The 57,671-nt window shown below is 40.3% G+C and carries 57 protein-coding genes and 3 tRNA genes (2 of these 60 running past the window's edge); 34 read left to right on the top strand and 26 right to left on the bottom strand.

Translation table 11 applies throughout. The features are described 5' to 3' along the window. The 4 genes in view from E2H97_RS04865 to argC are tightly spaced (at most 36 nt apart) and all read right to left on the bottom strand, a layout consistent with a single transcriptional unit that may run on beyond the window. Nucleotides 1-169, bottom strand: the 5' portion of a protein-coding gene (locus E2H97_RS04865) for an argininosuccinate synthase (RefSeq protein WP_133406097.1). Its footprint begins 1,070 nt before the window's first position; the window shows 169 of its 1,239 coding nt (coding positions 1-169); its start codon is at nt 167-169; the stop codon falls past the left edge of the window. A 17-nt stretch (nt 170-186) separates the two neighbouring features. Beyond that, nucleotides 187-1,104, bottom strand: coding sequence for an ornithine carbamoyltransferase (locus tag E2H97_RS04860; RefSeq protein WP_133406096.1), 918 nt, complete (start codon nt 1,102-1,104; stop codon nt 187-189). A gap of 36 nt (nt 1,105-1,140) precedes the next feature. Continuing rightward, nucleotides 1,141-1,911 carry an acetylglutamate kinase gene (argB, locus tag E2H97_RS04855; RefSeq protein ID WP_133406095.1) on the bottom strand — a complete coding sequence of 257 codons (771 nt, stop codon included), beginning with the start codon at nt 1,909-1,911 and terminating at the stop codon, nt 1,141-1,143. Next, complete coding sequence (argC, locus tag E2H97_RS04850) at nt 1,904-2,956, bottom strand: N-acetyl-gamma-glutamyl-phosphate reductase (protein WP_246029057.1); 1,053 nt, start codon at nt 2,954-2,956, stop codon at nt 1,904-1,906. The genes argB and argC overlap by 8 nt, the downstream gene beginning before the upstream one ends. Nucleotides 2,957-3,284: 328 nt before the next feature. Here argC and E2H97_RS04845 point away from each other — a divergent pair, with 328 nt between their 5' ends. From E2H97_RS04845 to E2H97_RS04830, 4 genes are all read left to right on the top strand, one after another. Next, nucleotides 3,285-4,394, top strand: coding sequence for a hypothetical protein (locus tag E2H97_RS04845; RefSeq protein WP_133406093.1), 1,110 nt, complete (start codon nt 3,285-3,287; stop codon nt 4,392-4,394). 103 nt (nt 4,395-4,497) lie between these two features. After that, nucleotides 4,498-5,643, top strand: a complete 1,146-nt coding sequence (argE, locus tag E2H97_RS04840; protein ID WP_133406092.1) for an acetylornithine deacetylase — start codon at nt 4,498-4,500, stop codon at nt 5,641-5,643. A gap of 294 nt (nt 5,644-5,937) precedes the next feature. Next, nucleotides 5,938-6,864 carry a branched-chain amino acid transaminase gene (locus E2H97_RS04835; RefSeq protein WP_133406091.1) on the top strand — a complete coding sequence of 309 codons (927 nt, stop codon included), beginning with the start codon at nt 5,938-5,940 and terminating at the stop codon, nt 6,862-6,864. Between the two features lie 155 nt (nt 6,865-7,019). Then, a complete protein-coding gene (locus tag E2H97_RS04830) occupies nt 7,020-8,471 on the top strand; it encodes a patatin-like phospholipase family protein (protein WP_133406090.1) in 1,452 nt (483 codons plus the stop codon). 20 nt (nt 8,472-8,491) lie between these two features. On the opposite strand, the gene mazG is transcribed toward E2H97_RS04830, so the two are convergent. From mazG to rlmD, 3 genes are all read right to left on the bottom strand, one after another. Then, the gene (gene mazG, locus E2H97_RS04825) at nt 8,492-9,274 is read right to left on the bottom strand and encodes a nucleoside triphosphate pyrophosphohydrolase (protein WP_133406089.1); all 783 of its coding nucleotides are present in this window, start codon (nt 9,272-9,274) and stop codon (nt 8,492-8,494) included. A 151-nt stretch (nt 9,275-9,425) separates the two neighbouring features. Beyond that, on the bottom strand, nt 9,426-11,642 hold the full coding sequence (relA, locus tag E2H97_RS04820) for a GTP diphosphokinase (RefSeq protein WP_133406088.1): 2,217 nt from the start codon (nt 11,640-11,642) through the stop codon (nt 9,426-9,428). 39 nt (nt 11,643-11,681) lie between these two features. After that, nucleotides 11,682-13,007 (bottom strand): 23S rRNA (uracil(1939)-C(5))-methyltransferase RlmD, encoded by a 1,326-nt coding sequence (gene rlmD / locus E2H97_RS04815; protein WP_133406087.1) that lies wholly within the window; start codon nt 13,005-13,007, stop codon nt 11,682-11,684. A 69-nt stretch (nt 13,008-13,076) separates the two neighbouring features. On the opposite strand from rlmD, the gene barA reads away from it, so the two are divergent. From barA to recN, 4 genes are all read left to right on the top strand, one after another. Further along, nucleotides 13,077-15,875 (top strand): two-component sensor histidine kinase BarA, encoded by a 2,799-nt coding sequence (barA, locus tag E2H97_RS04810; RefSeq protein WP_133406086.1) that lies wholly within the window; start codon nt 13,077-13,079, stop codon nt 15,873-15,875. 86 nt (nt 15,876-15,961) lie between these two features. Further along, nucleotides 15,962-16,558 carry a YjaG family protein gene (locus tag E2H97_RS04805; RefSeq protein ID WP_133406085.1) on the top strand — a complete coding sequence of 199 codons (597 nt, stop codon included), beginning with the start codon at nt 15,962-15,964 and terminating at the stop codon, nt 16,556-16,558. Between the two features lie 328 nt (nt 16,559-16,886). Continuing rightward, entirely contained in the window at nt 16,887-17,354 is a 468-nt protein-coding gene (locus tag E2H97_RS04800; protein ID WP_133406084.1) for a DM13 domain-containing protein, read from the top strand. A gap of 92 nt (nt 17,355-17,446) precedes the next feature. Further along, complete coding sequence (gene recN, locus E2H97_RS04795; RefSeq protein WP_133406083.1) at nt 17,447-19,108, top strand: DNA repair protein RecN; 1,662 nt, start codon at nt 17,447-17,449, stop codon at nt 19,106-19,108. A 13-nt stretch (nt 19,109-19,121) separates the two neighbouring features. Here the strand turns inward: recN and E2H97_RS04790 are convergent, their stop codons facing one another. The 11 genes from E2H97_RS04790 to E2H97_RS04740 form a co-directional block, all read right to left on the bottom strand. After that, nucleotides 19,122-19,373: a hypothetical protein gene (locus E2H97_RS04790; RefSeq protein WP_170308249.1), complete on the bottom strand. Its 252-nt coding sequence runs from the start codon at nt 19,371-19,373 to the stop codon at nt 19,122-19,124. Between the two features lie 386 nt (nt 19,374-19,759). Next, a complete protein-coding gene (locus tag E2H97_RS04785) occupies nt 19,760-20,251 on the bottom strand; it encodes a phosphatidylglycerophosphatase A family protein (protein ID WP_133406081.1) in 492 nt (163 codons plus the stop codon). Next, a complete protein-coding gene (gene thiL / locus E2H97_RS04780) occupies nt 20,251-21,210 on the bottom strand; it encodes a thiamine-phosphate kinase (RefSeq protein WP_133406080.1) in 960 nt (319 codons plus the stop codon). Before thiL ends, E2H97_RS04785 begins: the two co-directional genes overlap by 1 nt. 71 nt (nt 21,211-21,281) lie before the next feature. After that, nucleotides 21,282-21,689 carry a transcription antitermination factor NusB gene (gene nusB, locus E2H97_RS04775; RefSeq protein WP_133406079.1) on the bottom strand — a complete coding sequence of 136 codons (408 nt, stop codon included), beginning with the start codon at nt 21,687-21,689 and terminating at the stop codon, nt 21,282-21,284. A 55-nt stretch (nt 21,690-21,744) separates the two neighbouring features. Then, nucleotides 21,745-22,224 carry a 6,7-dimethyl-8-ribityllumazine synthase gene (gene ribH, locus E2H97_RS04770; RefSeq protein WP_133406078.1) on the bottom strand — a complete coding sequence of 160 codons (480 nt, stop codon included), beginning with the start codon at nt 22,222-22,224 and terminating at the stop codon, nt 21,745-21,747. A gap of 74 nt (nt 22,225-22,298) precedes the next feature. After that, complete coding sequence (gene ribBA, locus E2H97_RS04765) at nt 22,299-23,402, bottom strand: bifunctional 3,4-dihydroxy-2-butanone-4-phosphate synthase/GTP cyclohydrolase II (RefSeq protein ID WP_133406077.1); 1,104 nt, start codon at nt 23,400-23,402, stop codon at nt 22,299-22,301. Between the two features lie 35 nt (nt 23,403-23,437). Next, nucleotides 23,438-24,094, bottom strand: coding sequence for a riboflavin synthase (locus tag E2H97_RS04760; protein WP_133406076.1), 657 nt, complete (start codon nt 24,092-24,094; stop codon nt 23,438-23,440). A gap of 67 nt (nt 24,095-24,161) precedes the next feature. Next, the gene (gene ribD, locus E2H97_RS04755) at nt 24,162-25,280 is read right to left on the bottom strand and encodes a bifunctional diaminohydroxyphosphoribosylaminopyrimidine deaminase/5-amino-6-(5-phosphoribosylamino)uracil reductase RibD (protein ID WP_133406075.1); all 1,119 of its coding nucleotides are present in this window, start codon (nt 25,278-25,280) and stop codon (nt 24,162-24,164) included. Nucleotides 25,281-25,309: 29 nt separating this feature from the next. Further along, nucleotides 25,310-25,759, bottom strand: coding sequence for a transcriptional regulator NrdR (gene nrdR / locus E2H97_RS04750; protein WP_133406074.1), 450 nt, complete (start codon nt 25,757-25,759; stop codon nt 25,310-25,312). A gap of 102 nt (nt 25,760-25,861) precedes the next feature. After that, nucleotides 25,862-27,115, bottom strand: a complete 1,254-nt coding sequence (gene glyA, locus E2H97_RS04745) for a serine hydroxymethyltransferase (RefSeq protein WP_133406073.1) — start codon at nt 27,113-27,115, stop codon at nt 25,862-25,864. Nucleotides 27,116-27,325: 210 nt separating this feature from the next. Continuing rightward, nucleotides 27,326-27,754 carry a hypothetical protein gene (locus tag E2H97_RS04740; RefSeq protein WP_133406072.1) on the bottom strand — a complete coding sequence of 143 codons (429 nt, stop codon included), beginning with the start codon at nt 27,752-27,754 and terminating at the stop codon, nt 27,326-27,328. A 109-nt stretch (nt 27,755-27,863) separates the two neighbouring features. On the opposite strand from E2H97_RS04740, the gene ettA reads away from it, so the two are divergent. The 5 genes from ettA (at nt 27,864) to E2H97_RS04715 (ending at nt 31,622) form a co-directional block, all read left to right on the top strand. Continuing rightward, nucleotides 27,864-29,531 (top strand): energy-dependent translational throttle protein EttA, encoded by a 1,668-nt coding sequence (gene ettA / locus E2H97_RS04735; protein ID WP_133406071.1) that lies wholly within the window; start codon nt 27,864-27,866, stop codon nt 29,529-29,531. 50 nt (nt 29,532-29,581) lie between these two features. Then, nucleotides 29,582-30,127, top strand: a complete 546-nt coding sequence (locus tag E2H97_RS04730; protein WP_133406070.1) for a dienelactone hydrolase family protein — start codon at nt 29,582-29,584, stop codon at nt 30,125-30,127. Beyond that, the gene (locus E2H97_RS04725) at nt 30,124-30,597 is read left to right on the top strand and encodes an NYN domain-containing protein (protein ID WP_133406069.1); all 474 of its coding nucleotides are present in this window, start codon (nt 30,124-30,126) and stop codon (nt 30,595-30,597) included. The genes E2H97_RS04730 and E2H97_RS04725 overlap by 4 nt, the downstream gene beginning before the upstream one ends. Before the next feature lie 116 nt (nt 30,598-30,713). Continuing rightward, entirely contained in the window at nt 30,714-31,145 is a 432-nt protein-coding gene (locus tag E2H97_RS04720) for a hypothetical protein (RefSeq protein WP_133406068.1), read from the top strand. Nucleotides 31,146-31,208: 63 nt separating this feature from the next. Then, a complete protein-coding gene (locus tag E2H97_RS04715) occupies nt 31,209-31,622 on the top strand; it encodes a thioesterase family protein (protein ID WP_133406067.1) in 414 nt (137 codons plus the stop codon). Here E2H97_RS04715 and E2H97_RS04710 read toward each other — a convergent pair. Beyond that, on the bottom strand, nt 31,579-33,063 hold the full coding sequence (locus E2H97_RS04710) for a putative bifunctional diguanylate cyclase/phosphodiesterase (protein WP_133406066.1): 1,485 nt from the start codon (nt 33,061-33,063) through the stop codon (nt 31,579-31,581). The genes E2H97_RS04715 and E2H97_RS04710 overlap by 44 nt on opposite strands. 306 nt (nt 33,064-33,369) lie before the next feature. On the opposite strand from E2H97_RS04710, the gene trhP reads away from it, so the two are divergent. From trhP to E2H97_RS04690, 4 genes are all read left to right on the top strand, one after another. Continuing rightward, complete coding sequence (gene trhP, locus E2H97_RS04705) at nt 33,370-34,755, top strand: prephenate-dependent tRNA uridine(34) hydroxylase TrhP (RefSeq protein ID WP_133406065.1); 1,386 nt, start codon at nt 33,370-33,372, stop codon at nt 34,753-34,755. A gap of 143 nt (nt 34,756-34,898) precedes the next feature. Continuing rightward, nucleotides 34,899-35,336, top strand: coding sequence for a hypothetical protein (locus tag E2H97_RS04700; RefSeq protein ID WP_170308248.1), 438 nt, complete (start codon nt 34,899-34,901; stop codon nt 35,334-35,336). A gap of 91 nt (nt 35,337-35,427) precedes the next feature. Then, a complete protein-coding gene (locus E2H97_RS04695) occupies nt 35,428-35,853 on the top strand; it encodes a hypothetical protein (RefSeq protein WP_133406063.1) in 426 nt (141 codons plus the stop codon). 181 nt (nt 35,854-36,034) lie between these two features. Next, nucleotides 36,035-36,295: a YfhL family 4Fe-4S dicluster ferredoxin gene (locus tag E2H97_RS04690; protein ID WP_133406062.1), complete on the top strand. Its 261-nt coding sequence runs from the start codon at nt 36,035-36,037 to the stop codon at nt 36,293-36,295. Between the two features lie 11 nt (nt 36,296-36,306). Here the strand turns inward: E2H97_RS04690 and E2H97_RS04685 are convergent, their stop codons facing one another. Continuing rightward, nucleotides 36,307-36,879, bottom strand: coding sequence for a pilus assembly FimT family protein (locus tag E2H97_RS04685; RefSeq protein ID WP_133406061.1), 573 nt, complete (start codon nt 36,877-36,879; stop codon nt 36,307-36,309). A 350-nt stretch (nt 36,880-37,229) separates the two neighbouring features. On the opposite strand from E2H97_RS04685, the gene yiaY reads away from it, so the two are divergent. The 5 genes from yiaY (at nt 37,230) to E2H97_RS04660 (ending at nt 39,458) form a co-directional block, all read left to right on the top strand. After that, the gene (gene yiaY, locus E2H97_RS04680) at nt 37,230-38,378 is read left to right on the top strand and encodes an L-threonine dehydrogenase (protein ID WP_133406060.1); all 1,149 of its coding nucleotides are present in this window, start codon (nt 37,230-37,232) and stop codon (nt 38,376-38,378) included. A gap of 217 nt (nt 38,379-38,595) precedes the next feature. Continuing rightward, a tRNA-Phe gene (locus E2H97_RS04675) sits at nt 38,596-38,671 on the top strand. Nucleotides 38,672-38,691: 20 nt separating this feature from the next. Continuing rightward, nucleotides 38,692-38,767 (top strand) — tRNA-Thr (locus E2H97_RS04670). 50 nt (nt 38,768-38,817) lie between these two features. Further along, nucleotides 38,818-38,893, top strand: a tRNA-Phe gene (locus E2H97_RS04665). A 109-nt stretch (nt 38,894-39,002) separates the two neighbouring features. Further along, complete coding sequence (locus E2H97_RS04660; RefSeq protein ID WP_133406059.1) at nt 39,003-39,458, top strand: hypothetical protein; 456 nt, start codon at nt 39,003-39,005, stop codon at nt 39,456-39,458. Nucleotides 39,459-39,509: 51 nt separating this feature from the next. On the opposite strand, the gene E2H97_RS04655 is transcribed toward E2H97_RS04660, so the two are convergent. Beyond that, entirely contained in the window at nt 39,510-40,805 is a 1,296-nt protein-coding gene (locus tag E2H97_RS04655) for an NAD(P)/FAD-dependent oxidoreductase (protein ID WP_133406058.1), read from the bottom strand. Nucleotides 40,806-41,001: 196 nt separating this feature from the next. On the opposite strand from E2H97_RS04655, the gene E2H97_RS04650 reads away from it, so the two are divergent. Then, entirely contained in the window at nt 41,002-42,990 is a 1,989-nt protein-coding gene (locus E2H97_RS04650; protein ID WP_133406057.1) for a coiled-coil domain-containing protein, read from the top strand. Nucleotides 42,991-43,021: 31 nt separating this feature from the next. On the opposite strand, the gene glnB is transcribed toward E2H97_RS04650, so the two are convergent. Next, nucleotides 43,022-43,360: a nitrogen regulatory protein P-II gene (gene glnB / locus E2H97_RS04645; protein ID WP_133406056.1), complete on the bottom strand. Its 339-nt coding sequence runs from the start codon at nt 43,358-43,360 to the stop codon at nt 43,022-43,024. A 130-nt stretch (nt 43,361-43,490) separates the two neighbouring features. On the opposite strand from glnB, the gene E2H97_RS04640 reads away from it, so the two are divergent. From E2H97_RS04640 to E2H97_RS04625, 4 genes are all read left to right on the top strand, one after another. After that, nucleotides 43,491-43,997, top strand: a complete 507-nt coding sequence (locus E2H97_RS04640) for a GspH/FimT family pseudopilin (RefSeq protein ID WP_133406055.1) — start codon at nt 43,491-43,493, stop codon at nt 43,995-43,997. A gap of 98 nt (nt 43,998-44,095) precedes the next feature. Beyond that, nucleotides 44,096-44,644: a GspH/FimT family pseudopilin gene (locus E2H97_RS04635; protein ID WP_133406054.1), complete on the top strand. Its 549-nt coding sequence runs from the start codon at nt 44,096-44,098 to the stop codon at nt 44,642-44,644. Between the two features lie 81 nt (nt 44,645-44,725). Next, nucleotides 44,726-45,205, top strand: coding sequence for a DUF2947 domain-containing protein (locus tag E2H97_RS04630; RefSeq protein ID WP_133406053.1), 480 nt, complete (start codon nt 44,726-44,728; stop codon nt 45,203-45,205). Between the two features lie 95 nt (nt 45,206-45,300). After that, nucleotides 45,301-45,861, top strand: coding sequence for a chalcone isomerase family protein (locus E2H97_RS04625; protein ID WP_133406052.1), 561 nt, complete (start codon nt 45,301-45,303; stop codon nt 45,859-45,861). A gap of 34 nt (nt 45,862-45,895) precedes the next feature. Here the strand turns inward: E2H97_RS04625 and hpf are convergent, their stop codons facing one another. Next, nucleotides 45,896-46,252, bottom strand: a complete 357-nt coding sequence (hpf, locus tag E2H97_RS04620) for a ribosome hibernation-promoting factor, HPF/YfiA family (RefSeq protein ID WP_133406051.1) — start codon at nt 46,250-46,252, stop codon at nt 45,896-45,898. Nucleotides 46,253-46,373: 121 nt separating this feature from the next. After that, nucleotides 46,374-46,619, bottom strand: coding sequence for a hypothetical protein (locus E2H97_RS04615; protein WP_133406050.1), 246 nt, complete (start codon nt 46,617-46,619; stop codon nt 46,374-46,376). A 79-nt stretch (nt 46,620-46,698) separates the two neighbouring features. On the opposite strand from E2H97_RS04615, the gene E2H97_RS04610 reads away from it, so the two are divergent. After that, nucleotides 46,699-47,136: an OsmC family protein gene (locus tag E2H97_RS04610; protein WP_133406049.1), complete on the top strand. Its 438-nt coding sequence runs from the start codon at nt 46,699-46,701 to the stop codon at nt 47,134-47,136. 53 nt (nt 47,137-47,189) lie between these two features. On the opposite strand, the gene E2H97_RS04605 is transcribed toward E2H97_RS04610, so the two are convergent. Beyond that, nucleotides 47,190-48,980, bottom strand: coding sequence for a M61 family metallopeptidase (locus tag E2H97_RS04605; RefSeq protein ID WP_246029056.1), 1,791 nt, complete (start codon nt 48,978-48,980; stop codon nt 47,190-47,192). Between the two features lie 388 nt (nt 48,981-49,368). On the opposite strand from E2H97_RS04605, the gene E2H97_RS04600 reads away from it, so the two are divergent. The 5 genes from E2H97_RS04600 (at nt 49,369) to E2H97_RS04580 (ending at nt 53,909) form a co-directional block, all read left to right on the top strand. Further along, nucleotides 49,369-50,922 (top strand): sensor domain-containing diguanylate cyclase, encoded by a 1,554-nt coding sequence (locus tag E2H97_RS04600; RefSeq protein WP_133406048.1) that lies wholly within the window; start codon nt 49,369-49,371, stop codon nt 50,920-50,922. Nucleotides 50,923-50,966: 44 nt separating this feature from the next. Beyond that, a complete protein-coding gene (ppnN, locus tag E2H97_RS04595; protein WP_133406047.1) occupies nt 50,967-52,322 on the top strand; it encodes a nucleotide 5'-monophosphate nucleosidase PpnN in 1,356 nt (451 codons plus the stop codon). Next, nucleotides 52,319-53,074, top strand: coding sequence for a flap endonuclease Xni (xni, locus tag E2H97_RS04590; RefSeq protein ID WP_133406046.1), 756 nt, complete (start codon nt 52,319-52,321; stop codon nt 53,072-53,074). The genes ppnN and xni overlap by 4 nt, the downstream gene beginning before the upstream one ends. A gap of 23 nt (nt 53,075-53,097) precedes the next feature. Next, the gene (locus E2H97_RS04585; protein WP_133406045.1) at nt 53,098-53,484 is read left to right on the top strand and encodes a DUF3192 domain-containing protein; all 387 of its coding nucleotides are present in this window, start codon (nt 53,098-53,100) and stop codon (nt 53,482-53,484) included. Nucleotides 53,485-53,558: 74 nt separating this feature from the next. Then, nucleotides 53,559-53,909: a DUF3147 family protein gene (locus tag E2H97_RS04580; protein WP_133406044.1), complete on the top strand. Its 351-nt coding sequence runs from the start codon at nt 53,559-53,561 to the stop codon at nt 53,907-53,909. Between the two features lie 54 nt (nt 53,910-53,963). Here E2H97_RS04580 and E2H97_RS04575 read toward each other — a convergent pair whose 3' ends face one another. Beyond that, complete coding sequence (locus E2H97_RS04575) at nt 53,964-56,735, bottom strand: S9 family peptidase (protein WP_133408571.1); 2,772 nt, start codon at nt 56,733-56,735, stop codon at nt 53,964-53,966. Between the two features lie 255 nt (nt 56,736-56,990). On the opposite strand from E2H97_RS04575, the gene E2H97_RS04570 reads away from it, so the two are divergent. Next, nucleotides 56,991-57,671, top strand: the 5' portion of a protein-coding gene (locus tag E2H97_RS04570; protein WP_133406043.1) for an isocitrate dehydrogenase. Its footprint extends 327 nt past the window's final position; 681 of the gene's 1,008 nt are visible here — the first part of the coding sequence; its start codon is at nt 56,991-56,993; the stop codon falls past the right edge of the window.

Below are 57,671 nucleotides of genomic sequence, written 5' to 3'. Positions count from 1 at the left end.
CTTCTATGCCTTCAAGCTCTTCGTATCCTTGCCCTACATCTGCACAAAAAGCCACGACCTCACAGTTGTCATAGTTTTCTTTCAACCAAGGAATGATGGCTGAGGTATCCAATCCACCTGAATACGCTAATACGACTTTTTTTATGTTTTTATTTTTTACGATTGCCATGTTGTCACCACCAAAAATTAAGCTTGATTGAATAGAGTGAGTAGAATTGCACATTGCGCCCACATACGGTTTTCAGCTTGCAAATCCGCTAACGATTGCTCGCCGTCAAAGACTTCAGTGGTGACTTCCTGTTCTAAATGAGCAGGCTGGCAGTGCATAAAATAATTTGCATCTGCTTTTGTCATTAACGCGCTGTTCACTTGATAAGGCTTAAAGATTTTTAATACTTGTTGTGGATCTTTTTCTTCCCCCATAGAAATCCAAGTGTCGGTGTAAATCGCCGTTTGTGAACCTATATCATTAATGTCATTACTCAGCGTTAGCTTGGCTCCGGTGATAGCTTCAATGGTATGAGCTTTATCCTGCATCTCTTTTGAAGCTTCGAAGCCTTTTGGCGAAATTAAGGTAAAATCTATTCCTAATGTCAGTGCCATCAGCATCAATGAGTTAGACACATTATTGGCGTCCCCCACATAAGCCAGTTTGGCTTGACTAAGATCTTCAACCTTTTCAGATAGTGCCATCATGTCAGCTAAAGCTTGGCATGGGTGATAGAGATCGCTCAACGCATTGATTACAGGAATACCAGCGTATTCTGATAATTCGACTAAGGATTGATGACTAAAGACTCGAGCGACAATGGCATCACTCCAGCAGGCAAGGTTTTTAGCCACATCCACCACACGTTCACGTTCGCCCAATTTGCCGTTTTGCTGACCTATGTAAACGGAATGACCGCCGAGTTTTTGAATGCCAATATCAAAGCTAATATGAGTACGTAATGACGGCTTTTCGAATAGCATCACTACAGACTTACCCGCCAGAGCATGTTGATAATCTTGTGGTGATTGTTTTATGGATTTCGCTAATTCAATTAAATCCAATAGTTGCTGCTGATCAAGCTGATCATCAGCCAGATAATGTGAGAATGACATAAGTATCTTCCTAAAATTGTTAAAAAATGGGTTTGTTTAATCAGGAATAATGCGAGTACCGATTGGCTGACCTACAAACAACTGAACGAGTTGTTGTGGTTGCTGCCAACTGGCAATCGCGATACTTCGTCGTAATTGTCGAGCTGCGTTGAAGGCGGCATTCACTTTAGCTACCATGCCACCATTGATGATTTGTTGTTGAATAAGACTTTGAGCTTGCGTTTGCACTAACGACTCTAATGTTTTTCCTTGAGCGTCTTTTACACCAGCCACGTCAGTTAACAGTAATAAGTCACCATCCACCAACTGAGTAATGGCTACCGCTGCATCATCAGCATTAACGTTGACCAACTTGCCATCTGTTAAAACTCCAATAGAGGCAATAACAGGCATAACTGATTGCGATAACAACATTTCAAGTACACTGGCGTTATTCGGCGTTGGTACTCCAACTTCACCTATATTTTCAGGGTGCTTGCTACAAGTAACCATGGCGGCATCGGCAAGCGATAGACCTAAACTGGTTAAGCCAAGCTGATTGGCCGTTGCGACAATCTGTTTATTGACCGTTCCCGCTAATGCACCACTGATAATAGGGATTTGTGACTTAGGCGTAACACGTAATCCATTTTTCTTCTTGGTAGTGAATCCTGCTTGCATCAACATTTGATCTACTGTGCTACCACCACCATGTACCAGAATGATTTTTCTATCAGAGTATTTTTTAAACACCAACAATAATGCTGACAAGGCAGATTCTTGCTCAAGAATCGCACCACCGATTTTGATCACTAAAGGTTTAGACATGGTGGTTCACCTCGATATTACTGAGTAAACCAAACTCACTTGGAAGCCCTAAACGTAAATTAAGGCATTGCACCGCTTGTGAAGCTGCACCTTTCAGTAAGTTATCAATGGCACAACTCACAACCAAAACTCGTTGACTCTCATCGAACTGCCAATGGATATCGGCAAAAGGAGTACCTGCAACATTATCTACTTTAGGCCAAGCTTTTTGCATTCTAATGAGTGGTTGTGACTGATAGGCATTTTTGTAAACAGCGTCAATATCAGCTGCAGTGATTCCCTCTCTGACTTTAAGAGTCGTTGTCGCTAATAATCCACGTTTGAATGGAGCAAGGTGCGGATTAAAAATGACATCAGCCTGTACAGCAAGGGAGATTTCAGGCTGATGTCGATGCTTCAAAATATTGTACGGGGTTAAACTCACTTCATTAAAACTGGTAGCTAAATTCGCTTGACGCCCTGCGCCACTGACTCCACTGATACCGTTCACAGTAATCAAAGAGTCTTCATCATGAAAATGATTCAACGTAATAGGTTTGAGCCCCAATAAGCTCGCTGTCGGATAACAGCCGGGGACAGCAATCAAATTAGCGTCTTTTATGGCTTCAGCCTCCCACTCAGGAGAACCATAAACCGCTTGTTGTAATAACTCGGGTTGTTGATGAGTAAAACCATAATATTGATCGTAAAGTTCTGGCTGTTTAAGCCTAAAACCACCAGAAAGGTCAAATATAATTATTTTATGCTTGGAAAAAGCTTCAACTAGCTTAATACTGGCTTCGTGAGGGGTTGCTAAAAAAACAACATCAAGCTCAGAGGCATGTGTATTTATCCAATCTGGACTAACGGCTATAAAAGCGTTATCGCAAATCCCCTTCCAACGAGGAAAAACATCACTAAAACACTGCCCTAATACTTGGCTGCCTTCAGAAACTAACAGCTCGACAGAGTTAATCAATTGATGACGAACAAGTAACGCTACCAACTCAGCACCAGCGTATCCACTGGCTCCTACCACAGCAGCTTTTAAATCCTTAATTTGCAAAATTATTCACCATCAAATAAAGCTAAAAACACAAAATCTGTATTACGAATGAGATAAATTACAATCTCTTTACCAATAAATGTAAAACTACACACAATTGACTTCTTATGCAATATTTATAAATATATATTTTACAGATATTATTAACTATATTTAAAAATGACATTACCTAATTTCGAACAATCATTAATTCAGCAATAAAGGAAAAGCTCATAACCAATTGATTAAAAGAGGGTTAATCATAGATTAATTCTGTAAGTAGAGTGTGGATGTTTTTTTTTGCTTATTTAACAATATGTACCATTCATATTTGTAACTGCACAACACTATGGCGTACTGGACAACAGCAACAAGTAGAGTTCCAACTGATTTTAGCGGCTCACAACCAAGAAAAGTTGGAATAGAACCAACTAAATTTGTTGAACTGATTAAAAAATCGGGGTTAAGTGTCAGAGATCTCACTCCACACTTTGGTTTAGATGAAGGAGATGAACAAGAGATTATGGGTAGTGCACCAAATGATGTCCCTGCCCAACGGTTCGCTTTTGCTCGCAAAGTTGCAGCAAACCCAAAATTCAACATTGTGGAAATACAAAAAGTATTTAAAGGTCTTGGTTATAATGGTGTTGCGGAGTATATCACTGAAAAGAGGAAACTAAACCTCGACTACTTTTCACAAGTTGATACATATAGTCATGAACACTCACCAACACAATTTGCTCAAGTTTATGAATCAGGAGAGCAACACAGTACAATTAATGAACTTCAGCAACAAGTTAAAAAACTCACTTCTCAGCTAGAAAAATCAAAACAAAAACAACAACAACAACAAACACAAATTAATGAGTTAAAAACAACTTTAGAACATACAAATAGTGAAATTGAGCGAAGAGTTGAACGGAAAGTAGCGGAACAAATTGCTCGTAAGGAAGAAGGGTATCAACACCAAATTGCTTCTTTAACATCTCAACTAGAAAGAGTTAAACAAGAAAATCTGCAATTAAAATTGAGTGGTGTCCATATTACAGCCTCCCAAGCAACACCTGAGGTGGAACTTGTTGTCCCTTCCGGTTGTAATCAAAAAATAGACAGTGACAAAAAAGCACGGAATCTATTATCTGCTCTAATGGGCGTTACTGAGTTGTGGGAAGATTTTGGCTGTTTTTTAACTCCTAACGGCTTCACTACAGGGGAAATAAAGCAAGGGAGCCCTCATGCGGGAGCAACAACCCACCTTATGGCTCTGATTAGGGCGGCAAAGTCTAGGACTGGTAAAGAAAAATTCACCTTACAAAAAGTAATCGATTCGCTTAACGCGATCCGAACTCCAAAGCATGCAGAAAATATACAGCGGGCTATGGATCGCCTCTTGGGGTTACAACAAAAATGGAACAGAGCAGAACAATCTGGATATAATTCTGACTCTGATTCTGATTAAATCGGCTAATTGTTAGATTTTTCTATTTGTTGCACAACCCTGAATTGACTTTTAATTCACAATTAACAAATATAAAATCAAAAATAAAAGTGTACTTAATAGAATGACATTACCTAATTTCGAACAAACGCTTACCCAACTCATCTCCTTGTCTTCCATCAGCTCGAATATTGAAAGTGAAGATGAAAGCAATCATCAGGTTATTTCTTTACTTGCAACTTGGTTCGAAACATTAGGTTTTACGGTTCAAACTATTCCTGTTCCAAACACACGTAACAAATTTAACTTATTAGCCAAACTGGGGGGTGGTGAAGGTGGCTTATTATTAGCGGGGCACAGTGATACTGTGTCATTTGACGAGATTGGATGGAACAGTAATCCTCATAAAGTAGAAAATAAAGATGGCCGTTTTTATGGATTAGGCACCTGCGATATGAAAGGCTTTTTTGCGTTTATCTTGCAAGTTTGCCAAGGATTGTCAGTTAAACAGCTAAAAAAACCACTTTATATCTTAGCCACAGCCGATGAAGAAACCAGTATGGCTGGGGCGCGCTTTTTTGCTCAATCTCAAGACATTCGCCCTGATGCTGCCGTTATTGGTGAGCCAACCAATTTAATTCCTGTGATCATGCACAAGGGCTACATGTCCCACAAAATTATTGTGATGGGTAAATCAGGGCATTCAAGCCGCCCTTCTGCTGGAATAAACGCCATTGAAGTGATGCATCAAATTATTGGTAAACTGCTTGAACTCAAATCTAATCTTGCCCTCAACTATCAAAACCAAGCATTTGATGTACAAGAGCCCACATTGAATTTGGGAACAGTTCGAGGTGGCGACAGTGTAAACCGAATATGTGGACACTGTGAACTCGACATAGATATTCGCTCTTTGCCTGGCATGAAAGACCATGAAATCACTCATTTACTGGCTGAAACGTTGAAAACAGTTGTAGAGCAATATCCCGGACGCATCCGCTTCGAAGAGCTTGAACCAAGCTCTCCAAGTTTTAACCAAGATAAAAACAGTAACTTAGTAAAATTCGCTGAGCAAATAAGTCACCAATCTTGTTGTGCCGTTAATTACGCAACAGAGGCTCCATTTGTCCAACAGCTAGCTTCACAGACCATAGTATTAGGCCCGGGTAGCATTGACCAAGCCCACCAGCCGAACGAGTTTTTGGCTGAAGATCAGATTGATAACACGCTTATGATTTTGACAGGGTTAATTCAAAGATATTGTTTTTAAATGTAGAACAGTAAAATTCAAAACATAACAGGGATAGAAATCATCTAATGCTCAAATAAAGTCATGCCTCCCCACATTGGCATGGCTTCATTTATAGTTTTTTAATTATGTCCTAAAGCTGCAATTAGCTTCCCTCCTCAAATTACATAGCGCCTTCATCTAAAAAACAGACCAAAACAGGATTTATATCTTTTATTTGAAAAAATACATTGCAATTTAAGATTTATATTCTGTAAATTACCTTTTTCACCCACATTTTATTCATTAATTTTACATTTTTAATAGGAACAAAGAATGACACCTCCTACCGCTGATTTTATTTGGTTTAACGGCGAACTCGTCCCTTGGCATAAGGCTCAAGTCCATGTAATGAGTCATGCCTTGCATTACGGTTCATCGGTATTTGAGGGAATTCGAGCCTATAAGACACACAAAGGGGTTTGCATATTTAAGCTTAAAGAGCACATTTCACGTTTATTCGATTCAGCCAAAATTTATCAACTGGATATTCCTTTTACACAAGACCAGATTATTCAAGCTTGTATCGACTCTGTTGCCCAAAATGGTTTCGAGTCTGCCTATATAAGACCTTTAGTGTTCATTGGCGAAATAGGGATGGGAATGAGAACCCCTGAAACCTCAAAAGCAGAAGTTATGGTCGCTGCGTTTAAATGGGAGAAATATCTAGGAGATGATGCCAAGTCACAAGGCGTTGATGTTTGCGTATCAAGTTGGAATCGTGTTGCACCAAACACGCTTCCTGCAACAGCTAAGGCAGGAGGTAATTACCTTTCCTCTCAACTCATTACATTAGAAGCCAAACGCAATGGTTATCATGAAGGTATTGGATTGGACGTAAACGGCATGGTCAGCGAGGGAGCCTTACAAAATCTATTTATTGTAAAAAACAATATCATTTATACCCCACAAACATCGAGTTCAATTCTTGTTGGTTTAACTCGTGATACTGTGATCACTCTAGCCAAAAACTTAGGATATGAAGTTAGAGAGCAGCCCATATCAAGAGAATCACTCTACCTTGCCGATGAGTTCTTTATGACGGGAACCGCATCTGAGATTGTGCCTGTTCGCTCTGTTGATGGCGTTACCATAGGGGATGGCCATCGCGGCCCTGTTACCGCCGCAATGCAACAAACCTTTTTCGGTATATTTGAGGGCACGACACCAAATACTGATGAGTGGTTAACGCCTGTTATTTAAAATTGCAAGTCATGCCGAGCCATCGGCTCGGTTCTATCGTAGGTGCATGAAAAAGACTACAATGCTGAATAATCACTGACACAAACAATATTGGATTGGTTTTTAGCTACTGAGGTAGAGATACTAATTGTAGAATTTTCCCCGTACCTTGTTAAATGGCAACTGCAACCTCACCCTATCCAGAATCACAATTGCAAGCATACCTAAAATATCTTGAGGTAAAGCGAGAAGGTGAGCAAGCTATCTCAGTTAACGGAATTAGTTTTACAGTCACTTTTGATGACGTGGGATGGTGTAAGACCGTTATCAAATATCATACCAGTAATAAATTTGAAGCTGATGCCCTTTACGATCCTAATATGAAGTTTTCTGAAAAGGACGTTAAATCTGCCTTCAACTCTGTACCTCTTTTAGCCGAAGAGGACCAGCAAATCACCACTCGATGCAACTCAAGATCACAGAAGACTCACTATCAATCACTGTGCTTAGCAGGTGGAGGAGCCAAAGGAGTCGCCTATTTAGGTGTACTTCAAGCACTAGGACAGAAAAGGTTAAATGACCTTATAGAAGTATCAGGTACTTCTGCAGGAGCTATCATCGTCGCTTGCGTTTCAATTGGCATGGATCAGCTGCAAATTACGGCTGCTATGCAAAATGCGAGTACAAAACTCAATCAGAAAACGATTTTAACTGAAATGCGAGCCATTATAGGCAATCATCTTGGGGCTTACGCCAAAGAAATCGCCGACTATCTGAGTAGTAAAGGCGAATATTTCAAAGATGAAGATAACCAGAATATCCCACCAAAAAACGTAAAAAAAGAAGATATTGGTAAGATGACTTTTCATCAACACGAGCTTATTCGCAGTCGATATAAATTACTCAATTTAAGGTGCATCAGTCACTTAAGTTGGAAACGCTTAGTCGTTGTGGCGTCAAATGGAAATACTGAAGTTCAGCTATCCGCAATAAACTCTCCACACCTAGAAATTGCGGTTGCGGTAACAGCAAGTGCAGCAGTTCCTGTAAAAGTTAAAGCTGTACAAATAGAATCAGCGTTACTAGTCAAGGAGTCAACACAAGGCGTTAAAACGCTAGAGTTAACTGATGGAGGCTTAAGCAATAACCTTCCTTTTTGCTACTTTACTACTGACAAAATACTGGCGGTTGGGCTTGATTTTCAAGAACCTCTTTTACTTCAAGATGCAGTGCCACAAAACAACATGGAAAAATTAACAAAAGGGGCCGTTAACCTTGCATCAAAAGTATCCAGCACAGTTAAATCGGATGCCTATGACATAAAGCAAGCGCGAGACGACCCTAGAGTAATACTTTGTATCCTAAGCCCTAAAACAAGCATTTTCGCATTTTCATCTGCATCCAATCCCAGAAAAATCTATAAACACAAGTGGCGTGCAGTGCGGGAATTTGAACAATTTGAAGCCTCGCATGGAGCAATAACTTTTTCCCCTCAAAGAATTTTTCCTTTTTCTTTGGAAAAATACTTAACAGAAAAATACAAAAAACAGAAACCGAGTCCGAAACAAACGACCGATACACAAACAGGTTTTGAAGTTATTGGCACCATGCCTAGAAAATTAAAATAACCACGACAGACAAGCAGCCCCTACTTCTTCTTGGCTTGGTTCCAATATTCATCTAGCACTTCAAGGCTAAGCAGTTTCATTTCTTGACCATCGGCTTCAACTGAGTTTTCAACCTCACGAAAACGACGTTCAAACTTGTTAGTTGCTAGTCTAAGCGCTTGTTCTGGGTTAACTTTAAGATGACGAGATAAATTCACCACGGAAAACAGCAAATCACCGACTTCTTCTTCCAAGCGAGCCTGTGAAGTCTTTTCAGCTTCAACCTCCTCCATAACTTCACTTAGCTCTTCCGTCACTTTATCTGCTACATCATTAAGATTATCCCAATCAAAACCCACAGATGCCGCACGTTTTTGCACTTTATTAGCTCGGGATAAACTCGGAAAGCCAACAGGAATATCATCGAGTACTGAAATCTGTTCACGTTGTTGACGCTCTTGATGTTTTTGCGCTTCCCATTGGCTAGCTTCATCGCCTTCTATGACTTTATCAGCAAATACATGTGGATGACGGGTAATCAGCTTTTCATTCAATTGTGAAACCACATCTTCAAAATCAAAACGCCCATCTTCTTTTGCCAATTGGCTGTAAAACACAATTTGAAACAACAAGTCACCTAACTCAGCGGGTAATTCATCCCATGCCTTGCGCTCAATCACATCAGCGACTTCATACGCTTCTTCTAAAGTATGAGGGACTATGGTTTGGTAGCTTTGTTTGAGATCCCAAGGGCAGCCCGTTTTAGGATCTCTGAGCTTTCCCATAATTTGTAACAACAAAGCCAAGTTGGCTTGTTTATCCATATCGCATCCGGTTTTAACTATATTTAGGATTCATCGCCGTATCTGCGTAGTACAAGCTTTCAGGAATTGTTGCTCGCATAAAAGCCTCAAAAAGAGTGACTTCGCAGATCTGGTGGTTAAATTTAGAAGCTCTAGAGGTCATATATGGCCTCTAATATCGCTTAGCCTCAAACACTCCTTCGACTTGATAGAGTTTTGCGATCAAACGAGTTAGCGCATCTCTGTTATATAGCTCTAATTCTAAGTCGATGGTGGCCACCAGCTTTTTAGTGTCGACTTTGGTAGACATGTTCATCACGCTGGATTTCTCAGAGGCTAAAATACTGGTGATATCTCGCAGCAAAGCAGTCCGGTCATTAGCCATCACTCTCAGCTTAACCCTAAAGCCACCTTTGTAGTTTTCTCCCCAAACCACATCAACTTCACGCTCTGGAGCCATAGATAACAACTCTTTAAGCTGCTCACAATCATCACGGTGAACCGAGATCCCACGTCCTTTTGTGATAAAGCCCACAATTTCATCACCAGCCACTGGCTGACAACAACGGGCTAAATGACTCATTAAGTTACCGACACCGTTAACTTCAACTTTGTCACCACGACGATTGGTAGACTTATGAATCTGACCTTTTTTCAGTAGGTCTTCAACAGCATCAGTCGCATCGTCTTTTTCTTTAGGTGCGTAATGGCCTTGAATAAAGTTAGTCACTTGATTTAAACGCACATCACCGCCACCGATCCCCGCTAGCAAGTCATCAAGACTTAGCATGTTGAAACGCTTAACCGCTGGTTCAGCATCTTTGACGCTAAAACCCAATGGGCTTAATTCAGCATCCAACATCTCTCGTCCAGCTTGCGTGTTTTTTTCTTTATCTTGGTGCTTAAACCAGCTTTGGATTTTAGAGCGCGAACGAGAAGATCGGATATACCCTAAATTTGGATTAAGCCAATCACGCTTTGGATTCGGATGCTTAGCCGTAATGATTTCAACTTGTTCACCCGTTTGTACTTGATAAGTAAATGGCACAATACGGCCATCCACTTTGGCACCAATACACTTATGCCCAACATGAGAGTGAACATAATAGGCAAAATCAAGCACGGTGCAGCCAGTCGGCAAATCAATCACATCACCTTTAGGGCTGAATACATAAACCCTGTCTTCAAAAACTTGGCTTCGTACTTCGTCCACCAAGTTACCGCTTTCAGTAACGTCTTCTTGCCATTGCAGAATTTTACGCAGCCAGTTGATTTTTTCTTCGTAGCCGCTTTGTTTACCGGATTGATTGCCTTCTTTGTATTTCCAATGAGCGGCGACCCCAAGCTCTGCATCTTCATGCATTTGCTCGGTACGAATTTGAATTTCGACCGTTTTACCTTCAGGACCAACAACAATAGTGTGGATAGATTGGTAACCATTCGGCTTTGGGTTCGCCACATAGTCATCAAATTCTTTTGGTATGTGATGCCAAAGGGTATGAACAACACCAAGGGCGCTATAACAATCTTGTAGACGATCGGTAACAATTCTAATCGCGCGTACATCGAAGAGTTCATCGAATTTTAAGTCTTTACCTTGCATCTTTTTCCAGATGCTAAAGATATGTTTCGGCCTACCGTAAACTTTGGCCTTGATGCCTTCTTCATCCAATTTTGATTGCAAACGCTCAACAAAGTGGACGATGTAAGATTCTCTATCTAAGCGTTTTCCATCCAGCTGTTTGGCAATATCCTTATAGACTTGTGGGTGAAGATAGCGAAATGAGATATCCTCAAGCTCCCATTTTAGTTGACCAATACCTAGACGATTGGCTAATGGCGCATAGATGTCTCTGATTTCTCGGGCAAGTAATACTCGTGTTTCTTCATCGGCATTTTTGACTTCTCTTAGCAAGCAGATGCGATCTGCCAGTTTGATCACAACAGCTCTAACGTCCTCGACCATCGCAAGTAACATCTTGCGAATATTATCGATTTGAGACTCTTGTGATTTATTATGAGGTGAGCTTTTTAAGGCACCAATGGCATTCATGGTCACAGCACTGTGTACCAGAGTCGCCAATTTTTTACCAAACTGTTCTTCAATTTGTTCTTCATTGAGTTTCTGTGCACTTAATAAAATATAAAGCACAGCCGCTTGAAGGGTCTCTAAGTCCATGTGCAATGGCGCTAAGATCTCTACCATTTCACGTGCACGAGTGAAATCCTCATCTGATAAAAGTGCAGGCTTGTCTTGTTGGCTTGCTAAGAGTTCGCTAAAAAAGGACTGCAAATCTTTGGCATCTTGCTCATTGTGCAAATAGCGCTCAGTCCATTCATTTAACTGAAATTGTTCGTTCTGAAAATGGGTTTCGCGAACCGATACCATAGCCCTACCTTTTTAACGATTAAGGATTAATACACAAGACTATTTTTTAGAAAATAGCGCCATTGCTTCAATATGATGCGTTTGAGGAAACATATCAATCATAGCTAACTTCTGCAATTGATATCCATGATCTAACAGCACTTTTGTGTCTCTGGACAAACTTGAAGGATCGCAAGATACATATAACACTTGTTTTGGATTTAGCTTTTTAAGCCATTGTAAACATTCAAAGGCTCCAGCCCTTGCCGGATCGAGAAGTAATTTGTCGATTTTTCCTAACCAAGGTTGTTTCGATAAATCAGCACTCAAGTCACAAGCATAAAATTCAAGATTATCGAGCTTGTTATCCTTAGCGTTATTTTTCGCCTGCTCAACCGCCGACTCTACACCTTCAACACCAATAACTTTCGCTCCAGCTTTCGCCAAAGGTAAGCTAAAGTTTCCCATTCCACAGAATAAATCCAGTATCCGTTCATCAGCTTTGGGCTGTAACCAATCTATGGCTTGTTCAACCATATTTTGGTTTATCTCTGTATTTACTTGTACAAAGCTGCCGGGGGTAAACTGTAAACGCGTATCTGAAAGTTGATAGCTTGGAAGCAGTTCATCTCCATGAATCAACTCGAAATGATTATCTTTGTGCTGTAACACAAGAGTTATTTGATGCTGCTTAGCGAAGTCTCCTAAAGCTCGTTTATCGCCTTCTGATAACAACTCTGGCGTTCGAATCACTACAAAAGACTGTGTGTCCCCTTGAATAAGCTCGATGTGTCCCAAACGCTTAACACCTTTTAATTTGTTTAAGACATCACTAACGGGCTGGATCAATTTATCTAAGGTTTCAGGTAAAACTTTACAATGTGCAATATCAATCACATCACGACTGGCTGACTTCCGAAACCCCACTTTTAAGCGATGGCTTTCTTTATCATAACTGGTCGCCAATTTTGCGCGACGTCGATATCGCCACGCTTCCCCGCTGATAAGTTCAGGTTTTGGTGGCGTCACTTTAGCGAGCTTTTCCATCAACTGGCTTAAGGTACTGAGTTTATGCTGACGCTGCGCATCAATACTTAAATGTTGTAAGTCACAACCGCCACATTCATCATAATATTGACACTCTGGAACTGTGCGGTCTGGAGACGGCGTCACTACCTTAATCAACTTACCTTTGGCGAACTTTTTCTTTTGTTCAACCAATTGTAATTCCACTGTTTCACCAGCTAAGGCTTTAGGGGTAAAAACCACTTTGCCTTGATGATGGGCGACTCCTGCCCCCAAATGATCTAACTGCATCATAGTTAACGTCATTTTTGCTGACATTTTTTTCGGTCTTTTGGGTTTATTTACAAAAAATTGCGCCATATTTATCTCAAAATTGGTAAAGTAGCGGGAAAATATAAAAATTATATCGACAGGAAATAATAAAAGATCATGAGAGGTGCTGAGACCCCACCCAAACATAACTTACGGACTTGGGTATTGATGCTGGCTTTAGTCCCGACTGTTGTGATCGCTATTTTACTCGCGGTTTTTTTCACGGTAAACCGAACTGTCGAGTTAGAACAAAATATTTTATTGAAAACTCGACAAGTGGCAGAACCTGTCGCGGTTGCTATGGGGTTAGCACTTAAAAATAAGAATCGAGATGAAGCTAAGCGCTTACTTACCAGCCTACAAATTAGTGAACCAAAGTTGGTTGAATCCGTGGCTGTATTTGATAATAATAACCGCCGCTTCGTTTCTTCACATTACAATAAAACCTTCATTGGGCTTAGACATAATGGTTCGTTAATCACTCTTAACCAAATTGAACAAGAGATTCACGATAATAAGTTGGTGATCAGAGCCCCTATTTTTGCCATTTCTGACGCCGAAAAACGTGCCTACCAACAACCCGAACTCCCCATTGAGAAACCAATGCAAGGTCCATTGCTCGGGTATGTTTCAGTGTTAATGGATGTATCTGACATCATTGAAGAACAACACAGAAACATTATTATTGCGTTCGCTATTATTCTCATTGGCATTCAGCTTAATCTGATATTTACCATCCGCCTCGTCAAATTTATATCGGGCCCTATCGATGAACTGTCGATGTTTATCAGTCGCATCAATAGCAATCAGCAACCGAATAAACTCAGTAATCAATACATCAGTGAACTTGATTACCTTAAAAAGCAAATCGTTACTATGTCAAAAACGCTTGCAGCCTCACAAAACGAAATGCAAGCCAATGTTGAGCAGGCCACTTCGGACTTAGTAAAGACACTCGAACAGATCGAAATTCAAAACGTTGAGCTGGATATGGCTAAAAAACGTGCCCAAGACGCTAGCCAAACCAAGTCTGAATTCTTGGCTAACATGTCACATGAATTGCGAACACCACTGAATGGAGTCATAGGATTTGCCAAACAATTGGCTAAGACGCCTCTACACAGCAGCCAACTCGAATACATTCAAACGATCGAGCGCAGTGCTAATAACTTATTGAATATCATCAACGACATTTTAGATTTTTCTAAACTTGAAGCTGGAAAGATGGTGATTGAAACCATCCCATTCAGCATTAGAGACATGATGAATGATACGCTTGAACTTATAGCACCTTCAGCTCACGAAAAACAATTAGAATTAGTCATTGATATCGACCACGACGTCCCTGATGATGTTATTGGCGATATGATGCACCTAAGCCAAATCCTGACAAACTTGGCTGGGAATGCACTCAAATTTACTGACTCTGGTAGTGTAACGGTACGAGTAAAGGTCGAATCCAGTCACCTTCAACAAATGCTATTACGCTTTGAGGTTGAGGATACGGGTATTGGCATTAAACCTGACCATCAAAAGTTATTATTCCAAGCCTTTAAACAAGCCGACTCATCTATTTCTCGACGCTTTGGTGGCACAGGTTTAGGCTTAATCATTACTCAACGATTGGTCGAAGCCTTGGGAGGAGAGATACAGTTTCGCTCAGAATTAGGAAATGGCTCGACATTTTGGTGTACGCTTCCCTTTGAACGCTGCCAACTTAGACTCGGTGACTCCTTGCCTATCGGTAATTTAAAAAATAAATCCGTACTCTTAGTTGAACCGCGTCCGCTTTCTGCACAGGCAACATCAAAAATACTCTCAAGCTGGGAAATGTTTTACCGAGTCGCATCTAACCCTGAAGAGATCATTAACAAGCTGGCAACCAGTCAGAACTTTGATTACTTGCTGTTAAGCATTAGAGATACCTGCCCTCATGCAGAAATACTCAAGGTCTTACAGCTCGCCCAAACCAAAGTTGAGCGTATCATTATTCTCTTCAATAGTTCCAAACACGAGAGACTGCTGGGAGACTTGCTCAACTACACTGACGCCGTTATCAAAACACCAATAACCAGCCTATCGTTAGCAAGGCAGATGATCTATGCCCAAAAAACAGCGGAACCCGCTGTGCTAAATCATCCTGAGCCTACAGTTAAGCAAAAGAAAAACCTAAATGTCCTAGCGGTTGATGATAATCCTGCTAACTTGATGCTCATAAATGCCTTATTAGACGAGCTCGTCACTAATGTCACCACGGCAACCAATGGTGAAAAAGCCATAAAGCTAGCCCAACAGCATCAATACGATTTAATTTTGATGGATATTCAAATGCCAAATGTTGACGGTATTCAGGCAACCAAGAGCATAAGAAAAAATTCACTCAATCGTAATACGCCAATTGTTGCCGTAACGGCACATTCGATGTCAGAGGAAAAAGAAAGGATCTTAGCGAGTGGAATGGAAGACCACTTACAAAAACCTATTGATGCAAGTGACTTACAAGCCACGATTGAGCGCTGGGTAGCCAAGCCAAGCTTTTCACAGTTTGATATTCATACTCTGAATTGGGATCTTTGTCTTTCTCAAGCCGGGCATAAAACTGAGTTAGCATTAGAGATGCTGCAAATGTTTATAGATTCAATACCCAGTTCTTGTGAAGACATTGAATCAGCCCTAAACAAACAAGATGTCAAAGCCATGATACAAGTCATCCATAAGCTGCATGGTGCATGTTGCTATAGTGGCGTCCCGACAACGCAAAGCTTGTGTAAGCAAATTGAGTCCACTTTAAAAGCGGGGAGTCCTGTTGATATGCTGGAACCTGAAATTCTTGAACTCCTAGATGAGTTAATCAAGGTAAAATCAGCGGCGGAGCAAGTCATCACTCAAATGTCTCGTGAATCGCTATACTCGTGAAAGCTGACGGTGTAAAATTTCCAAATCTCATGAGGCTAGTATCATCCTTGATTCGGCCTCATATCTACTTTTCATAGAAGAAGTTCATGACTAAAAAAATTGGTTTCTTTAAGCGCTTAAAGTCTCTTAGCCTAGAACAAAAGCAACTCTTTGCTATTGCTTTGTGTCAACGTATGTACCCCAACTATGCTCTGTTTTCTGAAGTATGTGAATTTGGTAACCCCCAAGTGCTCAAAACGACTTTAGATTTATTATGGCAAAAACAATACGACAAAAAGTTAAAGTTTAACCTTGAGCTCTATTTAGAGCGATTAGATGAAGTTGTTCCAGAACCAGAAGACTATGATGTATACGGTGTCTACCCTGCAATTGATGCTGTAGTTGCCTTAACATCATTACTCAGTGCGATTCAAAGTAAAATTGAAGACGATATTACCAATATCAGCAAAATTTCATCCAGTACTGTTGCGAGTTACATTGAAGCCACATGCGAACAAGAATTCGAAACCGAAACCGAAATCGAAGATTACGTTTTTGCTCATCCAGCAATGGATGAAGAGCGAGAAGTTCAAGCAATGTTACTTGAAGTCATTGAAACGAATCCATTGAATGCTGAGTTCATCAAAGGACTAAGAGCTGAAATCATTGAAAGTGGCATTTCTAATATTGGCGTAGCTGTATAGTTTTTTCATAAAATACGGTCTATACCCGTGATACTTCAAGATGCACTGCTTCAGCGAGAATTAATTTCCATTTAGGCAAGGCATTTATCTGAAGTAATAGTGGTTCTATTTCAAAGATAAGCAACGAAGCATAAATGGAAATTAAACTCGCACTGCGTGTGACTCTCAGCGAACATTCTTCTTTGTTGTGAAAGTTTGAATTAGGCCCGCTAGTCCTTCACTTTCACGCCTCGAATAATGATGCGCTGAGAGGCACTGAAACGTTGCATCTTGAAGTATCACGGGTATGTAACATGTTACTTAAACCACTGCGCTATAGGCCGTTATTATGAAGTATATTTTCCTCTTTTTATCCCACCTTCTTATTGGAGCCATAGGGTTTGCCATAGGCATATACACTCTCCCCATATTAATTGAGCCAACGGCTCCTACCACAATTGAGGTTCAGCAGGCTTCCAATGGCTCGATATACCAAACTCAATTTGTCAAAAATTTAACTGATAGTGACGCTTTCCATTGGGGAGAAGGACAAGTATCTATTGGAAAAAGTCATATCACTTTCAAAGGTGAACTTGCTCCTGGGCCTGATTATAAACTGTATCTCTCCCACAAATTTGTTGAAACAGAAGCAGAATTTAAAACGCTTAAATCATCTATGGTTCAAGTTGGAGATATTAAGACCTTTAACAATTTTGTGGTCAATGTCCCTAAAAATGTGGATCCAAGTAAATATCAGGCTGTAATCGTATGGTGTGAAACCTTCGGCGAGTTTATTACTGCGGCAAAATATCAATAATTTAACCAAAAAATCGCCAATCACTATTTACTGTATAAAAAATCAGTATATACTGTTCATCAATACAGTACTTTTTTTGATTGGGGGTTAGGATGCTCTGCCAACTAAACATTCAAAACTTTGCCATTGTAAAATTTCTGGAATTAGACTTTCAACATGGAATGACCAGTATTACTGGTGAAACTGGTGCAGGAAAATCCATTGCAATCGATGCGTTAGGGTTATGTTTAGGGGAGCGTGCTGATTCAGGTAGTGTCAGAGGTGGAGCGAATAAAGCCGAATTAAGCGCAAGCTTCAATATCGCAAACCTCCCCCAAGCTCAACAGTGGCTAACAGAGCACGATCTGAACTTAGATGACGAATGTATTTTGCGTCGCACCATTAATCATGATGGTCGCTCTAGAGCTTACATCAATGGTAACCCTGTTCCTCTGTCGCAACTCAAATGTTTAGGTCAGTTGCTTGTTGCTATCCACGGGCAACATGCCCATCACGCCATGCTCAAAAACGAGCACCAACTCACCTTACTTGATGGGTATGCAGACCATCAGCCTTTGATCACCAAAGTCCAAAAGCAGTATCGAAACTTCAAAAATATTCAATCTGAATTAAAACAATTAAAAGCAACACAAGAAGAGCGCAATGCCAGAAAGCAGTTGATTGAATATCAAGTTGAAGAACTCAATGATTTTGATTTAAAAGCAGGCGAGTTTGAGCAAATCGAACAAGAGCATAAATTACAAGCTAACAGTGCCGAATTACAGCAGAACTGTCAGCAGAGTTTATCTCTACTGAGTGAAGATGAAACCAATATTGAATCTATGCTAAATCAAGCCGTTCTGCTTGCTGATGGGCTCGTCGAGCTTGATCCAAAGCTGAAGGCTGTCACTGAAATGCTAAATGAATCACTCATTCAAGTGCAAGAGAGTTGTGGCGAAATTCAACACTATGTAAATGGAATAGAGCAAGATCCTGAATATTTCGCCCAACTTGAAGAGCGACTAACCAAAGCGATGCAGTTAGCACGTAAGCATTTAGTTGCTCCTACTGAGTTACCATTACATCATCAAAAATTAAAACAAGAACTCGCTTCACTATCACAAGCAGAAAACAAACTGGATGATATAGAAGAAGTCTTGCAGCAAGCACGCTCAGAATATCAATCTGCAGCGAAAAAGCTAAGCCAAAGTAGATTACGGTTTGCGAGAGAACTTAATAAATTAGTGACAGCATCCATCCAAGAATTGAATATGCCAAAAGCGAAATTCTGCATTGAAGTCAATCATAACGAACAAGCTATGACTGATTTAGGATCAGACTTAATTGACTTTCAGGTTACCACTAATCCAGGGCAACCGTTACAGTCACTCTCAAAGGTCGCATCTGGCGGCGAGCTATCTCGTATAGGGCTCGGTATTCAAGTGATCACCGCCCAAAAAGTATCAACGCCCACGCTGATTTTCGATGAAGTAGATGTGGGGATTTCAGGCCCAACAGCTGCAGTTGTTGGCCGAATGCTCCGAACACTGGGTGAATCTACACAAGTATTTTGTGTAACTCACCTACCGCAAGTTGCTGGTAATGGTCATCAACAAATGTTCGTCAACAAAAAAGTCGTAAAAGGAGAAACGGAAACTTCAATGGTGCCACTATCTGAATCAAAGAGAATTGAAGAACTCGCAAGATTGCTTGCCAGTGACAAGATTACAGAAAATGCTTTAGCTAATGCTAGAGAACTATTGAAGTCGGCATAACAGAGAGCTTTCGCTACTCTCTGGCCATTTTATTGGGACGAGGAACACCTTCACTCATTAGCTTGATACACAGCCAATAAGTACCCATAGAGGCCGCCTCGCCACCACTCGTCCATAAACAGTTATAAACAAATAGCTTAACGGCAGTGCCCTTAGCTAAAAAAGCAAGTGAACCTGTCCCTAGAACTGCAACTAAATGACCTATTGCAGCGGTAAATAAACCGCCACCAATGCCTATACAGCAACAGAGTGTTCCATTGATCATATTAAACCGGAAATCCCGTTGCTTTATCTGTTCAGCTAAGTCCGTGTAACCAAGCTTTTCACAAAAGCGGCTCAACGTATCTGCAGCAGACTCATCTAGCTGATAAAACCTTGAGCCTTTAGGCGCGAAATAGTGAAATAGCGAACAACCTTCACAATAACTTTTAGAAACTTTAAATTTTCCTAAAAGATGTACGTCTTCTTCACTAAGCTGATCAATTCCTCGGCTACTCCAGCAGCATAAGTCTGAGATTGAAGTCGTAGAAAGGGGGGATTAGCAGACATTAAGAGCACCATAAATTCACTATGATGCAACTTTAATGATTTTATAACTTAAAATCATTACTTCTTAATGAAGTTTTATTCAGATAGTCCAGAGGTAATAAGTTAGACAAAAATATAAATTAATTGAAGACAAGCCAGAGCAAATATCCCTGCAACAACATCATCGATCATAATGCCAAAGCCACCAGAAACTTTAGAATCCAGCCATTTAATTGGCCATGGTTTTATAATGTCAAAAAAACGAAATAGACCAAAGCCTATTAATAACCACATCCACCCTGCTGGTGCCGCTATCATAGTTATCAATAATCCTGCCACTTCATCCCACACGATTGCCCCGTGATCATGAACCCCCATATCTTTTGAGGCTTTATCGCAAATGTAGATACCGACGACAGAAACGACCAAGGTTACTAATAGATATACCGGTAAGGAAAATTGACTTAAGAGTAAATAAAGTGGGATAGCCGCTAGAGTACCAAAGGTCCCAGGCGCTTTAGCCGCTAGACCAGAGCCAAAACCCAAAGCTAAGAAGTGAACGGGATTCGCTAAACTTAGCTTTTTAACATTTGTATCTTGAGTAAAAAGTGCCATTAAAAGTGTTTGAACCCTTGCTTAACTGGATGATAATTCAATTTGCCTTGTTTGAATGTGAGTTCAGTTCCGGAAGTGATCTGTCCAACCTTAGTAAACGGAACGCCAGTTTGCTTTAACGATGTAATTAATGAGCTTTCATTGGCATCAGAAACGGTAAACAGTAACTCATAATCTTCACCACCTGAAATGGCGTATTCAATCGCATGTTCTTTACCTACAGAGTCCACTAATGCTTCGGACAATGGTAAAGCATCAACATCAATTCTAGCGCCTGTACACGAAGCTTTATTAATATGCTTTAAATCAGAGCCTAGGCCATCCGATAAATCTATAGCAGAGCTAGCAATACCTCGAATGGCTTGCCCAGCGAGTACTCTTGGCGTTGGACGATAGTGGCGTTTTACCAAATAGTCTTTATGTGATTGATTTTCAATTTGCTGCTTATCCAGCAAAATATCCAAACCTAACGCTGAATCCCCTATCGTACCGGTAACATATATCCAGTCACCGATTTTGGCTCCACTTCTTGTCATTGCCATTTGTGTGGGAACTAACCCATTTACAGTCAGTGTTAAACTCTTTGAACCATGGGTTGTATCGCCACCTACGAGTGCAATGCCGTAATACTCAGAAATCTCATAAAGACCTTTACAGTATCCTTCAAGCCATGTTTCATCGATTTCAGGTAAAGTGAGTGCAAGCGTCATCCAAGCAGGCTCTGCCCCCATAGCGGCAAGATCGGATAAGTTCACGGCTAATGATTTATAGCCTAAGTCTTCAGCAGGCATACTCGGTAAAAAGTGGGTACCTTCAACCAAAGTGTCACATGAAATAGCGATACTGTTACCCTCTGCAGGGTTAACTAGCGCGCAATCATCACCAATTCCAACAGCAACATCCTTACGCTTAGGTCCTAGTTCTGCAAAATATTTTTCGATTATTTGAAACTCTTTCAAAGCCACTTCCGTTTATTTTGAAAATAAAAAGCATAGACAAAAAAAACGGTATCGTATGATACCGTTTTAATTTATTTTTGGCTGGCAGCCAGTTTGTCTAGTACACCGTTAACAAACTTATGACTATCATCAGCACCGAAGGCTTTAGCCAACTCAATACCCTCGTTAATCGCGACTTTGAAAGGTACGCTTTTTTGATAAGTCAGCTCATAAGCACCTAAGCGAACAATCGCTTTCTCTACTGGAGAGACATCTTCAACTTTGCGATCTAAAAACGGGGCAAAAAGCTCATCTAAAGCGGCTGCTTTTGTCGCCACTCCTGAGAGCAACTCTCTGAAATAGCTAACATCTACACCTTTAACTTCTTGTTCAGTTAAAAATTGATGCTCTACATCGGCAATGTTATTACCGCTTAACTGCCAAGAATAAATGGCTTGAACCGCAAGACGACGTGCTTTGCGGCGTTCAGAAGGCTTCATGGGATTTCCTATTACAATTGTTGCTCTTGGATATTCTCAATTAATGTAAGTGGCATTAATCCAGAAGGTTTTCCAAATCATCTAAAACATTAACCATTTCCAGCAATCCTAAAGCAGCTTCACCGCCTTTGTTGCCTGCTTTGGTTCCTGAGCGTTCAATTGCCTGCTCGATAGTATCTGTTGTGATAACACCAAATGAAACTGGCGTATCAAACTCTAAAGATACTTGAGCTAATCCCTTATTACATTCACCTGCAACAAAATCAAAATGCGGAGTACCACCTCGAATAACAGCACCTAATGCAATGATACCATCGAATTTTCCACTGGCAGCAACTCGGCGTGCAGCGAGTGGTAACTCATATGCACCTGGCACACGAACTACGGTGATGTTGTCATCACTGACATTACCAAAGCGCTTAAGGGTGTCGATAGCACCATCTAACAAGCTTTCCACTACAAAGCTGTTAAAACGTGATACTACGATTGCCACCTTGGCATCTTTAGCTTCAATCTTACCTTCAACTAGGTTCATTATATTACCTTTGACGTATTCGACGGGCTGAAAATTGGCGCAATGATACCATAACTCCAGCCCGAGTTTTTAATTTATTCTGATACATACTCAGTGACTTCTAAACCGAAGCCTGAGAGAGAATGATAGCGCTTAGGTGAGCTTAATAAACGCATTGTACTGACGCCAAGTTGAGACAGTATTTGCGAACCGACACCGACTCGACGAGAAGTACCTTCCCACTTAGCGGCAGGCGGTAACTCACCTTTATCCTCAGCTTCAAAGGCTTTGACCTTTTCAAGTAAATCTTGGCTCGACTCTTGGTTTCCTAACAGAATAAGAACACCATCTTCTTCCGCAATACGCTCCATAGCTTTATCTAAAGGCCAGCTGCGAGTTTGATTACGCTCAGAGAACAGAAGATCATTAAAGGTATTTTGCAAATGAACACGCACCAATGTGTTATCTGTGATTTCACCTTTAACCAGTGCAAAATGCGGTTGATTATCAATGGTGTCACGGAAGGTTACCATTTTGAACTCGCCAAAACGCGTTGGTAATTTACACTCAGATTCGCGTACAACTGTGGTTTCTTTGGTGTTACGGTATTCAATCAAATCCGCAATGGTACCGATTTTAATGTCGTGCTTTTGGCTGAAGGCTTCAAGCTCAGGACGACGAGCCATAGTGCCATCTTCATTTAGAATTTCGACAATCACGCCTGAAGGTTCAAGCCCAGCTAAACGTGCTAAATCACATCCAGCTTCTGTATGGCCCGCACGTACTAATACGCCACCTTCTTGTGCCATCAATGGGAAAATATGGCCGGGTTGTACTAAGTCAGACGCTTTTGCATCTTTTGCCACAGCAGCTTGAACCGTTACCGCACGATCATGCGCAGAAATACCTGTTGTTACACCACGAGCAGCTTCAATAGAAACTGTAAAGTTTGTTGCAAATTGAGCATTATTATTGCTCACCATCAATGGCAGATTAAGCTGTTCACAACGCTTTCTGGTCATGGTTTGGCAGATCAAGCCACGACCATAAGTCGCCATGAAGTTAATGGCTTCAGGAGTCACGAGCTCAGCAGCCATGATCAGGTCGCCCTCGTTCTCTCTATCTTCATCGTCCATTAAGATAACCATTTTACCTAAGCGGATATCTTCAATGATTTCTTCTATGCTGTGTAACGCCATGTTCAGACCTTTACTTCATTAGATATTTGGAAGAATTAACGCATAAACCCAGCTTTAGCTAGAGTTTCTAATGTCAATCCAGATTCAGATTTTGTTTCTGAAGGTGCTTGCATCAATCGCTCTAAGTACCGAGCAATCTGATCCACCTCAATATTCACTTTATCGCCAGCTTGTAAATCAATGAGTGTTGTTTCATCGGCAGTATGAGGCACTATGGTTAATCGAAATGTTGCGCCTTTTACTTCATTCACGGTCAAGCTAACACCATCAATAGTGATTGAACCTTTATGGGCTATGTATCTCGCCAGTTCAGTTGACGCTTGTAACCAAAACTCTATGGCTTGCCCACGGTTTTCACGCTTAACAACATTGGCTGTACCGTCAACGTGACCTGAAACCATGTGTCCACCAAGTCGAGTCGTCGGGGTTACCGCTTTCTCCAAGTTAAGCTTTTCGCCAACTTGATAACGATTGAACCCCGTTAAAGCAACAGTTTCAGCTGAAACATCAGCAACGTAACCATCCGCATTAAGGGATACCACAGTTAAACAAACGCCATTGGTTGCAATACTATCGCCTAACTTAACATCAGAAAGATCAAGCTTGCCACTTGATACCGTTAACCTGATATCGTCACTGTTACGATCTATATGTTTGATGTGGCCTACGGCCTCGATAATTCCGGTGAACATAGTTCTCACTACTATTTTCAAGCCCTTGTTTACATAAACAAAAGGCTTTGTGATTAATTTAGTTCGGTTAATTCAATTTGAAGCGCATTCGAGTATCTTGCCCGAGTTGCCCACTTTCCAGCAAAGTGAACGTGGGCAAGTCTGACATCTTTTGATAGTCGGGCAACTGCAACATATTTCTGCCACAACTGCCTAGAATTTTGGGCGCTTGATATAAGTAAAGCTCGTCGGCCAATTGCTCATTAACAAAACTCCCAACAAGCGTCGCTCCAGCTTCAATCATGATTGAGTTACAACTTTGAGCGAGAAAATCCATTAATGCATCTAAACAAACTCGCCCATTATTTTCAGGCATGAGCTGACATTGAACATGGTTTGGCAGTTTGTCTTTGAATTTTTGCGGATATTCTTGTGTTGAAATCAATACTACAGGTGAGTCAATTTGTAAGAGTTTAGCTGTAAACGGCATTCTACAATGTGAATCAAGTACCACTCTTAATGGTTGCTTGATATCCTCTTGCTCTAACTCATGAGTTAATGAACCAAGTTCTTCATAACGAACATTAAGACTGCAATCATCGTCAAGTACAGTGTTAATCCCAGTAACCACCGCACAGTGTCGTAAACGCATTCGTTGAACATCTTGGCGAGCTTCTGTTCCTGTGATCCATTTGGAGATGCCGTTAGATAATGCCGTCTTGCCATCCAAACTTGCCGCAATCTTTAACGTCACGTAAGGTCGGCTGGTCTCCATTTTGGTCATAAAACCTAAATTGAGACTACGAGACTGCTCAGCATACAAACCTGACTCTACTTCAATACCCGCATCTTTTAAGAGCTTAATGCCTCGACCAGACACTTGGGGGTTTGGATCATCCGCGGCGATCACAACTCTTGCTACTTTTGCTTCAACTAAAGCTAAGGCACAAGGGCCCGTTCGCCCGTAGTGACTACAAGGCTCTAGTGTAACGTACGCTGTCGCCCCTTGAGTTTGGCCTTGTGCTTGATTTAGTGCATGGACCTCAGCGTGAGGCTCACCAGCTCGTTGATGAAAGCCTTCACCAACGACGTGTTCACCTTGGGTGATAACGCAGCCAACATTAGGATTAGGGCGAGTGGTATATTTGCCTTTAGCAGCGAGCTGCAAGGCTCTGGTCATCATTTTTCTATCAAAAGTCGACCACATGGTATGGAGTTCCGGTGAATAGATCAGGATTACTTTTGTAATTTAGCGATAGCTTCGCCAAATTCAGACACATCTTCAAACGCTCGATATACAGATGCAAAGCGAATATAGGCGACTTTATCTAAAGTCATCAATTGCTCCATCATTAGGTTGCCAATCATTTGAGATTTTATTTCGCGTTCACCTGTTGCGCGCAAAGTCGATTTTATTTTAGCTAAGGCTTGCTCAATTTGCTCAACTGAAACAGGACGTTTTTCAGCGGCAATGGTCATCCCTCTGCGAAGCTTTTCTTCATCAAAAGGCTGGCGACTTCCGTCACTTTTGATGACCTTAGGCATTACAAGCTCAGCACCTTCAAAGGTGGTAAAACGCTCATGGCAACAGGTACATTCACGGCGACGCCTAACTTGATGTCCTTCTGAGACTAAGCGAGAGTCAATCACTTTCGTATCTGTTTTATTACAAAATGGACAATGCATTGTGCCCCCTGTGTTGCCATGACCCAAAAAAAGTGGCCGAAAGAGTTCTCTTTCGGCCACAAGATTCTATCTTATTTCAAGTGCTTCTGCTACTTATGCTTTTTATTTGTAGACTGGGAAGCGACCGCAAAGCTCAAGGACTTGTTGCTTAACTCGATTAATCACATCTTCGTTATGTGCGTCATCTAAAACATCACAAATCCAGTGAGTTAATGTTTGAGCTTCTGCTTCTTTAAATCCACGACGAGTAATTGCCGGTGTACCAATTCGAATACCCGAAGTTACAAATGGCGAGCGAGGATCATTCGGCACTGAGTTTTTATTAACAGTGATGTTAGCACTACCTAACGCGGCATCAGCCTCTTTACCCGTTAGCTCACGCCCAATCAAGTCAACTAACATTAGGTGATTTTCAGTTCCGCCAGAAACGATTTTGTAACCGCGCTCTAGGAATACTTCAACCATAGCTTTAGCATTTTTAACCACTTGCTGTTGGTAAGTTTTAAACTCTGGTAATAGTGCTTCTTTAAATGCTACTGCTTTACCCGCAATGACATGCATCAACGGGCCACCTTGACCACCAGGGAATACGGCAGAGTTTAACTTCTTGTGTAAATCTTCGTCTTGCTCCGCAGACAAGATAATTCCACCACGAGGACCAGCTAAAGTTTTATGAGTTGTAGACGTTACAACGTGCGCGTGAGGTAATGGATCTGGGTAAACACCTGCAGCAATCAAACCTGCAACGTGCGCCATATCAACAAATAAGTAAGCTCCTATTTTATCTGCGATTTCACGTAATTTAGCCCAGTCGACAATGCCTGAGTAAGCTGAAAAACCACCAATGATCATTTTTGGTTTGTGCTCTACGGCTAATTGCTCAAGCTCTTGATAATCAATCTTACCTGATTCGTCAATACCATAAGGCACAATGTCATATAGCTTGCCAGAAAAGTTAACCGGTGAACCGTGAGTTAAGTGACCACCATGTGCTAGGTTCATGCCCAACACTTTGTCTCCAGGTTGCAATAGCGTCATGTATACCGCTGAGTTAGCTTGAGAACCCGAGTGTGGTTGCACGTTTGCGTAAACGGCACCAAAAAGCTCTTTAACACGCTCGATAGCAAGAGTTTCTACAACATCAACATGTTCACAGCCACCATAATAACGCTTACTCGGATAACCCTCTGCGTACTTATTCGTTAGCACAGAACCTTGAGCTTCCATTACTCGTGCACTGGTGTAGTTTTCCGAAGCAATGAGTTCAATGTGTTCTTCTTGACGCACTTTTTCTTTTTGCATCGCTTGAGCCAATTCTGGGTCAAAATCAGCGATAGTCATGTTATGTTGCTGCATTATTTTCTCCGAAAAAAATAACGTAAGTGTGGGTGTAGTTTAATTATTTGGTTGCTAGCTTTAACTCATTCGCAACTTGTATAGTTTGCGCCGCATTTTACTCTTTCGTGTAACATAATCCCAGTAAATTAAACCGTTTTTTCACACTGTTTTGTTTTTAGAACATTCCCTTGGCATTCAATGCATTTTTGATATCGGCGCATAGCTATATTATGAAAATACCGACCAAAACTCTTTTTGGATCACCGCAAAAGACGTTTCATCAAAAGCGGCCTGTTGCAGAGCCTTTAATACCGTTTGAGTATCGTAGGGACTACACATACTGTCATAATAGGTCAGCCAAATATTTTTCAGTGTTTCTTGTTCGCCATTAGAACGCTTAAAAATGGTTTTGATTGAAACTGAAGGCAGCTGGAGATGCTCAGCAAAAAGTCGCAAATCAAACAGTGACTGGCAAGTTTGAGCCACAGACATAAATCGAGTTATATCTTTAGGGTTCAAAGATCTGTGAGATTTGCCTATCGGAGAATTGATCTGATTAATTTTTTGCTCTGCAAGCGAATCTGAGGATGACTCGTCTTGTTTACTGGAGCTAGGATTATCGTCAGAGGTTAAAGTAACACCAACTTTAGTAGTCATTTCATCATCCTCGTCTTGCGTTTTTAATAACGCATAAAAGTCTCTGTTTAAGTTTTCATAGGATTACAATACAATTTAATTCACTTTACTCTTATTTTAGAAATAACCAATGGCACAATTCGTATATAGCATGTTGCGTGTGGGCAAGGTTGTTCCACCCAAAAAGCAAATCCTTAAAGACATTTCATTAAGCTTTTATCCGGGCGCCAAAATCGGTGTTCTTGGTTTAAACGGCGCAGGTAAATCAACGTTACTTCGTATCATGGCGGGTATTGATACCGAGATTGAAGGTGAAGCTCGCCCGATGCCGGGACTTAAGATTGGTTACCTTCCTCAAGAACCTAAGCTTGATGAAAGCAAAACGGTTCGAGAAACCATTGAAGAAGCAGTAGCTGAAGCGAAAAATGCCCTAACTCGTCTTGATGAAGTGTATGCCGCTTATGCCGAGCCAGATGCTGACTTTGATGCGTTAGCCAAAGAACAAGGTGAACTTGAAGCGATTATTCAATCTCAAGATGCTCATAACCTTGATGTCATTTTAGACCGCGCGGCAAACGCCCTTCGTCTACCTGATTGGGACGAAAAAATTGAAGTGCTATCAGGTGGTGAGCGTCGTCGTGTCGCGATTTGCCGACTGCTGCTTGAAAAACCAGAAATGTTGCTTCTTGATGAGCCAACCAACCACTTGGATGCAGAATCTGTTGCATGGCTTGAAAACTTCCTTCACGAATATTCAGGTACTGTTGTGGCGATTACCCATGACCGTTATTTCCTTGATAATGCTGCGGGTTGGATTTTGGAACTTGACCGTGGTGAAGGCATCCCATGGGAAGGTAACTATACCTCATGGCTTGAACAAAAAGATGTACGTTTGAAGCAAGAATCTGCGGCAGAAAGTGCTCGCCAGAAAACCATTGCTAAAGAATTAGAGTGGGTTCGCCAAGGTTCTAAAGGTCGTCAGTCTAAAGGTAAGGCGCGTATGGCTCGCTTTGAAGAACTGAACACCAACGATTACCAAAAGCGTAATGAGACCAACGAGCTATTTATTCCACCGGGTCCACGCTTAGGTGACAAGGTCATTGAAGTCAATAACCTTACTAAGTCATATGGCGATCGAGTTCTTATCGACGATCTATCATTTACCGTACCTAAAGGCGCAATCGTCGGTATTATTGGTGCAAACGGTGCGGGTAAATCCACCCTATTCCGTATGCTTTCAGGCTCGGAACAACCCGATAGCGGTAGCATCGAACTGGGTGATACAGTACAACTTGCTTCAGTTGAGCAGTTCCGTGATTCAATGAATGATAAAAACACCATCTGGGAAGAAATTTCTGGCGGTCAAGACATCATTCGAATCAACAATATGGAAATCCCAAGCCGTGCTTATGTGGGCCGCTTTAACTTTAAAGGTGGCGATCAGCAGAAAATCATTGGCAGCTTATCTGGTGGTGAGCGTAACCGTGTTCATTTAGCTAAACTACTTCAAGCTGGCGGTAACGTTCTTCTTCTCGATGAACCAACGAACGATCTTGACGTTGAAACTCTGCGTGCTCTAGAAGAAGCTATTGTTGAATTCCCTGGTTGTGCCATGGTGATTTCGCATGACCGTTGGTTCCTCGATAGAATTTGTACACACATCCTCGATTACCGTGATGAAGGTCAAGTGAACTTCTACGAAGGTAACTACACCGAATACTCTGCATGGTTAAAAGAGCATTTGGGTACTGATGTGATTGAACCACACAGATTGAAATACAAGCGTATTAGCAAGTAATTCAGATATATCGACGGAGGCCATGGGGCCTCTGTTTTTTTAAGGCATATATGAATATTGTCGTCAGCGATATTTGGGGCATAACCCCCTATCTTCACAAGCTAGTATCTGAAGTTGAAGCAGAAGCAATCATCCACGATCCTTATGATGGTCAGTTAATGAGCTTTAAAAATGAGCATCAGGCATACTCCTACTTTATGGAATACTCTGGGATAGATTCGTACACGAGATCGCTTACTAAATTATTAAATGAATTAAGGACTCCTGTTAACTTGATTGGATTCAGTGCCGGAGCATCTGTCATTTGGAATATTGCGGGTAGTATTAATCAAGATAAAATTCAAACTGCAATGTGTTTCTACGGTGGACAAATTAGGCATGCTCTATGTGTAACTCCTAAGTTTAAAACAGTTCATATCATGCCAAGAGAAGAACTACATTTTGATTTACCAACTGTTTTAGATATGCTCGAAACTAAACCGAATACTGAAATAGTTAGAACTGAATATCTTCACGGATTTATGAATCAATGCTCAGCTAACTATTCACTCAACGGTTATCAAGAGTATGTAGCGTTTATTAAGGAGCACTTGTGAAAAAAATCGCTGTATTTGTCGATGTTCAAAATATTTATTACACCACTAAAGAAGCTTACGGTCGCCAATTTGACTATCGTAAATTTTGGTCTCAACTTAGTAAACAAGGTGATATAACCATAGCAAACGCCTATGCCATTGCGCGAAATGATGACGGTCAAATTAAGTTTCAAGATGCTTTAAGGCATATCGGATTTGATGTAAAACTTAAGCCATTTATTCAGCGTACAGATGGCTCAGCGAAAGGCGACTGGGATGTGGGTATAACCCTAGACGTGTATGAAGCTGCGAAAAACGTTGATAAAGTTGTTTTACTCTCAGACGATGGGGACTTTAGCCTGTTACTGGATAGAGTCAAAACTGTTTTCGGTACTCAATCCACTGTATATGGTGTGCCAAGTTTGACTGCTAAGTCTCTTATCGACTCTGCAAACCATTTTATAACTATTGATAATGAACTATTAAAGTAACCTATAAGATAAAACTCTTTTAACTAACTCTCCCCCCTATCTTGCGCTTATCATAAGACGACTCTCTGTTATTTCCACTTCAGAGACTAAAACCCAATATCTGCATGGAGAAATCTATGAAAAAGCCAGCTTTATTAGGTTGTAGCCTAGCTTTATTTTTCTTATGTCATTATGCAAACGCACAAATAAACACAAATTCTTTTCAAGCATTATCTGATCATAAAGCAACGGGAGTATCCGTTTTGCTTGCTCAGTGTCAAGTTTTGAAAACAAGAGGAAGCGTTGATACTAACTCCGATTTTCCACTCTATCGTTTGTATTACTCTATAAACAACGGCGCTCGAGTAGTTTCAGATGACCAAGATAACAAATACATCGGACTTAGCTTCACAAGCCATATGTACGACAATGATTTAAACGAAATCCTCACAACAAATTCGATTTCAATTGGCCCTAAAGGTTCGTTTATGGTCATTGATATAAAATACAATGGAGATCAACAAACAACTCTTTATCATTGTGATAATAAGAGTGTTATTCCAAACTGAAACTATCTAATCTTCTCTTGCGACGGTAAACTTAAGCTATATTTGTTTACCGTTTTTAAACTTATGCGCAATCTAAGCCAAACGTTTCACTTTCCCATCCAAATTTATTACGAAGACACTGATTTTTCAGGAGTGGTATACCATCCAAATTTTTTAAAGTATTTTGAAAGAGCTAGAGAGCATGTCATTGGTGCGAAAAGATTAAAGCAGCTATGGGAACAAGAGCAACTTGGCTTTGCCGTTTATAAGAGTGAAATGACATGCCAAGAAGGCGTTGAGTTTAGTGATATTATTGATGTAAGGACTCAATTTTATATTGAAAGTCAGTATCGTACCGTTTGGCATCAAGAGATTTATCGTCCTAATGCCACTAAGCCTGCCGTTATTGCAAAAATCGAAATGGTTTGCATGAATACCAATAGGCAGTTAGCAGCTATACCAAATACATTGATGGCCGAGTTAACTCAGCAATTCTAGTTTTGCTGAGTTCATCCCATTGCAATTCTAATTCAAAAGGCTTTAGAGGTTCAGAATAAAATTTACCTTGGATTTTATTAACTCCCATTCTTAAGAGTAACTCTCGAACCTTTTTGGTTTCAACGCCCTCCACCGTGACATCTAAGCCTAACTTTTTAGGTAAGCTAATACTGGTTTCAAGGATAAATAGAGAAGCTTTATCATTAAAAATACCTTCCAAGAACGAGCGATCTACTTTCACTTCATCTATCGGAAGTTTTTTTAAATACGCCAATGAAGAGTGACCTGTTCCAAAATCATCAATGGCAATAGAAATCCCTAAATCACGTAATAAGTGCAAAGTTTGAGTCGCTTTTAATGTATCTTCCATCAGGCTGCTTTCTGTTAACTCTATGCTTAAGCAATCGCCTGGAAGGTTGTGCTTCTCTAGACCTCTTTTGATGTCTCTCACCAAATTATCACAGCATAAATCAGAGGATGATAAGTTAACCCCAACTTGAGTATAAAGCCCAGAACTGCGCCATAATACCTGCTGAGCCAATACCTTATCTAACACCCATTGACTGATTATATCGATCATCCCAGCTCGCTCAGCCAATGGAATAAACTCTGATGGTGAAATAAGCCCGATTTCGTTGTGGTTCCATCGAATCAATGCTTCAACTTGGGAAAATCCACTACAAGGTAATGACTCTTTTGGTTGATATACAACGTACATTTCATCTTTTTTTAAGGCTTTAGGAATAGCAGCAATAATGGCCAATTCTCGGTCTTGAATCCTGTCATCCCCCGCTTGATAACTTGAAAAAAGTAACGGGTTGGTTACGGACTTTTTTAGAGCAAGATCTAAGCGCTTTAGCATGGTACTAACATCAGAATGATGTTCTTTTAACCCTAACACCGCCATTTTTAGCTTTACGCTGATGGGAGTATTATTGATGATTAAAGGAGCCTGCAATTGCTGCTGTAATTCAAGTAATTCTTCTGTTGGCAGATGATGCTCAAAATATAAAAAGAATTCAGCCCCGCTCATTCTCGCCATCAACTTAGGCCGTTGAGGCATGTTTTTTAATCTATCTGTGAATCGCTTTAATAATTGATCACCCAATGAAAACCCAAACATATTGTTAACGAATCGAAAGCGATGGATATCCAGAAGAACAAAAAATCCTGATTTTACTGGCATTAACATGGCTAAACGGCTTTTAAGCCCAATCCGATTCATCAAGCCAGTAAGTTTGTCTAAACCTGTAGGTGGAGGGATTACTTTAAGAAAGTTTGCTATCGAAGAATACAGAATGGTGTAACGTAGTGGAACATCGTACATTTTTAATGGTGCACGATGCTCAATCTGGTGAGCGATTTTGCTTGACAGCTGGCTAATGAATTCATCTTCATGATGAGATTCTCTGATCTTTTTAAACAGTATCCAGCTAATCATAACTAAAGCTATCGCAAGAGTTATGGCTATCCCTAAAATTAACACGCGTATGTCCTTTTGTAGCTGATTATTATTTTTAACTACTGCGCAATATTTATTCACTAAAATATGGATCGAAACCCCTGAATTGACAAGTCGTTTTCTAAGAATTTTCTATTTATTTCTAGTACATATTTTTTAAGCGCATTGATACAAATCAAAAACCGAGTAATTTTGTCGGATTAATTTGCATACTAATGGCTGGATTAAGTAAAATACGCTCCCCCGCGAGTGGCGGTGTTGTTACTGGAAAATTTGAGAGTATTTATGTTTACACCTGAGCTATTGTCTCCTGCAGGCACCCTTAAAAATATGCGTTACGCTTTTGCCTATGGCGCAGATGCTGTATATGCCGGCCAGCCTCGTTATAGCTTGCGAGTTCGCAACAACGACTTTAAGCTAGAAAATCTAAAAACAGGCATAGATGAAGCTCATGAATTAGGCAAAAAGCTTTATGTAGTAAGTAACATTGCCCCGCACAATGCCAAATTAAAAACATACATTCGTGACATGGAACCAGTGGTTTCAATGAAACCAGATGCATTGATCATGTCTGATCCTGGTCTTATCATGATGGTTCGCGAGGCTTTTCCAGATCAAGAAGTTCACCTATCAGTTCAAGCGAACGCAATTAACTGGGCTTCAGTGAAGTTTTGGGAACAACAAGGTATCAAACGTGTGATCTTGTCTCGTGAACTTTCACTTGATGAAATCGAAGAAATCCGCCAACGTTGCCCAGATATCGAATTAGAAGTATTCGTTCATGGCGCTCTATGTATGGCTTATTCAGGTCGCTGCTTACTTTCTGGTTACATCAATAAACGTGATCCAAACCAAGGCACTTGCACTAACGCTTGTCGTTGGAAGTACGATGCCCATGAAGCTAAAGAAGATGAAAGTGGTGATGTAGTCGCGGTTAACCCTAACGATAATGGCGTTCAGATTGAAAAGCCAACTTTAGGTGAAGGCTCAGCTACCGATAATATTTATCTGCTTCAAGAAGCCAATCGTCCTGGTGAATACATGCCTGCCTTTGAAGATGAGCATGGCACCTACATCATGAATTCAAAAGATTTACGTGCAATTCAACACGTTGAACGCTTGACCAAAATTGGGGTCGATTCTTTAAAAATCGAAGGCCGTACTAAGTCTTTCTACTACGTTGCTCGTACTGCTCAGTTATATAAGCAAGCCATTGCTGATGCCGTAGCGGGTAAAGAGTTCAACCCGAATTTGATGCGTCAATTGGAAGGCTTGGCTCACCGTGGATATACCGAAGGATTTTTACGTCGTCACGTGCATGATGAATATCAAAATTACGATTACGGGTATTCGGTAAGTGACACTCAGCAATTCTGTGGTGAACTTACTGGTGTTCGTAACGCTGCTGGTTTAGCTGAAATCGATGTAAAAAACAAATTTATGGTTGGCGACAGCGTTGAGCTAATGACGCCACAAGGTAACATGAACCTGAAAATTGAAGGCTTAGAAAACCGTAAAGGTGAAGCAGTAGAGGCAGGGTTAGGCAACGGTCATATCGTATATCTTGATGTTCCTAAAGAAGTGGATCTAGATAAAGGCATATTGCTACGAAACTTGCAAAGTGGGCAAGATACTCGTAACCCACAAGCTGAAAAAACCGCAACGGTTTAAATTCCAATAACGGAAAAATCTAAGGCACTCATCCGAGTGCCTTTTTTATGAAAAAGTGTTAACCAAAAGCACATGTATAGGTAATCATTGTCGAATTACTACTTGGTATAGTGCCTTAAATGAACCACTATATAGGCAGTAAAATGTCATACCTAAAACGTGTGTTTCCCCTATTGCTATTATTTTCATACTCTGCATTTTCATATTCTGTCTTAGCATCAGATCAGACTCAGGATATGTTCACCAAACATATGCATTTCGATAGTAACTTTGCTCCAATCCCGCCTAAAAATGGTTTGGAACTTTGCAAAGCTACGGACAGTGCCAGTTATAGAACCTGCATGCCTATATTCGTATTTAATGCACAAGATAGTTTAGAAGCACACATCGTATTTGGTGTCCACGCGGGTAAAATCACTCTTAGAAACAACACTGGCACTCTATTTTTCTCGCGACACTTTTTCATTCCAGAATTTGCAAAAGTAGTAAATCCCATTACTCACAAAGTGCTTTTTTGGGGCTTTCTCCACAACAAGCAAGGGATTATTTGTAATGATGTTCAGTGCAGACGATGGAAGTGATAAAAGAGAAACTTAGTTCAAGTTCATGGGTCGCTCATTCATCCATTCTCATTTCTATGGCTATTTTCAATAAACTCAAAAAGGTATCAACATGAGAAAGTCAGCACTATTTATAAGCCTAACCCTATACAGCCTTAATTCATTTTCTGCGGTAAATACACTGGCTATACACAACTTAGCTAATAATTATTCCTTACATAACATCACATCGACTACAGGTGCTGAAGCCTGTAATAACGAACAAAAATCAGATCCCATTATCAAAACCTGTACCCCCATAAAGAATACGAGTAATGACACTCTTACTATCACTTGGACAGTAACGGCTCCAGTGCCAGACCATATGACAATGGACATTACTCCACAATCTGAAAAAATATTCGGCAATGATAAAGTAGTAGAAGAAGTATCTGCCGTTGTTCTCAATAAAATGACAAACAAGCAGGTATTTACTGGTCAAATCAAAAACTGGGTAGGATTAATTTGTGATACCAGCCATTGCTCAGACTGGCAATAAATACGATTAGATTTCACTTACAGCTTGCAACGATACATGTGTGTTATCAATTGTGTTACGCATAGCCGACTTTTATAGTAAAATGCCGCTTTTCAAGGTAATCAATAGTCACCACGCTTGCTTGGTACATATTCTCTGAAACCCTTGCTGTAACTGAATTTATTGTAGGAATATCAACAACGTGGCATTACTAATTAATGACAAGTGTATCAACTGTGATATGTGTGAGCCTGAGTGCCCTAACGAGGCTATCACATTTGGGGAAGAGATCTACGAAATAGATCCAGACCTTTGCACAGAGTGTGTAGGCCATTACGATAAACCAACCTGTATTTCTGTCTGTCCTATTGATTGTATTGATCCCGATCCGAATAAAGAAGAGTCTCAAGACGAGCTTTTGGTTAAATATGGGATTTTGACTGGAAAAATCAAGCTGGATTGATAAGGCAACAATTAGCAGCCAGTTGTTACTATTGTGACTTTAGGAGTATCTGTTGCTGTTGCATTGGCATATTGAACAAAACAATGCGTATGTTGAGGTGCTGTAGTACTGCCTCCCTGGGAACCATTACCTGTCAATTCACCAAAAGTAATATTATAAGCAGGTCTTCCTGGAAAAAAAGCAGAAGTAGCTCCATTACTCACTAATTCATTTTTTGTATTATCATTTGTCCGTCCCCATCCCTTAATATCCATATCTATCCATTGCTTAATTCCATTAGCATTTGCATAAGGATATTGAAAGCGGAACAAAACCCCCTGACCTATTCCATCAATATCAATTCTTGGATTCCCCTCTTTTGGTACATTCAGCATTACGGCTTTAGTGTGAGCTAAATTTACAGCCGCCTTTAAGGATGCAGCAATCTCATGCAGTTTCGCAATCCTTGCGTCTTTCTTAAAATCCATGAACTTAGGCAAAGCAACAACGCCTATGATCCCTAAAATCACAATAACCATTACCAACTCTATTAGAGTGAATCCTTTTTCTGATCGGTTAACCGCAACTTTTAAGTCAAACATCATTCTTAATCCATTTTAGAAAATGCAAAGCCATTAGCTAGTTAGTTGGAATGATATAGAATATTTACTCCACACCAAAGTAAAAAAGAAAAAATTCTCAATTTGTGATTTTAAAACAGCCCCATGAAATAGCGTGATAACGCGTCAATATTTTATAAAAAAACAGACATAGCTTACACAAACTTCATCATTATTTTTAAGCATTTAGAATGTTTGATCTAAATCACAGCGCAGTCATTTTGACCTTGTTAACTTATTAGTCGAAAGCAGAGGTAATCCCCTTTAATTTTCGTTGAGAACTAAATGGAATTGCATTTAAACATTAAATTTAAACTTTATAAAAGGAACGCATTATGGCTGCTAAATTTTTTATTCCTTCAGTCAATGTATTAGGTCAAGGCGCTGTAGATGACGCCATTGGTGATATCAAAACTTTAGGCTTCAAACGTGCACTTATTGTTAGCGACAAGCCATTAGTTGAAATCGGCATTGCAGGCGGCTTAGTTGCTAAACTTGCCGATGTTAGTATTGAGTCTTTCATTTTTGATGGCACTCAACCTAACCCAACCGTTGGTAATGTTGAAGCAGGTCTAAAAATCCTAAAAGAAAATGACTGTGACTTTGTTATTTCTTTAGGCGGTGGTTCTCCACACGATTGTGCTAAAGGTATTGCTTTAGTTGCAACTAATGGTGGCAGCATTAAAGACTACGAAGGCGTTGATGTTTCTGCTCAACCACAACTGCCTCTAGTTGCAATCAACACTACTGCTGGTACTGCAAGTGAGATGACTCGTTTCTGCATCATTACTGATGAAGACCGTCATATTAAAATGGCAATCGTTGATAAGAACACTACACCTATCTTATCTGTAAACGATCCTGAGCTAATGATCAAAAAACCAAAAGCGCTAACTGCAGCGACTGGTATGGACGCATTAACTCACGCTATTGAAGCTTACGTTTCTATCGCGGCTAACCCAATTACTGATGCATGTGCAATCAAAGCGATTGAGCTTATCAGAGACAACTTAGAAAATGCGGTTAAAGATGGTCAAAACATCAATGCTCGTGAGCAAATGGCTTACGCTCAGTTCTTAGCTGGTATGGCGTTTAACAACGCAAGCTTAGGTTATGTTCATGCAATGGCTCACCAACTTGGTGGTTTCTATGACCTTCCACACGGTGTATGTAATGCGTTACTTTTACCACACGTACAAGAGTACAACGCACAAGTGGTTCCAGCTCGTTTAAAAGATGTAGCCATTGCAATGGGTGTTGATGTAGCTGAAATGAGTGACGAGCAAGGTGCGGCTGCTGGTATTGAAGCAATTAAAGCACTTTCTGCACGCATTGATATTCCAGCGTCTTTAACTGAGTTAGGTGTTAATGAGGAAGATATTCCGACTTTGGCTGACAATGCGTTAAAAGATGCTTGTGGTTTCACTAACCCTAAACAAGCGACTCACGAAGAAATCTGCCAAATCTTCAAAAACGCACTTTAATAAAATCGAACAATATTTATCTAAAGGTCGCTACGGCGACCTTTTTTATTGCCTTTCAGTACTAGAAACTGTGACATTACAACAAGATTGAACACTTACTCAGCAATCAAACATTCTTTTATTAAAAAGAGCTTGCGAGGTTGAACACTCCGCTATATGATTACGCCCGCTTCGACAGACAGCCTACCCAAAGGTAGATGCGACCTGAATAAAGTAAGCCCGAATAGCTCAGTTGGTAGAGCAGAGGATTGAAAATCCTCGTGTCCCTGGTTCGATTCCGGGTTCGGGCACCATATTTAATTTTGAAGAATGTGCCGGCATAGCTCAGTTGGTAGAGCAACTGACTTGTAATCAGTAGGTCCCGAGTTCGACTCTTGGTGTCGGCACCATTTCTCTCCTTATTTAAAGGAGAACAGATAGACAATTTGTTTATCTCATTGCCCGAATAGCTCAGTTGGTAGAGCAGAGGATTGAAAATCCTCGTGTCCCTGGTTCGATTCCGGGTTCGGGCACCATTTTCATTTTATTCCCTATTTTAAAAATTAATCATTCTTAACTTACTTATTTCCTATAGCCTTGTAGTATCTATACGTTACTAAAAGATACATGCAGTAGGAGCGTAGAATGAACACATTATCTAAAGCCCTGTGCTTAACCTTTTCTATTTTTACTATTCCATTTGTCTCAGCCAGTTCAACACTTCCTTTACAGCAATCTATTTCGCCATTCTATAAGATCAATGCCCCCACAAAAGTAAATGCTAATAACTTTTCAACGCCAGATTTGCCTAAGACTGGATACGGGTTATGCCAAGTCGCCCATCTTTCATCGGATTGTTATGTGATAAAAAATGCGTCAACAAATACGATTGAGCTTGTGTGGGAAAATCATACACCTTTAACTTTGCCACCAGAAAGCCAAAACGGAATGGTTGTGTTGAGTGATCCCCATCTAGTACAAAAACATGCAACACACATAGTGGTGACTAACACTCAATCAAAAGCAGAAATTTATAACGGTGATATAAAGGATATGGTGGGGTTAAGCTGTAGCGAAACGACTTGTAAAGATTGGAATTAACACTAACGGCAGCAATCAAAGGTGAATCCCTTTAATTGCTGCTTATAAAAACTAATGTAATTTTAGCTTTGGTCTTTGCCAGCGAAGTAATTTTTGAGCCATCCGATAAATAAGGGCTGAGAAGTAGCCAAATAAACTCGAAAGGTGACGCTGATATAGAGACATATACATTAAGCGTGCAACATGACCTTCTACAAAAAACTGCCCAGACCTTAGATTACCCATTAAATTACCAACCGCAGAAAAGCGGCTTAATGAAACTAATGAGCCATAGTCTTTATATTCAAATGCTTTTTCAGCACGACGACCACTAAGCTTACCTACAAAATTTTTATAGAGTTGATGTGCCATCTGATCAGCAGCCTGCGCTCGAGGTGGAGCAAATTTTCCTTCCTCGAGTTCAAGTTCAACACAGTCCCCAATGGCATAGACATTCTCTATACCTTTTACTCGCATGAACTCATCAACTTGAATTTGATTACGCTTTGTTATTGGTAATTGGGTGAAATTTTTACACACTTCAGGCCCCTGAACACCAGCCGCCCATACTTTGATATCGGACGGGATCAGATTACCATCATGAGTGATGAAGCCCTCTTTGGTCACCTCTTTGACGTGAACACCTATGTGGAGTTTTACGCCAATTCGATCCAAAAGGGATTGTGCTCTGGCACTAATTCTCTCAGGTAGTTGAGGCAAAATTTTAGGGGATGCTTCAATTAGATGAACATCTAAGTGGCCATCAGATACATTTTGATAGCCGAATTCGTTGACCGTATCAATGACATGAAATAATTCGGCAGCAAGTTCAACACCTGTTGCTCCAGCACCCACAATACCAATTCCGAGTTTTTTGTCCTCCGATTCACTTAATTGCAATAATGCATCAAGTAATTTCTGATGAAACAATTCAGCGTTATGTAGATTGTCAAGCAAAATACAGTTATCTAGTGCTCCAGGAGTCCCGAAGGTATTAGATACACTGCCTAAAGCAAAAACCAAGTAATCATAAGAAACTTCTCGTTCAGCTAATAACAGTTCTCCGTCCTCAGCAAAAACAGGAGCGAGTTGCAGTTTATTAGCGTCAACATCACAACCAGTCACCTCACCTCGCATAAATCGATAACCATTCTTCAGCCCATGATCTCGATATAGCAAACCATCCAGTGAGCGATCGACTGCGCCGACCGCAACTTCATGTAACTTGGGTTTCCATATATGAATAGGGCTCTTATCAATTAAGCAGATGTCGAGCTTTTTTCGTACACCTAATTTTCGCCCTAACTTTGATGCCAACGCTAAACCACCAGCACCACCACCAACAATCACCATTCGTTTCACAGTCATATTTGCCTCTTATGGTAAATTGGTCTGACCTACCTTTGAGATTGGTTTAATTTATCAAAAAACAACGGATAGTGTAAGGATAATAGAAGAAAGAAAGATGAGTATTTTTTTACCCTTCCGATTAATATAAATTAATTTGTCTATAAGGGTTTCCTCCTTTATTTTACAGGAAAACCAAAAGCTTACTGAACACATCATGCTCGAACCAACTGCGAGTGATAGTAGTCCCTTTATTCCCAATCAAGGCTCTCCAACTGCTGCTGACAGAAGGTTAAAGCTTGATGCTCAACCGCATGCTCATGAATATCAACTCGAAGATGGAGACAGAGAATCACAGCATGAATTCCATAGCGCAACGGCTCACTACTCTCCAAAACCTACCTCTTCTTCAACACAATTTTCAGTAGTAAATGGAACTTCGTCTGATCTAAGGCCTCAATACTTTAACAAAGAAGCTTTATTGAGATTCGCAGTAAAACTGGAGAAAAATTACTTTGAACTTGGTATCTACCTCGGCTTACCTTTTAGCTTCGTTGATAACATTAAATTTGATGGTTCCAGAACAAGCGATAAACTTATTAAAGTGTTAACTGAATGGCTTGAAACCTGTGAGACTAGCATTGCCTTTTTAGAAAAAACACTACGTCAAATAGGAGATTTTACGACAGCAGACAAACTAAAAGCACCATCCTGTCAGGCTGAATTACTGTCAGAAACGCCGCAAGGCTATTGCAGAAAAGTGACTATAGACTCCCCAAGCTCTTTACTTTACCAAGCATTACAATTAGATAAGGAAATCGCAGAGTTACAAGAGCAAATTGCGGCCATTAATACGGAACTCACCTCAGCTGCGGCCTTAGTTCAACAATATTCCGACTCTATAAACAACTTATTAATGGAAGTAAACAAACTTGAAAAACAATTAGAAATACCTTTAACAGAGATGCTCTTACCATTGGAAAGCAGAATAGAAAATAGTCAAGAGCACTCAGACGCTGTGCCAGGCTCTAACAATGAAGAAGAATTTACTCCCAGAATCCATTTCCACTTAGGTAATTTAGCTTATTATCTAAAATCTTGTGGTCACAAATGGTTCAATTTTGGTGTACACCTTGGAATACTTTACGACCCACTGAAAGTAATTGAAGATAGTTATTCCCAAATAGATACTCGTCTGATTGCCACCCTTAATCGTTGGCTGAGCAATACCCCATCGCTAACTAAATTACAGCAAGCGCTCAACGCTATTGGAGAGTATGATTTAAGCAAAAAGCTCGATAGCCCTGAAACACAACGACAAGTACTTTGCCCTCTTCCAATGGGTTATGAAAGCTCTGCTTTAGGTAACCCACAAGCATTCAAAGCAGAAATAGAAACAAAACAACTGTCTCTTCAATTACTGTCTCAGCAACATGCAGATTTAATATCGAAAAAACAGGGCCTTCAAGAGATAGCGCAGGAACTTCAACATCAACATGATGAGCTATCTATAAAACTCGTTGAATTAAAAAAACAACTAGCAGCTAAAGAAGAAAAAAGAAAAAGGCAAGTACAGGAAGAACAGCACCACGAATACTTGTCACAGTGGCAGAAGTTGCGCTCAAGAGCAATGGTCACTAGCCCTAAAAAACTGAGCTTAACCGCAGGCCCGTTAGATTCAAAGCAATTAATCGGCCTGCAGCAGCGAAGACAAGAACTCAAATCCCTTGAACATGAACAAACTGAATTATTATCAAAGTTAGAAGCTTTACAGAATCAAGCTCTGCCACACTTAGTAAAGGAGCTGACTTCTACAATCACAGAGTTAAAACAGATACTGGCAACTCAAAAAGATACGATACAAAAAATCACGGCTGCTATGCACATTTTAGATATCGAGATTAAACAAGGAGCTCATAGCCCAACACGTAAAAAACTCTTTGAAGCGGTCAAGCCTTTAAACGGATGTGCTATAGAATTCAGAAACGCCGCGCAATTTTCAGGATATGTCTCCAGTAGCTCAGAAGCTAATTGTGCCAACTATTTTTATGACTGGATTATTGATTTCCAATCAAAACACGATGAAAATACCTACCCTACCGTTGGACTTCTTATTGAAGTCATTAATAAAATGAAGAATGTCGAACAAGTAAAAAAAGAACAGGCTATTGCCAATTTATTAAAACAATTAGAAGACGTTGATTAAAGCCCCTTAATGAACAAAACGATGCTATGAATTACACAGCGTCGTCGTTTTCTTCACCTGTACGAATACGAATAACACGCTCAACATCGGTCACAAAAATCTTTCCGTCACCAATTTTTCCGGTATGAGCTGTTTCGACGATGGTTTCCACCGCTTGATCAAGTAATTCATCCTGTACCACGATGTCGATTTTTACTTTAGGTAAAAAATCGACCATATACTCAGCACCACGATAGAGTTCTGTATGGCCTTTTTGGCGGCCAAAGCCTTTTACTTCTTGGACGGTCATCCCTGTGATCCCAACTTCTGCCAGTGCTTCCCTGACATCATCAAGCTTAAATGGCTTAATGATCGCTTCAACTCTCTTCATCGAAAAACTCTCCGGTCTCGAACATTTTAGACGATTCTAACTCGTAATATTGATACAGGTACAGACCACTCTTTTCATCCATCACACAAAAGGTTAAAATTCATACAAATCTAACATCAAGGATGATGGTATGAAATACAGACATGGAGTAACGTTAGTTGAGCTAGTTATCACTATTGCTATTGCAGCAATTCTTCTTACAATCGGCGTTCCTTCACTAACAAACCTATATGAAGGTACTCGTGCTGACAGTAATATCGAGCGTATCCAAAATACTTTTCACTTCGCCCGTAATCAAGCGATATCTTTAGGTCGACGAGTAAAAGTCTGCCCCTCAGTTGACGATACTTGTACCAGCAATTGGATTCAAGGAGCCATCGTTTTTACTGATGATAATGGTAACCTTAAAAAAGACGGTGATGAAGTGATACTAAACCGTATCCCCGCCTTTAATGATTCAGATCATATCAAAAGCCCACATTCATCTTATACATTTTCAGCAACGGGTTTTCTAGCAAGTCGAGCGGGAAGCTTAACTTATTGCCCGAGTAAAAAAGACCATGAAGCCTCTCAACAAATACGTGTAAATTTCAATGGTAGAATTAGAAGGAATACCAAAAGCGTCAATTGTAAATAAGGTTATTAAGCATTAATTTTTCATCAAGTTCTGGTTTTAATCGCAATAAACTGAATATACTTGTAGTACTTGTAGTTTGCTCAGTAAGTATATCAACAATGAAAATAAATGGATTTACCCTAGTTGAAATGATGATCACCATTGCTGTAGCCGCCATTTTATTAACGGTTGGTGTTCCCTCTTTAACATCTTTTTATCAACAAGTTCGAGCCGAGCAAAACATTAAACAAATTCAATCACTATTAGCTTATGCTCGTAATCAAGCCACCAGCTATCAACGTCCAATTACCATTTGCCCAAAATCAAACTCTATAGGTTCTACTTGCGGCAATGACTGGAAGGGAGGAATGGTCGTATACACCACTATGGGAGCAGCAGGTTCTGGTGGTTCAGGCAGCTCTCCTACCCTAAAAACCTTACGACAACTGTCTAAATTTGATGACAGCGACACGATCAATTTCAAATATACTTCTATCACTTTTAGTGCTGAAGGACTGATTTCGTCTTTTGATGAAAATGAAGTTTCTGCGGACATGGTATATTGCCCCGATAACAAAGCATCTTTAGCTAAAGGCATAAAAATTTTTGCCAGTGGAAGTAATCAACTCCTAAATACCACTCTAACCTGTGCTTCTCCCAAAAATTAAGTCTTATTAGAAGTAGGCTAGCGAAAAGGGTATACTCCTTCCTCTCGTTATGAAGTCTATCTAACCCAAACGGAGCTTTTTTTGACTGCTAGCTACATCCCGCTTGAACGCTATAAACGAAAGTGGATTTTTAATAATCATGAAATCCCTGTTTCAGAGCAAGAAAAACGATTCATTAAGCCCCTAACAGAAAAGGGCTCGATGCAACTCTGGAATCGTTTTATCAGTAACAAAAGCAACCATTCAGAACAATTTACCAAAGGGGACTGGGGAGCGCGTAGCAATAGTTGGAAAAAAGCTGATACATGGCAAACCGCATGGGATAGCCAAGACAATGGCTTACCTCTGTTAATTGCCGAAGATATCAACTGGCCAGATGAAACTTGCGTATATTTTGCTTACGACAAATACAATTTAATTGAAACAAATTGGCTGACTTTCAAAAATAATTGGAAATGCTTTTTGTTTTTTGATGATGGCCCCTTATTGTTTTCAAGTGAGCAGAAACAAGTAATATGGTTTCACCAAAGTGGGGAGTTTCAATTAGGGCATAGAGGTTAGAGCCTGTTTATTTTTGAAAGATTAACATGCCTTAACTGTTGTGCTATTTTGGTAACAGCATAAAATCTAATAAACCTTAACCTTTTGAGGTCACTATGAAAATCGTAAAACTTGTTCTCCCACTTGCTCTGTTAGCAGGAGCATTTCAGATTCAGGCTAAAACCATTGAAGGTGTGAATGTTCCTGAGCAATCAGTTATTGCCGATCAGAGCATGATGCTTAAGGGCGCTGGCGTTAGAAGCAAGTTCTTTTTTGATTTATATGTCGGTAGCCTCTACCTTCCTGACGGTCAGTCTCAGTATGCAAATGCATACAAGCAAGGCCCTGTTGCTATTCGCTTGAACATTATCTCAGACATGATCACCCAAGAAAAAATGCAAGATGCAATTGCAGAGGGGTTTGAGGACGCAACAGACGGTAAAGTAGCACCTATCAAAGCACAAATTGATAAGTTTATGTCGCTTTTTGATTCTGGTATTAAGGTCGGTGATCAATTTACTTTTGTTTCAAATAAAGGCCAAGACGTTGTTGCTTATAAAAACGGTAAACAACTGGCTGATATTCAAAACCAAGCATTTACAAAAGCGTTATTTGATATCTGGCTGGGCGATAAACCAGCTCAACGTAGCTTAAAAAAGAAAATGCTTGGCAAATAGAAGCTTAATAACTGTTGATTTTAATCTAATTCGCCTATGTTAGTTTCATTTGTTGAATGTATTCGTGGGCAATTTCAGGAGTCGTACAGTTTGGTTTTTGGTGCCTATCGGCTTTTAAGTGACCTTTTCTGTGTTTGAGTGCGGCATCTAATTTTTTTGCCGCCTCTGCAATGGCTGGGTACATGACGTCATCTTTACCAGTAGTAGAAATTGCTGCGCCTTCGTAATTCGTTCTAATTTCTACTTCGAACTCTCCATGTTCTTTGGAAATGATCATATCAAGTGAAATAAGACTAGGAAAATGATTGGAAATTTTGGAAAACTTTTCGTTTACGTGTTCTCTTACCGAATCGGTAACATCAACGTGGTGACCGGATAGATTTATTTTCATAGAGTTTCCTTCTTGCGGGGGATGTAGTCTTTGACCCCATCGTTGATACGAACGTTCGTTATATCATCGCCCCAACCTCCTTAATGTGATCTTGGTCACCTAAAATGTGTAACGGATTAGACTAATTCTTACTATCTCTAGCCGATACTAAGCTGCTCCAAAAATTAATCAGACCAGTAGTGTTTCTTATTTTCTCAGACCAAGATATTCCCACAATAAAACCCACACTTGCTCCTAATGTCACACCTAACTCAATAAAACCAGAACCTTGACCAAGTAATACTCCCAAAATGGCACCGATTAACGTAGGTGAGATAACTATCCCAAACCACAAAACAACGGTAATAAAAACGGCGACATACTGCATATGAATCCTTTAAAATCATTTTAATCTCAGCTCAAAACCTAACAGAAAATTAACACAGTTTACACCTAGGAGCATCACTATGACGTTTAAAGCATCAATCGACTGGCTACGACAAGAATCTAACCAAGGTGAATTCAGTCGAGATCATAAAATTGAATTTGGAAGTGGTCAGATTGTAGATGCCTCTTCCGCTCCTGAATACAAAGGTAATATGGAGATGGTTAACCCTGAAGAAAGTCTCCTCGCCGCGCTTTCTTCTTGTCATATGCTCACGTTTCTCGCCATTGCACATTTAAAGCGATTGCCTGTAAAAAGTTATCAAGACAATGCTCAAGCAATATTAGGAAAACTCGAAACAGGCAAGCTTGCAGTAACTGAGATGATATTAGAGCCAGAAGTAACCTTTGTAGAAGGCATTGAAGTCAACGAAGAAACCATACAAAAGATGCATGATAAAGCCCATGCAAACTGTTTTATCGCCAATAGCATAAACAGTAAAGTGACTGTACGCCTATAACACCTAAGAACAAACAGCACCACTATGGGTGCTGTTTATAAATGGTAAAACTATTATTTTTTTAAATATTGCCCTTTAGCATCAAACGGCCAATCAATGCCTAACCACGCTTTTAAAAACGCCTTCTGCGCTTTGGTTGGCTTTTCTACGGCTTTGATTTGTACTTTACCTTCAGGCTTAGAACTCAACTTAAGCTTAAAGCTTTGCAGTCTGTCATCTTTAAATGCAGTAACTTCAATATTGTCACCCGCTTTAAAATCTTCTAAGCGCTTGTTAAACCCTGAAGCCGTCACTTTCAAACCATTAATCGCAACGATTTGATCGCCAGCACCAATGCCTGCTTTCCATGCTGGGCTGCCTTTAGAGACTCTTGCTAGCTTCAAACTGCCCGATGACAAACTCATACCAGAATAAACTTTATCTTTACCAAATTTTAGCTTCAAGCCAGCATTGGCTAGTAACGATGTAAAATCTAAAGTCGAAGGCTCGCTGATATGCGACTTCCACCATGACTCATACGACTTACCCGTCAGGTTTTTAATAATGTGTTTCACATCATTATTGGTATAGCCTTTTGGCAATTTGTAATCGCGATACAGTACACGGTGAACGTCACGGTAGCTGTGTTTTAGCTCAGTGTCATTCAGCATCGACATATCTAACGCCAAAGATGCCATATAGCCTTCAGAGTAAATATTCACACTGTTGTTATGAGCGTAGTCGCCACCCGTTGAGGTCCATTCATTAGCACTTGATTCGGCTACAGACTGAACCTGCTTACCCGGTTTCTTGATGTTACTATCAATACGTTTCGCTAAATCAGCAAAATACTCTTTTGGTGTCATAACACCAGCAGTGAGTAGAAGTTGGTTTTGAAAATAACTGGTTGAGCCTTCAGCTAACCATAATAGTTCTGTTAACTTTGGATGCTGGTAATCGTATTTTGCAATTTCAGCAGGACGATAGGCTTTTACGTTCCATGTATGAATAAACTCATGAGATGCCGTGCTGATAAAACGTAGGTAGTCTTTACGCTCTCTAAACATAAAGCGAGGCAATTGAATAATGGTCGAGTTTAAGTGCTCAGTTGCACCTCTTGCCCCACTGGTTGCGTGAACCATATAAACGTAACGCTTAAATGGGTAGTTATCCCACCAGCGGTGAGCTTGTCCACTGATCTTTTTAAGATCAGTCACAATCTGGTCGATGTTGTAGTTACCTTCTCCCCAAATCACCAATTCATAGTTTCTGCCATCAGCTTTAAAGCTACGGTGATGACTGACCCCCGTTTCAATCGGAGAATCAACTAATACATCATAATTTGGCGCAACAAAGGCATTTTTACCGTCAGACTCTAGTCCTGAGTAGCTTTTCCACTTTTTAGGAACTTTAAGCTCAACGTTTAATTCATCATTTCTGAACTCAGGGCTATACATAAACACCGCACTGGCATCTAGATAAGCGTGAGTGCTGCTAATATGGCGAGTACGCGTTCCTAATTCATTTGCATATAAGTTGTAGCTAACAGTAACCTTAGAGGGTTTATCTAGCTCAACTTGCCAAGTTCCCGTTTCCGTTCGAGCCCAATCTAAAACCTTTCCTCCCTCATCCTTGGCGACAAAATTACGAACACCATCGCCAGTAGGTAGTACTTTGTACTTACCTGTTCTCCAAACAGGAAGGCTGACCGTCAAGTCATCAGAATTCACTTTAGGAAAAGTCACCTCAACTTTCGCCATATGGTGTTCAGGCTGAGTTAAATCAATTTTATAAGTAACTTGAGAAAATACCGGAGCAGAGAACAGTAGAGTAGCGGGAAGCCAATATTTGTTGCCAATGTTCACAAATCTATCCTTATTATTTTTTAGCACACTAACTACGAGCAATTATATCAATCTCAGCTCAAATTCAATAATCAGAATCACAATTCATAGGATCTTTTAAAAATATTCATATTAAAGTCATTAAATAATTACACAAATACTCAACAATTATCACAAACAATGATTGACCAGAATATTCATTTCGATACCATTAGATCTTGGTCTTTATGCTATTTGCTGAGTTTATACAGAAGCTCAACGTAGAACTTGTGATAACGGTAACAAACTCTAACAAAAAATAATCGAAATGTTTGACAACAAGACAAGACCTACGAGAATGAGTCATTTTACTCACGCTCATCTACATCGAGTATAAATTTTTAGTAGCCTTTGAGAAAGGAAGCAGATTATGAAGGATACTGCAGTAAAAGTTGCAACAGACGAACTAAAACAACAACTTTTAGATAGCAAAAAGGAATTAAAAGCGGTACTTCAAGATAGAGACAATAAATACAACCGCCTGTTAAGTTTTATCTCTGATCTCAGCATCGCCAGTAAAGGCCAAAACTTTGAGCTCGATAATAAGCTTGCCAAATTGCGCCGACAATTAACCAAGTTTGAAGATATCGATACCTATCAGCAAGAAATCAACGATATTGAACGTACGTTACAAACTCAGCATCGTCAATTAAGCTCTTTTCTCGATGAAAGCCGACATGGTCTAACTCGAGTTGCCAGCCAACTGCAGCGAGTAAAATCCCTCCCTGATGAAAATAAACGAGAGCTGATTTATTTCAAAAATGAAATGAAAAAACCATTTCATACGGTTTGGGAATATTTACCAAAAATTGAGCAGCTTATTTCGCATTATGAAAAAGTCCTAGAGCTACAATTCCAACAAGATCTTGAATTCGAACTTGAAGATAAGCATATTGCGCTAGCTCGTGAGCTTCATACCATCATTGACGATTTAGAGTTTAAGCCAGAGCAGCGAGATAAGGTTTCTACCATACAAGCCGTTTTAACCGACAACGTTGACTTTAATGAATTAATATCAGCCTATCACGTTATTTTAAGTTTGGTGGTCGATAATTTATTGCGCGAGAAGAACTCTGCCCAAGAGTTTTTAAGTATCTTAAACCAAACCCTTTCAACGGTTGGTGACATTACCAATACGGTACAAGTCCAAAGTGATAAGTGCCATATTATCCATCAAGAGTTGAATCAGGCCGCGAGTAACCATATCACTAACGTTGGCGTCTCTCTCTCTATCACCCATGATATAGATGAGCTAAAACAGCAGATTCGAGGCCAATTAGGTCAGCTACAAGCAGTACTGACTCAAAAGCAGAAAATTGAACAAAGGGATAAGCAACAACTCCAACACTCAATAGACTCGATGCGTAAAGAGTTGAGCCAGTTAACAGATGAAGTTTCTCATTACAAAGATAAGCTGCAAGAGCAGCAAAAACTTAACTTGCTCGATCCTCTCACCCAGCTGCCAAACCGCACGGCACTCGAGGAAAAGCTAAACATTGAATACCAAAAGGTGAAACGCCAACAAACGGATCTATGGGTTGCTGTGGCTGATGTCGATCACTTCAAAGTCATTAACGATAACTTTGGACACAGTACTGGTGATAAAACCTTACAAGTGATCGCAAAAGGGATTAAAAGTGCGTTAAGAGACAGCGAATTCGTTGCGCGTTATGGCGGTGAAGAATTTGTTTTACTTTTACCAGATGTTAGCAATGACAATATCAAGCCACTATTATCAAGAGTAAAAGATAGAATTAAAAGTATCCCATTTAAATTTAAAGGCCAACCTATCACAGTCACACTTTCAATCGGAGCAGCCAAAGTCTCTGCAGGAGAAGATGTTGATAGCACGTTTAATCGTGCAGATGCGGCACTGTACCAAGCCAAAGATCAAGGTAGGGATAGAGTCATCATCGATTTCTGATTTGCGGCCTTTTAGAAAGCACATCATTGTTACTTGGAGGAAATATGAGAAAATACATCAGTCCCCGAGGCAGTATGGAGCTAATGTCTCAATTCGAGGTAAAGCGACTTAAACACAGTGCGTCAAGCGAGTTATACCAGCTATTCCGACGTTGCTCCTTGGCCGTATTATGTGCAGGTTTACAATCTGACAGTGATGAAGACCTCTTCTCTCTCCACCAAGATTTTGAAATCCACGTTATTCAACAAGCTCGTGGTGTAAAGCTTGAGTTGGTCAACCCTCCTGCTCAAGCATTTGTCGATGGCAAAATCATTGCCGGTACTCAAGAATTACTATTCAGTGTACTTCGCGATATTGTCTACTTAAGTAACAAGTACGATAACATTAAAAATTTAGACCTTAGCAACCCCTCCCACATCACTAACGTAGTATTCGATATTTTACGCAACGCTAAGGCCATTGCTAAACGAAGTTTCCCTAATATCGTGGTTTGCTGGGGTGGTCATAGTATTAGACAGCATGAGTACCTCTACACGAAAGAGGTAGGTTATCAAATGGGACTTCGAGGTCTCGATATTTGCACAGGCTGTGGACCCGGTGCCATGAAAGGCCCCATGAAAGGGGCAACAATCGGTCATGCTAAACAACGAAATTATCAAGCTCGTTATATCGGTTTAACTGAACCAAGTATCATCGCCTCTGAGCCACCTAATCAAATCGTTAATGAACTGGTCACTCTCCCTGATATTGAAAAACGGTTAGAAGCCTTTATTCGACTTGGTCATGGGGTAGTCATATTTCCTGGAGGAGCTGGCACAGCCGAAGAGCTTCTCTATTTACTGGGTATTTTGCTGGATCCCAAAAACAAGGATTATCCTGTTCCAGTCGTATTAACAGGCCCAACAGAGTCAGCCGATTACTTCAAAGAAATAGACGATTTTATCGGTAATACACTTGGCACCGAAGCTCAAAATAAATATCAAATCATTATTGATGATCCTAAAGCCGTTGCTCAACTTATGGCTACAAGTATGAGTGATGTTAAACAGTACCGTCGCTCCACAAACGACTCATATCACTTTGCTTGGGAGCTATACATCGATCCACAATTTCAGCAACCTTTTATACCTACCCATAAGAATGTCGGTGAGCTAACACTTGAGTTTGATATGGAAAAAGCAGAATTGGCCGCTAACTTAAGACGTGCTTTTTCAGCGGTAGTAGCGGGTAATGTTAAAGGTGAAACCATTCAGCTCATTAAGGAACATGGACCTTTTCATATTAATGGAGATAAAAAATTAATGGCGATGATGGACAAGCTACTTTCTGCATTTGTAGATCAACAAAGAATGAAACTACCGGGCAGTAAATACACACCTTGCTATCAGGTGAACAAATGAATCGACTGCTGATTATTGACGCCCTTAACCTGATCCGTCGGATGCATGCAACTCAGCCAGATGAATCCGATATGAATGCTCTGTGTCTGAGATTAGTGTCGGCAACCCAAAAGCTGATCAAATATCACTCCCCTACTCATCTAGTGTTTGTTTGGGAAGGCAGTCAAGAGTCATGGCGCAAGGAGCTTTATCAAGACTACAAAAAAGGTCGTAAGCCTATGCCTGAAGCGTTAACAAAAGGGCTTGAGCAGATAAAAAATGAATTTGATGGTCGAGGTTGGCACAACCTAACCGCAGAATCGGAAGCGGATGATGCGATTGCAACACTCGCAACCAAATTAGCTGAACACGATGGTGAAGCTGTTATTGTTTCAACTGATGCTGGTTTTAGCCAGTTATTACACCCAAGTATTAAACAGTGGGATCACTATGCCCAGCAATATTTTGATGTTCAAAAGCTAGAGCAGAAATATGGTGTTGAGCAAAATCAATTTTTAGAATTTTGGGCTCTAGCTGGTTCAAGTGGCAATAAGATCCCAGGTATTGCAGGCATAGGTCCAAAATCTGCAGCTGAACTTTTAAAGACTTTTCGTAGTATTGCTAATATCTACAATTCTCTGGACACACTGGGCGAGAAACAAGCCAAAAAACTCGCTGATGGGAAGGAAATGGCTCGAATCAGCTATAAACTTTCAAAAATGGTTACAAACTCTCCATTGAAAGCTCGATTAAGTGACTTTAGAATAAATTAAAATAAAAGAATACGGACATCAAAATGAAGTCAAAAGTACCCCTTATCGTTGGCATCGGTTTTGCGGTTTATACCGTTTTTGTTGCTGTTGCCATGACAAATTATGAGCCCAAAATATCAGATATGGACTGGGAAGATAGGCAAGCTCATAACCAACACGCCCTTACCCAACTGAGCCTAGGTCAACATATTGAACTCGTCAGAAGTAAGCTAGGAACCGCAGATTTCAGTGAAGCCAAGGTCAGTGATGGTAAAAAAATGTTAGTGTTGTTTTATCGGACTCATAAAGGTAAATCTGACGGTAAGACCACCAGAGATGAGTGTACGCCGCTATTATTCGTAAATGATCACTTAGCAGCGTGGGGCACGGATACCTTCCAACAATACCTTGATGCAGAGTTAACAATTTAAATAATCCAATTTGTTAACCCATATAAAATAAGGTAAAACAACGTCATTAGATCTTGTTTTCATGAGCAAATTGCATGTATTGGATCATCACCAAATATTTAATCACAGCGGCTGTAATTGTTGCTGTGTCTGAAATAGCTAAACGTAGTGACAAGCTTGGAGCACTTACCGCCGCCTTGCCCATGGTCACAATCCTAGCGCTTATTTGGATGAATATTGAAGGTCAGAGTACCGAAAAACTCGATAATCATGCTTGGTATACCTTTTGGTATGTTGTTCCTACTCTTCCTATGTTTCTTGCATTTCCATACCTTCATGCTCGATTCAGTTTTTGGATAACCCTAGGCATTTGTGCACTCATTTCAATTGTGTGTTTTTGGGGATTCTCATGGTTTGCCAAACTATTTGGCGTAAATTTGCTTTAAACATTTTCTAATAAAACACCGCCAGTTGGCGGTGTTTTTGTATCAAGTTGTCGATCAGTTCTTCTTGTACTCGTAGTAAGGCTCACCTTGACTTAGCCATTTCGGCGCAGGCTTACCTTTTAGATAATGATCGAAATACTGCATCATCTTAATAGAATAATCCAATTTATTTGGATATTGCTTCAAATGATGAGGCTCATTTTGATATTGCAGCATAACGACATCTTTACCTGCTCGGCGCATGGCTAAGTACATCTCAACCCCTTGCTCCCACGGCACGGCACCATCTTTATCACCAAACATGATCATCATCGGCGTGTGGATTCTATCCGCATAGAATACTGGTGAGTTTTCGATGTACTTTAATGGATCAGCATAAAGCGGTTTACCAATACGACTTTGTCCTGTTTCATATTGGAACTGGCGTGCTAAACCAGAGGCATGACGAATACCACTGTAAGCACTGGTCATATTTGAAACGGGTGCACCACTCACTGCTGCGGCAAAGATATTGGTTTGCGTCACAGCATAAGCGGTTTGATAACCCGCCCAAGAGTGCCCTTGAATACCAATGGCTTTCGGATCTGCCACTCCTATATCAATTAAATGCTGTACACCTGAAGTCAGTGCCTTAACCGATGATGGTCCCGGATAACCCACTTCAAAACGAATATCCGGCAAGAATACCGCATAACCATTGTCGACAAACCAAGCAAAATTTGGTCTGTGGTTGATCTTCATATCAGGAAATGAATGTAAACGGTCGCTCATAAAGCGGTAGTAATACACAAGCACGGGTACACGTTTGCCGTCTTGATAATTTGCAGGCTTGATAAGCACGCCATCTAATGGCTTACCATCAGAGTTGGTCCACTGAACTAACTCAGAACTCCCCCAGTTGAATGGCTCAATCTGTTTATTCAGATCAGTTTGTTGCTCGGCTTGCTGGGGATTTAAGTAATCTTTCGCTGCAAATAGATCAGGAAACAGATCATAACGCTCTTTAGAGTAAACTAAAGTCTTGGCATCTTTACTACGCGCAAGTACCTTTAGCTTCACGGGTTCTGCGGACAATTGCTCAGTGCCACCAGCTAAGTTAAGACGATAAAAATCATCAGACTTAGTTCGGTCGTTATAGCCTTTTAACAACACCTTCTCATCAGACTTCAACCATGTTGGTACATCCGATTTAGGCAATCCTGTAACTCGAAATTGAACACCCTGCTTACGACCATTCGTCAATTTGGTCATTTTGCCATTGGCAATATCTAAGCGCCAAACATCATATTTGTCATAAACTAAAACCGCTTTTTCACCATCAATCCAAGGTCCAAAACCATATCCGGGAGGATTAGATGGATAATCGTGATCTTCGTTGGCAAATCCAACTTTTAAGCCTTTAGACACATTTGTTTTGGTTTTATTGGCAACATCATAAAGATAAATATTTCCTAGGTAGTAATAAGCTAAGTAATTCCCTTCTGGCGATAAAGACGGCTGCCAATAAGTTGGGTATTGAGTCAAAACCTTAGTTTGTTTACCTGAGCCGATATCCACAAGGTAGTAATCACTATAGAACCCAGCCCAAGTGATCATTTTTTGATAGGGCTTATCGGTTTTTGCCAATAGTCGAGTAGGCTGCTCACTCATTTGAACATTTTTGACCTTAGGATCAGCAAGTTGAGTAATTGCCTGTTTGCCAAGATCCAATACCGCCAAATAAGTACGCTTTAACTCATTTTTATATTGCTTGATTTCATTCGGCTTGATCAGTGGATCTTCACCATTCCACACTCTTAGCTTGCGCTCATCATCAATGATATTGATATTGTATAAATCATTAGCCGTTTTAATTTTAGCTAATTTTAACTGTTGACTGACTTCCGGCACACGGCCGAAGAACAAGCGAGAACTGTCTTTAGAAAACGAGAGTTTACTGTAGCGGTTAAGCTTCCAATCGTTAGTACTGGCAAAAGAAGTGATGTTACCGTCTTCCAGTGACACGAGGTTTAACTGATATTCACGACCATAAGGTAAGTCTTCAGCTTTGCCTGCAGTAAATGCAGCCCATTTTCCATCGTTTGATGTTGCCACACTACCAAGTTGCAGGGTATCAGAGTTGAACAATGACTTTGCTTGGTTACTTGCCAAATCGATACGCTCTAATTTATGCTGTTTATCTTTAACATTATTAATCGCCAGCACTAAACCTTTACCAGCCTTATCAAACTGGTAGGAGGTAACGTTTTTGAATTCGGTATCGGTACCTTTTTGTAGAGCTAACAGCTTTACGGTATAGCCTTTGTCGAATTTATCGACTTTAGGCTGCTTTTTATCTTCGCCTTTAGACTCTGCTTTTTTGTCTTTTTCCGCTTCGTCTTTATTTTTACTTTTACTGAAACCATCTAAACGAACCAACAAATGTGAGCCAGCCTCGTTAAATTCAAACGATTTAACCTTTTTAAATACCTTCTGCTCACCGGTTTGAGTATCAAGTAAGATAAGCCCTGCTTTTAGTTTTTTCTTTTGCTTGGCATCTGCAGTTGCACGCTTTAAAAGCGGAACTGTTTTGACCATCGCTACAAATCGACCATCAGCACTGACTTTGGGACGAGCTGCATCTTGAATATCAAAGTGCTTTTGTGACGAAAGTAACTTCACAATGACTCGACTATCGCCTCTATCAGGCTTAGCTTCAACAGCCAATGTTAAGCCATTATCTGAAATGACTGGCTTAGTTAAAGACTCAAATTTCATTATATCTTGGAGTGTCAGCGGCTTAGCAGCCTCACTCACAGGAACCATGGCTACCGAAGCTGTAACCATGAGCGCAGCGGCGAGTTTAGAAACCTTCACTTTCGTCCTCTCTTATTGTGAATTGGGAGTGGTTTTAACTGAATAGTCTCACAATATTCAAAAAAGAACGATATGGGTCACTATTTTCTGTAAAAAAAAGTGAAATCTGTTTAAAATATGTGGTCATACCATGCTGTCATAATTTTATTTTGGTTGCATAAACAATCAAAACATTGACATCCATTTGCACAATAAATGAAAAAATAAGCTGTTGAAGGAAATTTCATGTCTAAACGTACAATTACCGTGATCCCTGGCGACGGGATTGGTCCAAGCATTATTGATTCTGCTCTAAAAATCCTAGATAAAGTCGGTTGTGATTTTGAATATGAATTTGCTGATGCTGGTTTAGTCGCTCTAGAGAAGCACGGTGAACTACTTCCGCAACAAACTCTAGATTTGATCGAGAAAAATAAGATCACCCTTAAAGGTCCATTAACGACTCCTGTTGGCGGTGGCTTTACTTCTATCAACGTGACTTTGCGTAAAAAATTCTCTCTATACGCAAACGTTCGTCCAGTGCACTCATTTAAAGGCACTCAAGCTCGTTACGAAGACATCGATATCATCACTATTCGTGAAAACACGCAAGGCATGTACTCAGGTCTTGGTCAAACCGTTTCTGAAGATGGCTGCACAGCAGAAGCAATGTCAGTTATCACTCGTGAAGGTGCTGAAAAAATTGCCACTTTCGCTTATGAGCTAGCTCGTAACGAAAACCGCAAAAAAGTAACCATCGTTCACAAAGCGAACATCATGAAGTCAACTTCTGGTCTATTCCTTAAAGTAGCGAAAGAAGTGGGTGAGAAATATCCAGACATCGAAACAGAAGAAATGATCGTTGATGCTACTTGCATGAAGTTAGTTATGAACCCAGAAAACTTCGACGTGATAGTTACCACTAAC

The sequence above is a fragment of the Parashewanella tropica genome (assembly GCF_004358445.1).
Taxonomy (GTDB): domain Bacteria; phylum Pseudomonadota; class Gammaproteobacteria; order Enterobacterales; family Shewanellaceae; genus Parashewanella; species Parashewanella tropica.
Note: the sequence above shows the minus strand (reverse complement) of the source record. Positions and strands in the feature narration are given on the sequence as shown.

What these genes read in the sequence shown, in the direction of transcription:
- E2H97_RS04600 (WP_133406048.1), top strand. Translation starts at nt 49,369, where the DNA reads ATGAAGGATACTGCAGTAAAAGTTGCAACAGACGAACTAAAACAACAA.
- E2H97_RS04610 (WP_133406049.1), top strand. Translation starts at nt 46,699, where the DNA reads ATGACGTTTAAAGCATCAATCGACTGGCTACGACAAGAATCTAACCAA.
- argB (WP_133406095.1), bottom strand. Translation starts at nt 1,911, where the DNA reads ATGTCTAAACCTTTAGTGATCAAAATCGGTGGTGCGATTCTTGAGCAA.
- yiaY (WP_133406060.1), top strand. Translation starts at nt 37,230, where the DNA reads ATGGCTGCTAAATTTTTTATTCCTTCAGTCAATGTATTAGGTCAAGGC.
- ettA (WP_133406071.1), top strand. Translation starts at nt 27,864, where the DNA reads ATGGCACAATTCGTATATAGCATGTTGCGTGTGGGCAAGGTTGTTCCA.
- trhP (WP_133406065.1), top strand. Translation starts at nt 33,370, where the DNA reads ATGTTTACACCTGAGCTATTGTCTCCTGCAGGCACCCTTAAAAATATG.
- E2H97_RS04715 (WP_133406067.1), top strand. Translation starts at nt 31,209, where the DNA reads ATGCGCAATCTAAGCCAAACGTTTCACTTTCCCATCCAAATTTATTAC.
- ribH (WP_133406078.1), bottom strand. Translation starts at nt 22,224, where the DNA reads ATGAACCTAGTTGAAGGTAAGATTGAAGCTAAAGATGCCAAGGTGGCA.
- E2H97_RS04740 (WP_133406072.1), bottom strand. Translation starts at nt 27,754, where the DNA reads ATGACTACTAAAGTTGGTGTTACTTTAACCTCTGACGATAATCCTAGC.
- E2H97_RS04615 (WP_133406050.1), bottom strand. Translation starts at nt 46,619, where the DNA reads ATGCAGTATGTCGCCGTTTTTATTACCGTTGTTTTGTGGTTTGGGATA.
- ppnN (WP_133406047.1), top strand. Translation starts at nt 50,967, where the DNA reads ATGAGAAAATACATCAGTCCCCGAGGCAGTATGGAGCTAATGTCTCAA.
- E2H97_RS04650 (WP_133406057.1), top strand. Translation starts at nt 41,002, where the DNA reads ATGCTCGAACCAACTGCGAGTGATAGTAGTCCCTTTATTCCCAATCAA.
- xni (WP_133406046.1), top strand. Translation starts at nt 52,319, where the DNA reads ATGAATCGACTGCTGATTATTGACGCCCTTAACCTGATCCGTCGGATG.
- E2H97_RS04655 (WP_133406058.1), bottom strand. Translation starts at nt 40,805, where the DNA reads ATGACTGTGAAACGAATGGTGATTGTTGGTGGTGGTGCTGGTGGTTTA.
- hpf (WP_133406051.1), bottom strand. Translation starts at nt 46,252, where the DNA reads ATGAAAATAAATCTATCCGGTCACCACGTTGATGTTACCGATTCGGTA.
- E2H97_RS04580 (WP_133406044.1), top strand. Translation starts at nt 53,559, where the DNA reads ATGTATTGGATCATCACCAAATATTTAATCACAGCGGCTGTAATTGTT.
- E2H97_RS04830 (WP_133406090.1), top strand. Translation starts at nt 7,020, where the DNA reads ATGGCAACTGCAACCTCACCCTATCCAGAATCACAATTGCAAGCATAC.
- mazG (WP_133406089.1), bottom strand. Translation starts at nt 9,274, where the DNA reads ATGGATAAACAAGCCAACTTGGCTTTGTTGTTACAAATTATGGGAAAG.
- argE (WP_133406092.1), top strand. Translation starts at nt 4,498, where the DNA reads ATGACATTACCTAATTTCGAACAAACGCTTACCCAACTCATCTCCTTG.
- nrdR (WP_133406074.1), bottom strand. Translation starts at nt 25,759, where the DNA reads ATGCATTGTCCATTTTGTAATAAAACAGATACGAAAGTGATTGACTCT.
- relA (WP_133406088.1), bottom strand. Translation starts at nt 11,642, where the DNA reads ATGGTATCGGTTCGCGAAACCCATTTTCAGAACGAACAATTTCAGTTA.
- E2H97_RS04685 (WP_133406061.1), bottom strand. Translation starts at nt 36,879, where the DNA reads ATGATGTTTGACTTAAAAGTTGCGGTTAACCGATCAGAAAAAGGATTC.
- E2H97_RS04785 (WP_133406081.1), bottom strand. Translation starts at nt 20,251, where the DNA reads ATGGCACTTTTTACTCAAGATACAAATGTTAAAAAGCTAAGTTTAGCG.
- E2H97_RS04635 (WP_133406054.1), top strand. Translation starts at nt 44,096, where the DNA reads ATGAAAATAAATGGATTTACCCTAGTTGAAATGATGATCACCATTGCT.
- E2H97_RS04720 (WP_133406068.1), top strand. Translation starts at nt 30,714, where the DNA reads ATGAAAAAGCCAGCTTTATTAGGTTGTAGCCTAGCTTTATTTTTCTTA.
- E2H97_RS04800 (WP_133406084.1), top strand. Translation starts at nt 16,887, where the DNA reads ATGAAGTATATTTTCCTCTTTTTATCCCACCTTCTTATTGGAGCCATA.
- E2H97_RS04625 (WP_133406052.1), top strand. Translation starts at nt 45,301, where the DNA reads ATGAAAATCGTAAAACTTGTTCTCCCACTTGCTCTGTTAGCAGGAGCA.
- E2H97_RS04585 (WP_133406045.1), top strand. Translation starts at nt 53,098, where the DNA reads ATGAAGTCAAAAGTACCCCTTATCGTTGGCATCGGTTTTGCGGTTTAT.
- recN (WP_133406083.1), top strand. Translation starts at nt 17,447, where the DNA reads ATGCTCTGCCAACTAAACATTCAAAACTTTGCCATTGTAAAATTTCTG.
- E2H97_RS04760 (WP_133406076.1), bottom strand. Translation starts at nt 24,094, where the DNA reads ATGTTCACCGGAATTATCGAGGCCGTAGGCCACATCAAACATATAGAT.
- E2H97_RS04790 (WP_170308249.1), bottom strand. Translation starts at nt 19,373, where the DNA reads ATGATCAATGGAACACTCTGTTGCTGTATAGGCATTGGTGGCGGTTTA.
- E2H97_RS04845 (WP_133406093.1), top strand. Translation starts at nt 3,285, where the DNA reads ATGGCGTACTGGACAACAGCAACAAGTAGAGTTCCAACTGATTTTAGC.
- E2H97_RS04575 (WP_133408571.1), bottom strand. Translation starts at nt 56,735, where the DNA reads ATGGTTACAGCTTCGGTAGCCATGGTTCCTGTGAGTGAGGCTGCTAAG.
- ribBA (WP_133406077.1), bottom strand. Translation starts at nt 23,402, where the DNA reads ATGGCGTTACACAGCATAGAAGAAATCATTGAAGATATCCGCTTAGGT.
- E2H97_RS04640 (WP_133406055.1), top strand. Translation starts at nt 43,491, where the DNA reads ATGAAATACAGACATGGAGTAACGTTAGTTGAGCTAGTTATCACTATT.
- E2H97_RS04730 (WP_133406070.1), top strand. Translation starts at nt 29,582, where the DNA reads ATGAATATTGTCGTCAGCGATATTTGGGGCATAACCCCCTATCTTCAC.
- E2H97_RS04710 (WP_133406066.1), bottom strand. Translation starts at nt 33,063, where the DNA reads ATGATTAGCTGGATACTGTTTAAAAAGATCAGAGAATCTCATCATGAA.
- E2H97_RS04805 (WP_133406085.1), top strand. Translation starts at nt 15,962, where the DNA reads ATGACTAAAAAAATTGGTTTCTTTAAGCGCTTAAAGTCTCTTAGCCTA.
- nusB (WP_133406079.1), bottom strand. Translation starts at nt 21,689, where the DNA reads ATGAAGCCTTCTGAACGCCGCAAAGCACGTCGTCTTGCGGTTCAAGCC.
- ribD (WP_133406075.1), bottom strand. Translation starts at nt 25,280, where the DNA reads ATGTGGTCGACTTTTGATAGAAAAATGATGACCAGAGCCTTGCAGCTC.
- rlmD (WP_133406087.1), bottom strand. Translation starts at nt 13,007, where the DNA reads ATGGCGCAATTTTTTGTAAATAAACCCAAAAGACCGAAAAAAATGTCA.
- glnB (WP_133406056.1), bottom strand. Translation starts at nt 43,360, where the DNA reads ATGAAGAGAGTTGAAGCGATCATTAAGCCATTTAAGCTTGATGATGTC.
- E2H97_RS04835 (WP_133406091.1), top strand. Translation starts at nt 5,938, where the DNA reads ATGACACCTCCTACCGCTGATTTTATTTGGTTTAACGGCGAACTCGTC.
- glyA (WP_133406073.1), bottom strand. Translation starts at nt 27,115, where the DNA reads ATGCAGCAACATAACATGACTATCGCTGATTTTGACCCAGAATTGGCT.
- E2H97_RS04695 (WP_133406063.1), top strand. Translation starts at nt 35,428, where the DNA reads ATGAGAAAGTCAGCACTATTTATAAGCCTAACCCTATACAGCCTTAAT.
- E2H97_RS04660 (WP_133406059.1), top strand. Translation starts at nt 39,003, where the DNA reads ATGAACACATTATCTAAAGCCCTGTGCTTAACCTTTTCTATTTTTACT.
- E2H97_RS04860 (WP_133406096.1), bottom strand. Translation starts at nt 1,104, where the DNA reads ATGTCATTCTCACATTATCTGGCTGATGATCAGCTTGATCAGCAGCAA.
- barA (WP_133406086.1), top strand. Translation starts at nt 13,077, where the DNA reads ATGAGAGGTGCTGAGACCCCACCCAAACATAACTTACGGACTTGGGTA.
- E2H97_RS04700 (WP_170308248.1), top strand. Translation starts at nt 34,899, where the DNA reads ATGTCATACCTAAAACGTGTGTTTCCCCTATTGCTATTATTTTCATAC.